This window comes from Pseudomonas sp. S3_B11 (assembly GCF_054667715.1).
This window is the reverse complement of record NZ_CP162749.1, coordinates 2062412-2118320: the sequence shown is the minus strand read 5'-3', so window position 1 is coordinate 2118320 and position 55909 is coordinate 2062412. Positions and strand designations below refer to the sequence as shown.

The 55909-nt window shown below is 62.6% G+C and carries 54 protein-coding genes (2 of these 54 cut by a window edge); 20 read left to right on the top strand and 34 right to left on the bottom strand.

Annotated elements, in window-relative coordinates; all coding sequences use genetic code 11:
- From AB4O22_RS09785 to AB4O22_RS09775, 3 genes are all read right to left on the bottom strand, one after another.
- Positions 1 to 273: the 5' end (the start) of a feruloyl-CoA synthase gene (locus AB4O22_RS09785; protein WP_223473209.1), read on the bottom strand. It extends 1605 nt beyond the left edge of the window; 273 of the gene's 1878 nt are visible here — the first part of the coding sequence; the start codon lies at positions 271 to 273; its stop codon lies off the left edge, out of view.
- A 141-nt stretch (positions 274 to 414) separates the two neighbouring features.
- A complete protein-coding gene (locus tag AB4O22_RS09780) occupies positions 415 to 1863 on the bottom strand; it encodes an aldehyde dehydrogenase (RefSeq protein WP_013693496.1) in 1449 nt (482 codons plus the stop codon).
- A gap of 108 nt (positions 1864 to 1971) precedes the next feature.
- Entirely contained in the window at positions 1972 to 2802 is an 831-nt protein-coding gene (locus AB4O22_RS09775) for a p-hydroxycinnamoyl CoA hydratase/lyase (protein ID WP_003202420.1), read from the bottom strand.
- 213 nt (positions 2803 to 3015) lie between these two features.
- On the opposite strand from AB4O22_RS09775, the gene AB4O22_RS09770 reads away from it, so the two are divergent.
- Positions 3016 to 3501 carry a MarR family winged helix-turn-helix transcriptional regulator gene (locus AB4O22_RS09770; protein WP_027911607.1) on the top strand — a complete coding sequence of 162 codons (486 nt, stop codon included), beginning with the start codon at positions 3016 to 3018 and terminating at the stop codon, positions 3499 to 3501.
- Between the two features lie 156 nt (positions 3502 to 3657).
- On the opposite strand, the gene AB4O22_RS09765 is transcribed toward AB4O22_RS09770, so the two are convergent.
- On the bottom strand, positions 3658 to 4965 hold the full coding sequence (locus AB4O22_RS09765) for an OprD family porin (protein ID WP_003202424.1): 1308 nt from the start codon (positions 4963 to 4965) through the stop codon (positions 3658 to 3660).
- A 312-nt stretch (positions 4966 to 5277) separates the two neighbouring features.
- On the opposite strand from AB4O22_RS09765, the gene mhpT reads away from it, so the two are divergent.
- Positions 5278 to 6501: a 3-(3-hydroxy-phenyl)propionate transporter MhpT gene (gene mhpT, locus AB4O22_RS09760; RefSeq protein ID WP_223473207.1), complete on the top strand. Its 1224-nt coding sequence runs from the start codon at positions 5278 to 5280 to the stop codon at positions 6499 to 6501.
- 404 nt (positions 6502 to 6905) lie between these two features.
- Here the strand turns inward: mhpT and AB4O22_RS09755 are convergent, their stop codons facing one another.
- From AB4O22_RS09755 to AB4O22_RS09700, 12 genes are all read right to left on the bottom strand, one after another.
- The gene (locus AB4O22_RS09755; RefSeq protein WP_223473206.1) at positions 6906 to 8525 is read right to left on the bottom strand and encodes a methyl-accepting chemotaxis protein; all 1620 of its coding nucleotides are present in this window, start codon (positions 8523 to 8525) and stop codon (positions 6906 to 6908) included.
- Between the two features lie 111 nt (positions 8526 to 8636).
- The gene (locus tag AB4O22_RS09750) at positions 8637 to 9332 is read right to left on the bottom strand and encodes an anaerobic ribonucleoside-triphosphate reductase activating protein (RefSeq protein WP_032833023.1); all 696 of its coding nucleotides are present in this window, start codon (positions 9330 to 9332) and stop codon (positions 8637 to 8639) included.
- Positions 9329 to 9490, bottom strand: a complete 162-nt coding sequence (gene nrdD, locus AB4O22_RS09745; protein ID WP_003202433.1) for an anaerobic ribonucleoside-triphosphate reductase — start codon at positions 9488 to 9490, stop codon at positions 9329 to 9331. Before nrdD ends, AB4O22_RS09750 begins: the two co-directional genes overlap by 4 nt.
- Before the next feature lie 31 nt (positions 9491 to 9521).
- Positions 9522 to 11537, bottom strand: a complete 2016-nt coding sequence (locus tag AB4O22_RS09740; RefSeq protein WP_223473204.1) for a ribonucleoside triphosphate reductase — start codon at positions 11535 to 11537, stop codon at positions 9522 to 9524.
- 316 nt (positions 11538 to 11853) lie between these two features.
- Positions 11854 to 12846 (bottom strand): GTP 3',8-cyclase MoaA, encoded by a 993-nt coding sequence (gene moaA, locus AB4O22_RS09735; RefSeq protein ID WP_003202440.1) that lies wholly within the window; start codon positions 12844 to 12846, stop codon positions 11854 to 11856.
- A 25-nt stretch (positions 12847 to 12871) separates the two neighbouring features.
- Entirely contained in the window at positions 12872 to 13840 is a 969-nt protein-coding gene (locus tag AB4O22_RS09730; protein ID WP_223473203.1) for a peptidylprolyl isomerase, read from the bottom strand.
- A 10-nt stretch (positions 13841 to 13850) separates the two neighbouring features.
- Complete coding sequence (gene narI / locus AB4O22_RS09725; protein WP_027911612.1) at positions 13851 to 14531, bottom strand: respiratory nitrate reductase subunit gamma; 681 nt, start codon at positions 14529 to 14531, stop codon at positions 13851 to 13853.
- Positions 14524 to 15279: a nitrate reductase molybdenum cofactor assembly chaperone gene (gene narJ, locus AB4O22_RS09720; protein WP_013693501.1), complete on the bottom strand. Its 756-nt coding sequence runs from the start codon at positions 15277 to 15279 to the stop codon at positions 14524 to 14526. The genes narI and narJ overlap by 8 nt, the downstream gene beginning before the upstream one ends.
- Before the next feature lie 2 nt (positions 15280 to 15281).
- Positions 15282 to 16820: a nitrate reductase subunit beta gene (narH, locus tag AB4O22_RS09715; protein WP_003202449.1), complete on the bottom strand. Its 1539-nt coding sequence runs from the start codon at positions 16818 to 16820 to the stop codon at positions 15282 to 15284.
- 1 nt (position 16821) lies between these two features.
- Entirely contained in the window at positions 16822 to 20595 is a 3774-nt protein-coding gene (locus tag AB4O22_RS09710; protein ID WP_003202451.1) for a nitrate reductase subunit alpha, read from the bottom strand.
- A 64-nt stretch (positions 20596 to 20659) separates the two neighbouring features.
- Positions 20660 to 22057: a NarK family nitrate/nitrite MFS transporter gene (locus tag AB4O22_RS09705; protein WP_027911613.1), complete on the bottom strand. Its 1398-nt coding sequence runs from the start codon at positions 22055 to 22057 to the stop codon at positions 20660 to 20662.
- Entirely contained in the window at positions 22035 to 23336 is a 1302-nt protein-coding gene (locus AB4O22_RS09700; RefSeq protein ID WP_003202455.1) for an MFS transporter, read from the bottom strand. The genes AB4O22_RS09705 and AB4O22_RS09700 overlap by 23 nt, the downstream gene beginning before the upstream one ends.
- 309 nt (positions 23337 to 23645) lie before the next feature.
- On the opposite strand from AB4O22_RS09700, the gene AB4O22_RS09695 reads away from it, so the two are divergent.
- The 3 genes from AB4O22_RS09695 to AB4O22_RS09685 all read left to right on the top strand — a co-directional run bounded on the left by AB4O22_RS09695 (position 23646) and on the right by AB4O22_RS09685 (position 27014).
- Positions 23646 to 25445: a HAMP domain-containing protein gene (locus AB4O22_RS09695; RefSeq protein ID WP_013693503.1), complete on the top strand. Its 1800-nt coding sequence runs from the start codon at positions 23646 to 23648 to the stop codon at positions 25443 to 25445.
- Positions 25442 to 26089 carry a two-component system response regulator NarL gene (narL, locus tag AB4O22_RS09690; RefSeq protein WP_003202460.1) on the top strand — a complete coding sequence of 216 codons (648 nt, stop codon included), beginning with the start codon at positions 25442 to 25444 and terminating at the stop codon, positions 26087 to 26089. The genes AB4O22_RS09695 and narL overlap by 4 nt, the downstream gene beginning before the upstream one ends.
- Positions 26090 to 26336: 247 nt before the next feature.
- Positions 26337 to 27014 carry a Crp/Fnr family transcriptional regulator gene (locus AB4O22_RS09685; protein ID WP_223473201.1) on the top strand — a complete coding sequence of 226 codons (678 nt, stop codon included), beginning with the start codon at positions 26337 to 26339 and terminating at the stop codon, positions 27012 to 27014.
- Between the two features lie 731 nt (positions 27015 to 27745).
- On the opposite strand, the gene AB4O22_RS09680 is transcribed toward AB4O22_RS09685, so the two are convergent.
- From AB4O22_RS09680 to norR, 9 genes are all read right to left on the bottom strand, one after another.
- Positions 27746 to 28993, bottom strand: a complete 1248-nt coding sequence (locus AB4O22_RS09680; RefSeq protein ID WP_460096091.1) for an IS256 family transposase — start codon at positions 28991 to 28993, stop codon at positions 27746 to 27748.
- A gap of 123 nt (positions 28994 to 29116) precedes the next feature.
- Complete coding sequence (locus AB4O22_RS09675; RefSeq protein WP_003202466.1) at positions 29117 to 29482, bottom strand: putative zinc-binding protein; 366 nt, start codon at positions 29480 to 29482, stop codon at positions 29117 to 29119.
- Positions 29482 to 29952: a ubiquinone anaerobic biosynthesis accessory factor UbiT gene (gene ubiT / locus AB4O22_RS09670; protein WP_003202468.1), complete on the bottom strand. Its 471-nt coding sequence runs from the start codon at positions 29950 to 29952 to the stop codon at positions 29482 to 29484. Before ubiT ends, AB4O22_RS09675 begins: the two co-directional genes overlap by 1 nt.
- A complete protein-coding gene (locus tag AB4O22_RS09665; RefSeq protein ID WP_003202470.1) occupies positions 29946 to 30836 on the bottom strand; it encodes a U32 family peptidase in 891 nt (296 codons plus the stop codon). The genes ubiT and AB4O22_RS09665 overlap by 7 nt, the downstream gene beginning before the upstream one ends.
- Before the next feature lie 11 nt (positions 30837 to 30847).
- On the bottom strand, positions 30848 to 31843 hold the full coding sequence (gene ubiU, locus AB4O22_RS09660; protein WP_003202473.1) for a ubiquinone anaerobic biosynthesis protein UbiU: 996 nt from the start codon (positions 31841 to 31843) through the stop codon (positions 30848 to 30850).
- A gap of 81 nt (positions 31844 to 31924) precedes the next feature.
- Complete coding sequence (locus tag AB4O22_RS09655; RefSeq protein WP_038858468.1) at positions 31925 to 33160, bottom strand: molybdopterin molybdotransferase MoeA; 1236 nt, start codon at positions 33158 to 33160, stop codon at positions 31925 to 31927.
- Positions 33157 to 33711: a molybdenum cofactor biosynthesis protein B gene (gene moaB, locus AB4O22_RS09650; protein ID WP_003202476.1), complete on the bottom strand. Its 555-nt coding sequence runs from the start codon at positions 33709 to 33711 to the stop codon at positions 33157 to 33159. Before moaB ends, AB4O22_RS09655 begins: the two co-directional genes overlap by 4 nt.
- Positions 33712 to 33799: 88 nt before the next feature.
- Complete coding sequence (pdxH, locus tag AB4O22_RS09645) at positions 33800 to 34447, bottom strand: pyridoxamine 5'-phosphate oxidase (RefSeq protein ID WP_028236914.1); 648 nt, start codon at positions 34445 to 34447, stop codon at positions 33800 to 33802.
- Between the two features lie 206 nt (positions 34448 to 34653).
- A complete protein-coding gene (norR, locus tag AB4O22_RS09640; protein WP_003202479.1) occupies positions 34654 to 36186 on the bottom strand; it encodes a nitric oxide reductase transcriptional regulator NorR in 1533 nt (510 codons plus the stop codon).
- A 161-nt stretch (positions 36187 to 36347) separates the two neighbouring features.
- Here norR and ytfE point away from each other — a divergent pair, with 161 nt between their 5' ends.
- On the top strand, positions 36348 to 37022 hold the full coding sequence (ytfE, locus tag AB4O22_RS09635) for an iron-sulfur cluster repair protein YtfE (RefSeq protein ID WP_003202481.1): 675 nt from the start codon (positions 36348 to 36350) through the stop codon (positions 37020 to 37022).
- Positions 37023 to 37198: 176 nt separating this feature from the next.
- On the opposite strand, the gene AB4O22_RS09630 is transcribed toward ytfE, so the two are convergent.
- Positions 37199 to 37636 carry a membrane protein gene (locus tag AB4O22_RS09630; RefSeq protein WP_013693510.1) on the bottom strand — a complete coding sequence of 146 codons (438 nt, stop codon included), beginning with the start codon at positions 37634 to 37636 and terminating at the stop codon, positions 37199 to 37201.
- A 25-nt stretch (positions 37637 to 37661) separates the two neighbouring features.
- Positions 37662 to 38852 carry an NnrS family protein gene (locus tag AB4O22_RS09625; RefSeq protein WP_223472503.1) on the bottom strand — a complete coding sequence of 397 codons (1191 nt, stop codon included), beginning with the start codon at positions 38850 to 38852 and terminating at the stop codon, positions 37662 to 37664.
- A 574-nt stretch (positions 38853 to 39426) separates the two neighbouring features.
- Between AB4O22_RS09625 and AB4O22_RS09620 the strand changes: the two genes are divergently transcribed.
- Positions 39427 to 40110: a Crp/Fnr family transcriptional regulator gene (locus AB4O22_RS09620; RefSeq protein WP_003202487.1), complete on the top strand. Its 684-nt coding sequence runs from the start codon at positions 39427 to 39429 to the stop codon at positions 40108 to 40110.
- Positions 40107 to 40307 carry a hypothetical protein gene (locus tag AB4O22_RS09615; protein WP_003202489.1) on the top strand — a complete coding sequence of 67 codons (201 nt, stop codon included), beginning with the start codon at positions 40107 to 40109 and terminating at the stop codon, positions 40305 to 40307. The genes AB4O22_RS09620 and AB4O22_RS09615 overlap by 4 nt, the downstream gene beginning before the upstream one ends.
- Before the next feature lie 4 nt (positions 40308 to 40311).
- Here the strand turns inward: AB4O22_RS09615 and AB4O22_RS09610 are convergent, their stop codons facing one another.
- The 6 genes from AB4O22_RS09610 to AB4O22_RS09585 all read right to left on the bottom strand — a co-directional run bounded on the left by AB4O22_RS09610 (position 40312) and on the right by AB4O22_RS09585 (position 45949).
- Positions 40312 to 42150 carry a nitric oxide reductase activation protein NorD gene (locus AB4O22_RS09610; protein ID WP_003202491.1) on the bottom strand — a complete coding sequence of 613 codons (1839 nt, stop codon included), beginning with the start codon at positions 42148 to 42150 and terminating at the stop codon, positions 40312 to 40314.
- A gap of 177 nt (positions 42151 to 42327) precedes the next feature.
- Positions 42328 to 43755, bottom strand: coding sequence for a cbb3-type cytochrome c oxidase subunit I (locus AB4O22_RS09605; RefSeq protein WP_003202492.1), 1428 nt, complete (start codon positions 43753 to 43755; stop codon positions 42328 to 42330).
- Positions 43756 to 43758: 3 nt separating this feature from the next.
- Positions 43759 to 44199: a c-type cytochrome gene (locus AB4O22_RS09600; RefSeq protein ID WP_003202495.1), complete on the bottom strand. Its 441-nt coding sequence runs from the start codon at positions 44197 to 44199 to the stop codon at positions 43759 to 43761.
- A gap of 177 nt (positions 44200 to 44376) precedes the next feature.
- Positions 44377 to 44634 (bottom strand): cytochrome C oxidase subunit IV family protein, encoded by a 258-nt coding sequence (locus tag AB4O22_RS09595; protein WP_223472504.1) that lies wholly within the window; start codon positions 44632 to 44634, stop codon positions 44377 to 44379.
- Positions 44635 to 44646: 12 nt separating this feature from the next.
- Positions 44647 to 45231, bottom strand: a complete 585-nt coding sequence (locus tag AB4O22_RS09590; protein WP_223472505.1) for a cytochrome c oxidase subunit 3 family protein — start codon at positions 45229 to 45231, stop codon at positions 44647 to 44649.
- Complete coding sequence (locus AB4O22_RS09585) at positions 45215 to 45949, bottom strand: CbbQ/NirQ/NorQ/GpvN family protein (RefSeq protein WP_411740647.1); 735 nt, start codon at positions 45947 to 45949, stop codon at positions 45215 to 45217. The genes AB4O22_RS09590 and AB4O22_RS09585 overlap by 17 nt, the downstream gene beginning before the upstream one ends.
- 67 nt (positions 45950 to 46016) lie before the next feature.
- On the opposite strand from AB4O22_RS09585, the gene AB4O22_RS09580 reads away from it, so the two are divergent.
- From AB4O22_RS09580 to AB4O22_RS09525, 12 genes are all read left to right on the top strand, one after another.
- A complete protein-coding gene (locus AB4O22_RS09580) occupies positions 46017 to 46205 on the top strand; it encodes a hypothetical protein (RefSeq protein WP_139197715.1) in 189 nt (62 codons plus the stop codon).
- A gap of 11 nt (positions 46206 to 46216) precedes the next feature.
- Positions 46217 to 47896, top strand: coding sequence for a cytochrome D1 domain-containing protein (locus AB4O22_RS09575; protein ID WP_013693512.1), 1680 nt, complete (start codon positions 46217 to 46219; stop codon positions 47894 to 47896).
- Between the two features lie 24 nt (positions 47897 to 47920).
- Positions 47921 to 48229, top strand: a complete 309-nt coding sequence (locus AB4O22_RS09570) for a c-type cytochrome (protein ID WP_003182369.1) — start codon at positions 47921 to 47923, stop codon at positions 48227 to 48229.
- A 180-nt stretch (positions 48230 to 48409) separates the two neighbouring features.
- Positions 48410 to 48739: a c-type cytochrome gene (locus AB4O22_RS09565; RefSeq protein WP_024616180.1), complete on the top strand. Its 330-nt coding sequence runs from the start codon at positions 48410 to 48412 to the stop codon at positions 48737 to 48739.
- Complete coding sequence (locus tag AB4O22_RS09560; RefSeq protein ID WP_460096179.1) at positions 48736 to 49914, top strand: cytochrome D1 domain-containing protein; 1179 nt, start codon at positions 48736 to 48738, stop codon at positions 49912 to 49914. The genes AB4O22_RS09565 and AB4O22_RS09560 overlap by 4 nt, the downstream gene beginning before the upstream one ends.
- Positions 49915 to 49916: 2 nt before the next feature.
- Complete coding sequence (locus AB4O22_RS09555; protein ID WP_003202511.1) at positions 49917 to 50375, top strand: Lrp/AsnC family transcriptional regulator; 459 nt, start codon at positions 49917 to 49919, stop codon at positions 50373 to 50375.
- Positions 50372 to 50884 (top strand): siroheme decarboxylase subunit beta, encoded by a 513-nt coding sequence (gene ahbB / locus AB4O22_RS09550; RefSeq protein WP_003202513.1) that lies wholly within the window; start codon positions 50372 to 50374, stop codon positions 50882 to 50884. Before AB4O22_RS09555 ends, ahbB (AB4O22_RS09550) begins: the two co-directional genes overlap by 4 nt.
- Positions 50877 to 51320, top strand: a complete 444-nt coding sequence (locus AB4O22_RS09545; protein ID WP_003202515.1) for an Lrp/AsnC family transcriptional regulator — start codon at positions 50877 to 50879, stop codon at positions 51318 to 51320. The genes ahbB (AB4O22_RS09550) and AB4O22_RS09545 overlap by 8 nt, the downstream gene beginning before the upstream one ends.
- Complete coding sequence (gene ahbB / locus AB4O22_RS09540) at positions 51295 to 51933, top strand: siroheme decarboxylase subunit beta (RefSeq protein WP_460053323.1); 639 nt, start codon at positions 51295 to 51297, stop codon at positions 51931 to 51933. Before AB4O22_RS09545 ends, ahbB (AB4O22_RS09540) begins: the two co-directional genes overlap by 26 nt.
- A gap of 44 nt (positions 51934 to 51977) precedes the next feature.
- On the top strand, positions 51978 to 53156 hold the full coding sequence (gene nirJ / locus AB4O22_RS09535) for a heme d1 biosynthesis radical SAM protein NirJ (RefSeq protein ID WP_003202520.1): 1179 nt from the start codon (positions 51978 to 51980) through the stop codon (positions 53154 to 53156).
- 40 nt (positions 53157 to 53196) lie between these two features.
- The gene (gene cobA / locus AB4O22_RS09530; protein ID WP_003202521.1) at positions 53197 to 54039 is read left to right on the top strand and encodes a uroporphyrinogen-III C-methyltransferase; all 843 of its coding nucleotides are present in this window, start codon (positions 53197 to 53199) and stop codon (positions 54037 to 54039) included.
- Positions 54036 to 55532, top strand: coding sequence for a nitrite reductase (locus AB4O22_RS09525; protein WP_223472509.1), 1497 nt, complete (start codon positions 54036 to 54038; stop codon positions 55530 to 55532). The genes cobA and AB4O22_RS09525 overlap by 4 nt, the downstream gene beginning before the upstream one ends.
- A 159-nt stretch (positions 55533 to 55691) precedes the next feature.
- Here the strand turns inward: AB4O22_RS09525 and AB4O22_RS09520 are convergent, their stop codons facing one another.
- Positions 55692 to 55909, bottom strand: partial view of a porin gene (locus tag AB4O22_RS09520; protein WP_223472510.1) — the final stretch only. It continues 967 nt past the right edge of the window; 218 of the gene's 1185 nt are visible here — the last part of the coding sequence; its start codon lies off the right edge, out of view; its stop codon occupies positions 55692 to 55694.

Sequence of the window (55909 nt, the reverse complement as noted above, 5' to 3'; positions counted from 1 at the left end):
GATGGCCCGTACACTGTCGAGCATTTGCGCATAACTGACTCGACGCCAATCACCACTGGATTCACGGGCGGCGATAAACGTCTGCTCTGGGCGCACCTCGGCCCAGTGCACCAGGCGCTCGAGCAACCGCGCCGGCAGCGGGGCCAGGGGCTCCAGGGAGCGCATGTGCAAGATGCCACGCTCTTCCCGGACTTCGACGGCAGGATGACCAATCGACACCTGGCGATACCGCCCGGCCTCGGGTCGGGAGGACGATCTTGACTCGGAACTCACGTACATTTCCTCCACCAAGGCACACTCGGGTCGCGATGCGAGCGGAGCGTGGCAGCACTAGGCTGCGGCCTTGTCATTATTATTCTGGCCTGCATCGGGGCGACGGCGTTCAAGGCTCGACCGCCCGCGATGCGACGGGTTTCAGATCGGGTAATGCCGGGGACCGTTCTGCAAGGTCACCCAACGCAGCTGGGTGAAATGCTCGATGGACGCCTTGCCGCCAAAGCTGCCGTAACCACTGGACTTGACCCCGCCAAAGGGCATCTGCGCCTCATCGTGCACGGTCGGCCCGTTGATGTGGCAAATGCCCGACTCGACCCGCTGGGCCAAGGCTAGAGCACGGCTCGTGTCGCGACTGAAGATGGCGGCCGACAGGCCGAACTCGGAATCGTTGGCCAGGCGCAACAGCTCTTCATCGCCGTCACCGCGCAGAAGCACCGCCACCGGCCCGAAAGACTCTTCGCGGTACAAGCGCATCTGCGCAGTGACGCCGTCGAGCAAGGTTGGTTGCAGGATGCTGCCTTCCAACTGCCCACCCGTGACCAGCGTTGCGCCTCTGGCCAGGGCATCGTCGATCAGCCCCTTGATGCGTTGGCCGGCACTGACGTCAACCAACGAGCCCAGCACCGAATCAGCGGCCGTCGGATCGCCGGCGCGCAGGGTGGCGATCTTGGCGGTCAAGCGGGCGATGAACTCATCCGCCACACGGGCATCGACGATCAGTCGCTCGGTGGACATGCAGATCTGGCCCTGGTTGAAGTAGGCGCCGAAGGCCGCCGCTTGCACCGCAGCGTCCAGGTCGGCATCGTCCAGCACCAGCAGCGGCGCCTTGCCGCCCAGTTCCAGCAAGGCCGGCTTGAGGTGACGCGCCGACAGTTCGCCGACGATGCGCCCGACATGGGTCGAACCGGTGAAATTGACCCGACGCACCGCCGGGTTGGCGATCAACCGCTCGACAATGGCCGGCGCATCCGCCGGTGCGTTACAGATCACGTTGACCACGCCGTCACCCAGCCCTGCGTCCTGCAACACCTGGCCGATCAGCCGGTGCACCGCCGGGCTTATTTCAGAAGCCTTGAGCACCACGGTGTTACCACAGGCCAGGGGCATGGCGATGGCGCGGGTGGCGAGAATCACCGGAGCGTTCCAGGGCGCGATGCCCAGCACCACGCCGCAAGGCTGACGCAGGGCCATGGCGAAACTGCCAGGCACGTCCGAAGGAATGATTTCGCCATTGATCTGGGTCGTCATGGAAGCGGCTTCGCGCAGCATGTTCGCCGCCAGGTGCACGTTGAAACCGTACCAGTTGGCCATGGCACCGGTTTCGCCGGCAGCAGCGACGAATTCACTGCTACGGGCCTGCAACTGCTCGGCTGCACGCAACAGTCGCGTGCGGCGTTCGTTAGGCGCCAATGCGGCCCAGGCGGGAAACGCCGCTTGGGCAGCAGCTACCGCGGCGTCGGCATCTTCCAGGGTGGCGGCGGCCACGCGAGACACCACCTCACCCGTCACCGGGTTGCAGCGTTCGAAGGTCCGGCCGTCACGGGCCGGGCACGACTGGCCGCCAATCAACAGGGGCACGTCCAGCATGGTGATTCCTCTTTATTGTCTTTATCGGGAATGCATCGCAGCGGTGTAACAGTAGCGCCAGCGCGAGGCAGCGAACAGCGGGATGCGGCCCGCCATTCGCCGGTCGATTCAGCGCTTATAGGTTTGCAAGCCAGGCTTGATGCTCTTGTCGTCCAGAAACTGTTTCATGCCCTGCTCGCGGCCACCTTCGGTGTCGAGCAGGCGCGACTGGTCGAGCTTGGCGTACAGGTAATCCTCGTTCTGCTCCCAGGTCAGTTCGCGGCAGCGTTTGAAACCATGCTTGGCGGCCCGCAGCACCACCGGGTTCTTTTCCAGCAGGTTGCGCGCCAGCTCCACCGTGACTTCACGCAGTTGCGCCAAGGGCACGCTTTCGTTGACCAGGCCCATTTCGGCGGCTTTCTGCCCGCCGAACGTCTTGCCCGTCATGATGTAGTACAGCGATTGGCGATGGCCCACGGTGTCGGCCATGGCCTTGCTCACCAGGTTGCCCGGCGGGATGCCCCAGTTGATTTCCGAGAGACCGAAGGTCGCTTCGTCGGCGCAGATCGCCAGGTCGCACGCCACCAGCGGGCTGAAACCGCCACCAAAGCACCAGCCGTTGACCATGGCGATGGTTGGCTTGGCGTACATGCGCAGCAGCTTCCATTGCCATTGCGACGCTTCGCGACGGATTTTTTCCTGGAGGATTTCCGGCCCGGCATCCACTTCGCGGAAATATTCCTTGAGGTCCATGCCGGCGGTCCAGGCATCACCGGCCCCGGTCAGCACCAATACGCCAGCGGCCGGATCCTGCTCCAGCGTCTCGAGCACGTCGATCATCTCGCGGTTGAGGGTCGGGCTCATGGCGTTGCGTTTTTCCGGGCGATTGAGGGTGACCCAGGCGATGCCCTCCTCGATATCGACCTTGACCGTTTTCCAGCGACCTTCGTAATTACTCATGATGCGTGCTCTCTTGTTCTTGGCTGAAGATGATCAAAAACTAAACCGGAAAAATAGTTATGTCAATTAACTATTAATCGATTTATCTGTATTTTTCCGGGTCTGGGTCGGCGGTTACAAATCTCGAATTTGCGCGACCCCATAGCCAGGGCGTCGCAACCCCGGCAAACTGGATGGCCTTGTTAATCACTTACCTTGAGGAAGTTCACTTCGATGGCCAAGTCTTCCAAGCTTGCCGAACCCGCCGAGCCCCTGGCCGCCGGTACCGACGCGCAAGCGCCGCTGGACTCCGCGCTGGACGACCTGATCGGTTACGCCCTGCGCCGCGCCCAGTTGAAACTGTTCCAGAATCTGATTGGCCGGCTCGCCGTCCACGATCTGCGCCCTGCCCAGTTCTCGGCGCTGGCGATCATCGACCAGAATCCCGGCCTGATGCAGGCCGACCTGGCCAAGGCCCTGACGATCGAACCGCCGCAAGTGGTGCCGCTACTGAACAAACTGGAAAGTCGGGCCCTGGCCGTGCGTGTGCGGTGCAAGCCGGATAAACGCTCCTACGGGATATTCCTGAGCAAGACTGGCGAAACCTTGCTCAAGGAACTCAAGCAAATCGCCGCACAGAGTGACTTGGATTCCACCGCGACCCTTTCAGGCGCTGAGCGGGAGGAGTTGCTGCGGTTGTTGAAGAAGGTTTACCACTAGCAAACCTGGCGGCGCTCCCTGTGGCGAGGACGCAAGCTCCGGCTATGTGGGAGCAAAGCTTGCTCGCGACGAAGGCACCTCGATTCCTGAAAAACCGCAGCGCTTCAATCGCGGGCAAGCCTTGCTCCCACAAGAGCAAGCCAGACACCTGGGAACTCACCAGATCGGCACGCTGTACGTCACCAGGAACCGTGTCTGGTTCTCGTCGCGAAACGCCGCCGTACCCGGGAAGTTGTTGCGATAGATCGATTTGCGCGCCAGCAGCCCGACGTTTTTCAGCGGGCCGCTCTGGATCACGTACCCCAGTTCCATCTGGAACTCGCGTTCCTTGCGATCCTCGGCATTGAGGGCCGCCAGTTCGATGTGATCACCACGCACATAACGCAGCCGACTCCGCAGGCCCGGCACGCCCACGGCGGCAAAGTCGTAGTCATGGATCGCCTGCCAGGTGCGTTCCTTGGCATTGAGAAAATCCGAGCTCATGGTCATTTCGCTCAAGCCCATCAGCTCGGTGCCGGACACATAAGGCGTGGCCGTATCGCCACTGGAATGCATGTAGCCCAGGCTCACGCGATGGCCACCCAGGCGATAGCCGACCAGCGCCGAGACATTGCGGTTATCCACTTTTCCGGCCTTGGCCGCGCCGTCTTCGTCGCTGAAAAAACTGCGCAGGTCGGTGGTCAGGACGCCATCGCCCAAAGGCAGGTTATGCAATAACGCCAGAGTGTTCTGTTGATACAAATCCGCCACTTCGGCGTGGTAAGCCCGCAAGCTGAGGTCTTTGCTGACCTGGTAGTCGCCGCCCACGTACGCCATATGGGAAGAAGTCGCCGCACCGTTGAAACGACGGTTGGGCGAGGCGATGCTCATCGGTTGGTAGTCGGTGGAATCGCGCCGGGCGATGCGATCGATATAACCGGTGTTCAACGTCAAGCCGTCGATGTCCTTGGAACTGAGAGTCGTCCCGCGAAAGGTCTGCGGCAGCAGCCGCGATGGGCTGGCAAAGGCAAACGGCAGGAAGATCGACACATCGCCGGTCTTCACCGTGGTTTGCGCGAAACGCAGCTTGCCGGTCACGCCCAGGCGCGAATACTCATCAGCTGCGCGCTTGTCGCTGCTCGACACCGGCAACAGTTCGGTGCCGCTTCGGTCAGGTGACGAGTCGAGCTTGATGCCCAGCAATCCCCTCACGTCGAGGCCGAACCCAACCGCCCCTGGGGTAAACCCCGACTCGACGTTCATGAACACACCTTGAGCCCACTCCCTGGCCGCGGTCTTGGCGCCGTCGTCCTTGTAGTCGCGGTCCATGTAGTAATTGCGCAGGGTCAGGGTGCCGTGACTGTCGTCGATGAAGCCCTCCGCCCGCAAGGCCGGAGCCCCCAGGCTCAGCCCGAGACAAGCCAGCAGATGAACGAGCGATGAAACAGGGCGCGCCGTCAGGGCGGCCCGGGCAAGGTTTGGCATGTTCGATATCCACTTATTGTTGTTGTTTTGTTCGGCCCAACCTTGGTGGTGGGGGCCGTGGGAACCAAGAATGGAAACTGCACGGGCGCTTCGTCAATCAACAATGACCGATAATCGAACATTAATATCATTAACTAATTTACCAACTAGCTCGAAGATTCGTACCAAGCCTCTGATTTTTATAATGATCTGGTCAGTTTATGACTGCCCAATGGCAACCTTCATTTTTTAGTTAGCTTTGTTAATCTTAAATGCACCTACCGGCTATCCTCCGAGCCGGTGTCCCTCACAAAAACAATAAGAGGATTTGCCATGAACCGTCCGGCGCGTCGTGCGACGCTGACCATCGCCTTGTGTTTCATCGTCGCGCTGATCGAGGGTTTCGACCTTCAGTCAGCCGGTACCGCAGCCGCAGGTCTGCGACAGACGTTTGCCCTCGATCCGAAAATGATGGGTTGGGTATTCAGCGCCGGGATCATCGGGCTGTTGCCAGGTGCGTTCTTCGGTGGCTGGATCGCTGATCGTATCGGTCGCAAGAAAATCCTCGTCACCGCTGTCTTGCTGTTCGGCGTGTTTTCCCTCAGCACCGCTTATGTCGAACACTTCTCCAGCCTCTTGCTGGTGCGTTTCATGACCGGCCTGGGCTTGGGCGCCGCCCTGCCCAACCTCATTGCCCTGTGCGCCGAAGCCGTGGGCGAGCAGCGCCGGGGCACGGCTATCAGCGTGATGTATGCCGGCGTTCCGTTGGGTGGTGCATTGGCGGCAGTGGTCGCCATGTTGTTTGGCGAGCACTGGCAGATGACGTTTTTCATCGGTGGGCTGGCGCCCTTGCTGGTGGTCCCGCTGATGCTCCTGTGGCTCCCCGAATCGAGCGTCTTTCGCCAGGCGCAGGATGGCGGCTCATCGCGCGGCTCCACCGCCCAGGCGCTGTTCGGTGAAGGTCGCGGCCGCACCACCTTGGCGCTGTGGCTGAGTTATTTCTTCACCCTGACGGTGATGTACATGTTGCTCAACTGGCTGCCATCGTTGCTGCTGGAGCAGGGCTTCAGCAAACCCCAGGCCGGCCTGGTGCAGATGCTGTTCAACATCGGCGGTGCTCTTGGCTCGTTGCTCGGCGGCCTGTTGCTGGACCGTTGCAATGGCATCAAGGTGGTGCTGTTCGTCTATGCCGGTCTGCTGAGCGCCCTGGCCGGGGTCGGGTTGTCGGTCGGTATCGTGCCGATGGCCATTGCCGGGTTCGCCGCTGGGTTGTTTGTCATGGCTGCGCAATTGGTCCTCTACGCCTTGGCTCCGCCCTCCTACCCTACGACCGTACGTGCGACGGGGGTTGGTGCGGCGGTGGCCATCGGACGCCTGGGGTCGGTGGCCGGGCCTCTGGCTGCAGGGCAGATCCTGGCCGCAGGGGGTGGGACCACGGCCGTATTGCTGGCGACTTCGCCTGGGTTGGTGGTTGCGACGTTGGCTGTTCTTAGTGTGGTTCGTTATTCGGCCGGGCCTCGATTGGGTGCTTCTGAGCAGGTCGCTGGGAACTCCTGACTTGGTGTGAATATCCGTTTTTTGGGTAACGGCGGCTTATGGTTCCGCCCTTACGGCGGGTCACTTTCGAAAAGCCCGGAAGCCGGCCCAGTCGAAAGTAACCAAAGCGCTTCTGCCCCACCACTCGGCACCTCGCCTAGGCTCGGTGTGCCTGAACGAAGGCATTGCTCCGTGGGCCGCCGCGAAGGGCCATCATGGCCCAGCGCGGCTACCTCGAGGCGGCCTTATAGCCGACCTGGTTCTGGGTGATCGCGTTCCTCCTGTGGGAGCGAGCTTGCTCGCGATGACGTCGGCACAGCCAACATCACTACTAGCTGACCCTCCGCTATCGCGAGCAAGCTCGCTCCCACAGGGGGTTCAGGTGAACACGACTTCTGCGGACATCTCGCCCAGCAGTAAGCGATCTAGACCTTGAACCGCGCCACCGTCTCATGCAGTGACCCGGCCATCTGCGCCAGGTCCTGGCCCGCCGTATCGGTATGCCGGGCGCCCAGCATGACTTGTTCGGACAGGTTGCGAATGCCCACCAGGTTACGATCCACCTCTCGCGCCACCAGCGCCTGCTGTTCCGTGGCGCTGGCGATCATCAGGTTGCGCTCGTTGATCTGCGAGATCGAATGGGCGATTTCATCCAGGGCATCGCCGGAGCGCTGGGCCACTAGCAGCGTGGCTTGCACCAGTTCGCTGTTGTTCTGCATGGAGCTCACCGCATGCCCGCTGTCCAGGCGGATGTTACCGATCATGCCCTCGATTTCCCGAGTCGAATCCTGGGTCCGATGGGCCAACGCCCGGACTTCATCGGCCACCACTGCAAAACCACGCCCGGCATCACCGGCGCGGGCGGCTTCGATGGCGGCGTTCAGTGCCAGGAGATTGGTCTGTTCGGCGATGCTGCGGATCACGTCCAGCACCGAACTGATGTCCTGGACCCGCCCGGCCAATTGCTGGATTCGCCCGGAACTGTCCGTCACACCTTCGGCCAGCGCGGTAATGGAAGCCACCGTTTCCTGGACCTGTTCACGACCGCGCTGGGCCGTTTGCTCGGACACTCGCGAGGCTTCGCTGGTGCTCACCGCATTGCGCGCCACTTCATCCACCGCAGCGGTCATCTGGTTCACGGCCGCGGCAGCCTGTTCGATTTCATGCCCTTGCAACTGCAAGGTGCTGCTGGTCTGGCTGCTCACCGCGCTCAGTTCTTCGGAGGAACTGGCCACCCGATCCACCGAGGCCGCAATGTGCCGGACCATGCTGTTGAGGCTCTGCTGCATGTCGTGCATGTTGCTCATCACGCTGTCATTGGCGCCAACGCCCACGGGCACGCGGATCGTCAGGTCGCCCTGGGCGATGAGATTAAGCAGCCGCGCCGCGTCATTCGGTTCACCGCCCAGGGGACGGGTCACGCTGCGGGTCACCAGGACCGCCACGGTCGTTACCAGGGCCAGGCAAGCCAGCACCAACGCCAACATGTTGCGCCGCGCATCGTTGTAACGTGCCTGGGCCTGCTGTTCACGTTCGACAAAGACCTTGCCCTGCATCGCCATGATCCCTTCGAGGCTTTTGTACACCTCAAGCTCCGCCGGAATCACCCCTTGCTTGAGCTGCGTCATCGCCTCCTCCGTCGCGCCCTGGCGGATCAACGCCTGCACCTGGACGAAAGCCGCCACATAGGCCTCGCGACGCTTTTTCAACTCGGCATACACGGCCTTGCCTTCAGGCTGATCGAACAACGGCTCCAGCGTGGCGAAGGCCTGGGTAATCCGCTGCCGGGTGGCGTCGATGGATTGCTGGACTTGCGCGTTGTTCTTGTCGATCAACAAGTCCCGGGTATTCCTGGCGTTATCGCGCACGCCCGTGGCGATCACCATGATCGGGTCGATCTTCGGCCAATCCTGCCTGACGATCTGCTCGGCCTGGTCGCGCAGCATCGCCAGGTCGCTCAAGGCGTAAAGCGCCAAGGCGATCAAGGCCAGTGGGGCGATGGCAAAGCCGATCACGATGCGTTGGGCAGTGGTGAATCTGGTCATATCAAATGCTCCCTGTTCAACTACCTGCCGGTTGGCAGCGCATTTGAAAACCATGAAAAAGTGCGGCCCAGTCATCCCGGGCCGCTGTCGGTCGTTCATCCCGGCGCTCGCTCAACTGCGTAAGACGAACGAGGGGAACAACTCGCGCATGGCGGCCCACAGCTCAGGCTGCAAGGCTTGTGCCGAAACGCTGGAAAGGTGGGGATCGAGCATCCGCGCGGTGCGCACCAGTTGTACGGCGAACCGCGTGACGCCGCGTTCGCTCAAGCGTCGGGCCAGGGTCAGCAACCGCTCGGGGTCGAACAGGTGCCAGTGCACCGTTGTGCGACATTCATAATCCACGCCGCTGGCCAGCAGGTGGTCGAGGCTGCGCCAGTTGGCGGCACCGCTGCCTTCGACCCGGGTCACGTCCAGGGCATCCTCGGGCAAGGCCTTGACGTCGAAACCCACCCAGTCGGCAAGCCCGACCACTTTGGCGAAGGCCGCCGGCTTGATGCCGGCGCTGTGCAGGCCGATGCGAAAGCCCATCTGCCGCACTTGCTCCATGGCCGGCGCCAGGCCGTCCTGCAACGTTGGCTCACCGCCGCTGAACACCACGGCGTCGAGCAGATCCTGACGGCGTTGCAGGAACGCCAATACCCGGCACCAATCCACCTCCTCGCTACCGCGCGGCGGGATCAGTTGCGGGTTATGGCAATAACGACAACGCCAGGCACAGCCCTGGCAAAACAGCACGCACGCCAGTTGGCCCGGATAATCGAGTGTGGTCAGGGGCACCATGCCCCCGACCCGTAGCACTCGACTCATGGACGCCCGGCCGCGCGTTCGGTGAAGTGCACCCGCTCGCGGTGCTCGGACTGCTTGCCTGGGTTGAAGGCCGCCACCGGACGGTGATAACCCATCACTCGGGTCCAGACTTCGCAACGTTGACGCTGTGCTTGTGGAAGGCTTTGCGATGCATTCATGGGTGAAGCTCCTTGCGGTCGATGGATCGGATCAGTGAACGCTGCCCTGGCGCTGTTGTTGCAGCAGCAAGGCCTCGTCGCATTTGGGGCAAAACTCGTGTTCGCCGGCCAGGTAACCGTGCACCGGGCAGATGGAAAAGGTCGGCGTGATGGTCAGGTACGGCAGGCGGAAACGTCCCAGGGCCTTGCGCACCAACTGCTTGCAGGCCTGCGTGGAGGAAATCTGCTCGGCCATGTACAGGTGCAACACGGTGCCGCCGGTGTATTTGCATTGCAGTTCATCTTGCAGCTCCAGGGCTTCGAACGGATCTTCGGTGAAGCCCACCGGCAGTTGCGACGAGTTGGTGTAGTACGGGGCGACCGTGCTGCCGGCCTGCAAGATATCCGGATAGCGCTTGAGGTCTTCCTTGGCGAAGCGGTACGTGGTGCCCTCGGCAGGCGTGGCTTCGAGGTTGTAGAGGTGGCCGGTTTCCTCCTGGAATCGCAACAGCGTGGCCCGCACGTGATCCAGCAGTTTCAGGGCGAATTCCCGGCCTTGCTCGGTGTGCAGGCCTTGCTGATCATCGGTGAAATTGCGCAGCATTTCGTGCAGGCCATTCACGCCGATGGTGGAGAAGTGATTGCGCAAGGTGCCCAGGTAGCGCTTGGTGTAGGGGTACAAACCGGCATCCATATGATGCTGGATGACCTTGCGCTTGACCTCCAGGCTCTCTTTCGCCAGTTCCATCAGGGTATCGATGCGTTGCAGCAACGCACTGGTGTCGCCCTTGTACAGATAGCCCAGGCGGGCGCAGTTGATCGTCACCACGCCCAGGGAACCGGTCTGCTCCGCCGAGCCGAACAGCCCGCCGCCACGCTTGAGCAACTCGCGCACGTCCAGTTGCAAGCGGCAGCACATCGACCGCACCTGATTGGGTTGCATGTCCGAATTGAGGAAGTTCTGGAAATACGGCAAGCCGTAGCGGGCAGTCATTTCGAACAGCCGGTCGGCGTTCTCGCTGTCCCACGGGAAGTCGTGGGTGATGTTGTAGGTCGGGATCGGGAAGGTGAAGACCCGGCCTTTCGCATCGCCGGCCTGCATCACCTCGATGTAGGCGCGGTTGATCAGTTCCATTTCCGTTTGCAGGTCACCGTAGGCGAACGGCATCTCTTCGCCGCCGATGATCGGGATCTGTTCGCGCAGATCCTGTGGGCAGACCCAGTCGAACGTCAGGTTGGTGAACGGGGTTTGCGTACCCCAGCGCGACGGCACGTTGAGGTTGTAGATGAACTCCTGCAACGACTGGCGGACTTCGTCGTAGCTGAGCTGGTCCTTGCGCACATAGGGCGCGAGATAAGTGTCGAACGAGCTGAACGCCTGGGCGCCGGCCCATTCGTTCTGCAGGGTGCCAAGAAAATTAACCATCTGCCCCAGGGCACTGCTCAGATGCTTGGGCGGCCCGGCCTCGACCCGCCCCGGCACGCCGTTGAGGCCTTCGTGCAACAAGGTGCGCAAGGACCAGCCGGCACAGTAGCCGGCGAGCATGTCCAGGTCGTGGATATGCAGGTCAGCCTCGCGGTGCGCCTCGCCGATGGCCTGGCTGTAGACCTCGTCGAGCCAGTAGTTGGCGGTGACCTTGCCCGAAACGTTGAGGATCAACCCGCCGAGGGAATACCCCTGGTTGGCGTTGGCCTGCACACGCCAGTCTTCGCGATCCAGGTATTCGTTCATCGACGTGGCGACTTCCACCAGTGTGCGACGATCCCGACGCAGGCGTCCGTGTTGCTCGCGATACACGATGTAGGCGCGCATGGAGAGAAAGAAACCGGCGTCCATCAGTACCCGTTCGACACGGTCCTGGATCTGCTCGACGTTCAACCGCGTCTGCCCTTCCAACCGCGCCAACACCGCCTCCAGCAACGCCTCGGCCTCGACTTCGGCATATTCGCCGGTGGCCTTGCCAGCGGCGATCAGCGCCTGGCGGATCTTGTCCGCATCAAAGGCAACCACACTGCCATCGCGCTTGTGCAAGCGGTTACACCCTACTGAGATCAACGTGCTCTGCATTTTGGCTCCAGACACTACATATAGGCTTTTTGAGATCTTCAAACACAATATGCAGTGGAGAGTACGGGCAAAAGGCAGGGTTGCAATTGATCGACATCAAGAATCGGAAGCGACCCACATTCAGGCTCGAAAAGTCATTTTTGCAAGCACCATAGATCCCCTGTGGGAGCGGGCTTGCTCGCGAAGAGGCCAGCACATTCAACATCAATGCAAGCTGACCCACCGTCATCGCGAGCAAGCTCGCTCCCACATTGGTTTCGGGGTGACTGCAAGGTCTGTATCCACCACAGGTCCCTTTGTGGGACCTGTGTACTGCTCACCCCCCACTCATGTTCATGAACCGCACGATCTGCACTTCCCCACCCGGGTTGAAGTCATGGCGCAGTGGCTTGCCACGCAACGCCCGTTGCACCGCCTGGATCACCGGTTGGTCGTCCAGCGGATAACGCCGCAGCAAGCCGCGAAGGTCGAGGGAGTCCTCTTGTCCCAGGCACAACAGCAAGCGCCCTTCGACGGTCATGCGCACGCGGTTGCAACTGGCGCAGAAGTTGTGGGTGTTGGGCGAAATGAAACCGATCCGGGTGTCCGGATGACGCTCCAGGCGCACATAGCGCGCTGGCCCGCCGCTGTTTTCGGTGCTGTCGAGCAGCCGGTGATGGCGGGCGATTTCGGCCCGTACCTCATCGCTGGAACAGAACGACTCGCCCCGGGAACGCCCGACCTCCCCCAGCGGCATTTCCTCGATGAAGCTGATGTCGATGCGCTGCTCGATGGCGTATTGCACCAACGCCGGGACTTCATCGAAGTTGCGCCCTTTCATCACCACGCAGTTGAGCTTGATCCGCTCGAACCCGGCGACCTTCGCCGCTTCGATGCCGGCCAGCACCTGGTCCAGGTTGCCGTTGCGGGTGATCGCCCGAAAACGATCGCCGTCCAGGCTGTCGAGGCTGATGTTCATGCGCTTGACCCCGGCCTCGACCAGCGGCTGGGCCAGTCGCCCCAGCTGCGAGCCGTTGCTGGTCATCACCAGTTCCCGCAGGCCGGGCAATGCCGCGATCTCGCGACACAGCCCGACGATGCCTGGACGGATCAGCGGCTCACCACCGGTCAGGCGGATTTTCTTCACCCCCAGGCCGACGAACAGCCGCGCCAGGCGCTGCAACTCCTCCAGGGTCAACACTTGCTGACGCGGCAGGAAAGTCATGTTTTTCGCCATGCAATACACACAACGAAAATCACAACGATCGGTCACCGACATCCGCAAATAATCGATCTGGCGCCCAAATCCGTCCTGCAACACCGCGTTCATGAAGATCTCCCGATTGAGCCCGTGTTCACTGCACCAGCGGCGAGTCGGCGCCCTGAAGGTGAATGCCGCGAATATCCGCCGCACCGATCAGGGTTTGCAGGTACTGCACCAGCGCTTTTTGCCACACGCCCTGCTGCAACTGGGTACGAATCGCCGTCGCCACTGCCTCATACGGCAATGGCTGGCCATCGATTCGCTGGTCGATGCTGATCACGTGCCAGCCGTAACGACTTTCCAGCGGTTTACCAGCCAGGCCCGCCGGCAGGGTGAACAACTGGCGCTCCAGTTCAGGCACGGTCTGGCCCTTGCTGATCTGCCCCAGCGAGCCGCCCTGCTCCTTGGATGGACACGCCGAATGCTTCAGCGCCAACTCGGCAAAACTGCCCGGGAACTGGTCCAGCCGCTCCAGCAGCAGCTCGGCCTGTACATGGGCCAGGCTGCGCGCCTCGGCATCGTCCGGCGCACACTCGAGCAGGATGTGCCGCACCGCCAGCAACGGTGCGCTGTGAAAGCGCGCCCGGTTGCTTTCGTAATAACGCAGGCAGGTGGCCTCGTCGCACTGCGGCACCTGTACCTCGCGTTCGAGCAACAGCCGCGTGGCCGCTTCCTCTTCGTTTTCACCGGCGCCGACCTGCAACGCCAGACCCAGTTCGGCGATACGTTGCTGCAGCAACTCACGGATCACCAAGGCCCGTGCCGCCTGATAAACCGCCTCCTCGCGGCTTTCCGCCGGGTGATATTGCAGCTCCTGGGCCATCGCCTGCGGGGTGACCGACACCCCGTTGACGCTGATGATCGGCCACTCTTGCTCACTGCTGGCAATCAACTGTGGCGCTTCATCCTCCGTCACCGGCCCGGCCTGGGCCGGCTCGAACTGCACCGCCCCCGCCGGTTCGGCATCGGCCAGCGGCGCGATCACCGGTGCCGCTTTTGCCGAAGAACCGCAGCCGCCGCTGCCGCCACCACTACCGCCACATCCGCATCCACTCGCCATGATCTTCTCCTCAAAACTTCTGCCGAACGATTTGATAACGACGCCCCAGGTACCAGACCGGCGCACTGACGATATGGACCAGACGGGTGAACGGGAACAGCACGAACAGGGTCAGGCCCAGCACCACGTGGAGCTTGTAGACCAGGCCCACCGGCGCTATCGAGGTAGCGGCTTCGACCGGACGCAACAGCACGGTGCTCTGGGCCCAGTCGGCCAGCATCACCATCACCGAGCCGTCCATATGGGCGGTGGACGCCACGATGGTCATCAGCCCCAGTACCAGTTGCACCAGCAGCACCACCAGCACGAGGATGTCCGAGACATTGGAGGTGGCGCGAACCCGTGGGTCGGTCAGGCGACGGTTGAGCAGCATCACCAGGCCGATCAGGCCCAGTACGCCGAAGAAACCGCCGGAAACCATCGCCAGCAACTGCTTGTTCTCGGTGCTCAGCACATGGTGGTAGATCGCCGAGGGTGTCAGCAGGCCGACGAAGTGGCCGGCCAGCACGAACAGCACGCCGATGTGAAACAGGTTGCTGGCCACGCGCATGCCGCGCTTGTTCAGCATCTGGCTGGAACCTGCCTTCCAGGTGTACTGGGACAGATCAAAGCGTGCCCAACTGCCAAGCAGGCAAATCGCCAAGGCGACATAGGGGTAGACCCCGAACAACAACAGATCCCATTTAGACATTGCCCACCTCCCCGGCTGGCGCTGCGGCCAGCCCTTCATGCTGAAAATCCACCCAGTGCAGCGGCACCGCACTTTCGTCCCGCGCCTTGCCCGGCGCGCTGGGCAGTGAACTGCAACGGTCCTGCTGTTCGGCCTTCATGAAATCCACCGCCTCTTCTTCCCAGATCTTGTCCAGGGCTTCGAGGGAGTCGTCCCGTGGTTCGGCCTTCACTTGCTCACGCAACTCGGCCACGGCCACCTGGGGCTCGGCCCCGGCGATTTGCAGCAAGGCCCGGAAGCAACTGGCGTAGGCGCTTTCACGCTCGTCCAGGCGCGCCGCGAGCAAGGCCAGCAGGTGCGCGACATCGGCCAGGCCCTCGCGGGCCTCGAGGTCTTCGCGGGTGGACAGAAACTCCAGGTACAGCGGGATGTAGTCGGGCAGTTCCTTGACGCCGATGGCGAAACCGGCCTCTTCGTACTGGGCCATCATGTCGACCATGGCCTGGCCCCGGTCGCGGGATTCGCCATGGACATGTTCGAACAGCAGCAGCGACAGCGAGCGACCGCGGCCGAACAGAGCACCGTAGTGCTCCTGGCCATCCATCAGGTCCTTGCCGCAGATCACCTCCAGCAACTCGAACAACCCGGCGCGCTGGTTCGGACTGATTTCCCGCGTTTGGAGAATCGCTTGTTCCAGCTCATCCCGACCGGCCACCAGGGTCTCGGTCGGGTAGTCGAGCAGCAACGAAATCACCTTGAGAATGCGCATGCTCATTCCTCCCACAACTGCACGGTTTTGATCACGTCGCGGCGGTTGGCCTTCTTGCCACCGAACATGTTGGTGTCGGAGCTGCCACTGCAACCGCTGCCAAAGCTGAAACCGCACCCGGAACGCTCGGCGAACGCGTCGCTCATGGCGTCTTCGCGGTGGGCGCTTGGCACAACGAAACGGTCTTCGTAGTTGGCGATGGCCAGGTAGCGGTACATCTCTTCCACCTGGTTCACGCTCAAGCCGACGTCGGCCAGCACTTGCAGGTCCTGCACGCCGTCGACCTGCTCGGAACGCTTGTAGGCACGCATCGCCAGCAAGCGTTTCAGCGCAAGCTTGACCGGCTTTTCATCACCGGCGGTGAGCATGTTCGCCAGGTAGCGCAGCGGGATACGCAGGCTGTCGACGTCCGGGATCACCCCGTTCATGCCCACGGTGCCGGCCGTGGCAGCGTTCTGGATCGGCGACAGTGGCGGCACGTACCAGACCATTGGCAAGGTGCGGTATTCCGGGTGCAGCGGCAGTGCGAGTTTCCAGTCCACGGCCATTTTGTAGACCGGCGAGCGTTGCGCCGAATCGATCACCGACTGCGGCACGCCATCGGCCAGGGCCTGGCGAATCACCGCCGGGTCGTTCGGGTCGAGGAAGATCTCCAGTTGTTTCTCGTACAGGTCCTGCTCATTGGCGGTGCTTGCCACTTCGCTGATGCGATCGGCGTCATACAGCAACACGCCGAGGTAACGGATGCGGCCAACGCAGGTTTCAGCGCAGACGGTCGGCATCCCGGCTTCGATGCGCGGGTAGCAGAAGATGCATTTTTCCGACTTGCCGCTCTTCCAGTTGAAGTAGATCTTCTTGTACGGGCAGCCGCTGATGCACATGCGCCAGCCGCGGCACTTCTCCTGGTCGATCAGGACGATGCCGTCCTCTTCGCGCTTGTAGATCGCTCCGCTCGGGCACGACGCCGCGCACGCCGGGTTCAGGCAGTGCTCGCACAGGCGCGGCAGGTACATCATGAAAGTGTTTTCGTACTCGCCGTAGATGTCCGCCTGGATCTTGTCGAAGTTCTTGTCCTTGCGCCGCTTGGCGAATTCAGTGCCGAGGATTTCCTCCCAGTTCGGGCCCCATTCGATTTTCTGCATGCGCTTGCCGGACACCACCGAGCGTGGTCGCGCGGTGGGCTGGTGCTCGCCCAGCGGTGCGGTGTGCAGGTGCTGGTAGTCGAAGTCGAACGGCTCGTAGTAATCGTCCAGGCTCGGCAGGTCCGGGTTGGCGAAGATGTTCGCCAGCACGCGGAACTTGCCGCCGATGCGCGGGTTGATCGAACCGTCAGCGTTGCGGATCCAGCCGCCTTTCCACTTGTCCTGGTTTTCCCACTCCTTGGGATAGCCGATGCCAGGCTTGGATTCGACGTTGTTGAACCAGGCGTATTCCATGCCTTCGCGGCTGGTCCAGACGTTCTTGCAGGTAATCGAGCAGGTGTGGCAGCCGATGCATTTGTCCAGGTTCAGGACCATGCCGATTTGTGAGCGAATCTTCATCTCAGTTCTCCTCGATATCAGTCGGCAGTGGACGCGGCAAATCATCGCCACTGGAACCATCGAGCCAATCGACCTTGACCATCTTGCGCACCACGACGAATTCGTCGCGGTTGCAACCGACCGTGCCGTAATAGTTGAAGCCGTAGGCCTGTTGGGCGTAGCCGCCAATCATGTGGGTGGGCTTGAGCACCACGCGGGTCACCGAGTTGTGGTGGCCGCCACGGGTCTTGGTGGTTTCCGAACCCGGCACGTTCACGATCCGTTCCTGGGCGTGATACATCATCACCATGCCTTCCTTGACCCGTTGGCTGACCACCGCACGGGCGGTCAGCGCGCCGTTGACGTTGAAGCATTCGATCCAGTCGTTGTCCTCGATACCGGCGCGCTTGGCGTCGATTTCCGAGAGCCAGACAATCGGTCCGCCACGGCTCAAGGTCAGCATCAGCAGGTTGTCGCTGTAGGTGCTGTGGATACCCCACTTCTGGTGCGGGGTGATCCAGTTCAGGACGATCTCGGTCTCGCCATTGCTGCGCTTGCCCTTCACGCCGGCGATGGTGCGGGTGTTGACCGGTGGCCGATAGCTCATCAGTTGCTCGCCGAACGCCTGCATCCACGGGTGATCCTGGTAGAACTGCTGGCGACCGGTGATGGTGCGCCATGGGATCGACTCATGGACGTTGGTGTAGCCAGCGTTGTAGCTCACGTGATCGTCTTCCAGGCCAGACCAGGTCGGGCTGGAAATGATCTTGCGTGGCTGGGCCTGGATGTCACGGAAGCGAATCGCCTCGTGCTCCTTGGACACCGCCAGGTGGCTGTGGTCGATGCCGGTGAATTCCGACAGCGCTGCCCAGGCTTTCACCGCGACATGGCCGTTGGTTTCCGGCGCCAGGGACAGGATCACTTCGGCAGCATCAATGGCGCTGTCGATTTTTGGCCGCCCTTGGCTGATACCCGCCTCGACTTCCTTGTGGTTCAGTTCGCCAAGGAATTTAACTTCAGTGTCGGTGTTCCAGTTGATGCCCTTGCCGCCGTTGCCGAGTTTTTCCAGCATCGGGCCCAGGGAGGTGAACTGCTTGTAGATGTTCGGGTAGTCGCGTTCCACCACTTGCAGGTTCGGCGCGTTCTTGCCCGGGACCGGCGCCACACCGGCACTTTTCCAGTCGGTGCCGCCGAATGGCTGGGCCAGTTCGCCGACGCTGTCGTGCATCAGCGGTACGGTGACCAGGTCTTTCTCGACACCCAAGTGGCCGACCGACATGGCGGAAAACGCCTTGGCGATGCCCTTGTAGATTTCCCAGTCCGAACGCGACTCCCAGGCCGGATCGATGGCGGCCGACAGTGGGTGAATGAACGGGTGCATGTCCGAAGTGTTCATGTCGTCTTTTTCGTACCAGGTAGCGGTTGGCAAGACGATGTCGGAATAAACGCAGGTCGAGGACATGCGGAAGTCCAGGGTGGTCACCAGATCGAGCTTGCCAATGGCGCCCTCGTCGACCCATTCGGCTTCGGTGGGCTTGCACTCGGTGCTATGGCCGATGTCTTCGTTCATCACGCCGTTCTTGGTGCCCAGCAGGTACTTGAGCATGTACTCGTGGCCCTTGCCCGAGGAGCCCAGCAGGTTGGAACGCCAGATGAACATGTTGCGCGGGAAGTTCACCGGGCTGTCCGGTTGCTCGCAGGCAAAGCGCAGCGAACCGTCCTGCAGCGACTTGACCACGTAGTCCTTGGGGTCCATGCCCGCGGCGGCGGCATCGCGGCAGATGTGCAGCGGGTTGGTGTTGAGCTGCGGTGCGCTCGGCAACCAGCCGGCCCGTTCGGCGCGGATGTTGTAGTCCAGGGCGTGCTCGGGAAATTGCGATTTGTCGGCCAGGGGCGAGAGCACATCGTGCATGCTCATCTTCTCGTGGCGCCATTGCGAACTGTGCCCGTAGAAGAAGCTGGTGCCGTTCATCTGCCGTGGCGGACGGTTCCAGTCCAGGCCAAAGGCCAGGGGCAGCCAGCCGCATTGCGGACGGAGTTTTTCCTGGCCGACATAGTGGGCCCAGCCGCCGCCGGTCTGGCCGACGCAACCGCAGAGCATGAGCATGTTGATCAGCCCGCGGTAGTTCATGTCCATGTGGTACCAGTGGTTCATCGCCGCACCGACGATGATCATCGAGCGTCCACGGGTCTTGTCGGCGTTGTCGGCAAACTCGCGGGCGATCTGGATCGCCTTCTCGCGGCTTACGCCAGTGATCTGCTCCTGCCAGGCCGGGGTGCCAGGCACCGAGGCGTCGTCATAGTCCTTGGCAACGTTGGCGCCGCCCAGGCCACGGTCGATCGCCAGGTTGGCCGCCGACAGGTCGAATACGGTGGCGACTTTCGCCACGCTGCCGTCGGCCAGTACCACGCTGTGCACCGGCACCCGCCGGAACTGCACCGCGTCACCGGCCACGTGCTGGAAGTACTCCTGGGCTTCGCCAGCGAAGTACGGGAACGCCACCTCGGCGACGTCGCCGCCGATCAGGCTCAGCTTGAGGTCGATCTCACGGCCCTCGCCGCCTTCACGGGGCAGGATGTTCCACTTGCCCTTCTCACCCCAGCGATAGCCGATGGAACCTTGGGGCGAAACCAGTTCGCCGGCGGCATCCATGGCGATGGTTTTCCATTCCGGGTTGTTGTCCTGGCCGAGGTTGTCGGTCAGGTCGCTGGCCCGCAGGAAACGGTCCGGCTGGTAACCCGCGCCCGGAGCGGCGCCGAGCATTGGCTTGAGCATCACCAGTACCGGCAGGTCGGTGTAGCGCTTGGCGTATTCGGTGAAATAGACGCTCGGCTTGTCCAGGTGGAATTCTTTGAAGATCACATGGTTGAAGGCCTGGGCCAGCGCGGCGTCGGTGCCCTGCTTGGGGTTGAGCCACAGGTCGGTGAGCTTGGCGACTTCCGAATAGTCCGGGGTGATCGCCACGGTCTTGGTGCCCTTGTAGCGCACCTCGGTGAAGAAGTGGGCGTCAGGGGTACGGGTCTGCGGAACGTTGGAGCCCCAGGCAATGATGTAGTTGGAGTTGTACCAGTCGGCCGATTCCGGCACGTCGGTCTGCTCGCCCCAGACCATCGGCGACGCTGGCGGCAAGTCGCAATACCAGTCATAGAAGCTCAGGCAGACGCCACCGATCAACGACAGGTAACGCGAGCCGGCGGCGTAGCTGACCATCGACATGGCCGGGATCGGCGAGAAGCCCACCACCCGGTCCGGGCCGTGTTCCTTGACGGTGTAGACGTTCGCTGCGGCGATGATCTCGTTGACTTCTTCCCAGTTGGAACGGATGAAGCCACCCATGCCGCGCTTGCTTTTATAGGAGTCGGCCTTGGCCTTGTCCTCGACGATGCTGGCCCAGGCTTCCACCGGCGGCAGGGTCTGCCGGGCTTCACGCCACAGCTTGAGCAATGGCTTGCGAATTTTCGGGTACTTGAGCCGGTTGGCGCTGTAGATGTACCAGCTGTAGCTCGCGCCGCGAGGGCAGCCGCGTGGTTCGTGGTTGGGCAGATCGTTGCGGGTACGCGGATAGTCGGTCTGCTGGGTTTCCCAGGTGATCAGGCCGTTCTTGACGTAGATTTTCCACGAGCACGAACCGGTGCAGTTCACCCCATGGGTGGACCGCACGATCTTGTCGTACTGCCAGCGCGAACGGTAGACGTTCTCCCAGTCCCGGGACTCCTTGCGGGTCTCGCCGTGCCCGTCTGAAAACTCGCCTTGCTTACGGTTGAAAAACCGCAGTTGATCCAGTAAATGACTCACAGTGTGTTCCTCTCAGGCTTGCTCCGCGGGGTCTGCGCCCCGCCCACGCAGGTTTAGGTTCGGCTTAGCAAGGTGTCGCGGCGCCCTTGCGGGCATACCACCACCAGGTCACCACGATGCAGCTCAGGTAGAAGCCGACGAACATGTAGAAGGCCATCTCCGGGCCGCCGGTCAGGGCCATCGAAGTGCCGAATGATTTGGGAATGAAGAAGGCTCCGAAGGCGCCCATGGCCGAGCTGAAACCCAGCACCGCAGCCGATTCCTTGCCGGCGTTCTTGAGCGCCAACTCGCGTTGCTCGGGCTTCTTGCCCAGGGCGGCTTTCTCGTGCAGGGTGCGGAAGATCACCGGGATCATGCGGAAGGTCGAACCGTTGCCCACGCCAGTGGTGATGAACAGCAACATGAACATGCCCAGGAAGCCGTAGAAGCTGCCGCCCTGGCCGTTCTGCGGAAGAAAGTGCAGGACGCCGAACACCATCACGATCATCAACACGAAGTTCCACAAGGTGACCTTCGCACCACCGAGCTTGTCCGCCAGCCAGCCGCCCAGCGGCCGTACCAGCGCGCCCACCAGCGGGCCGAGGAAGGCGAATTTCAGGGCGATGACTTCCGGGAACGAAGTCTTGATCAGCAACGGGAAGGCGGCGGAGAAACCAATGAACGAACCGAAAGTGGCCAGGTACAGCCAGCACATCAGCCAGTTGTGCTTGCGCTTGAAGATCACCGCCTGTTCGCTGAACGAGGCGCGAGCGCTGGACAGGTCGTTCATGCCGAACCAGGCGATCACGGTGATGGCGAGGATGAACGGCACCCAGATGAAACCGGCGTTCTGCAGCCACAGCGAGCTGCCGTCGGCCAACACCTGTGGCTGGCCGCCCATGAAGCCGAACACGCCGAAGGAGATCACCAGCGGCACGCTGAACTGCATCACCGACACGCCCAGGTTGCCCAGCCCGGCGTTCAGGCCCAGGGCAGTGCCCTGCTGGGACTTGGGGTAGAAGAAGCTGATGTTGGACATGCTCGAGGCGAAGTTGCCGCCACCAAAACCGCAAAGCAACGCGATCAGCACAAACACGCTGTAGGGCGTGGCCGAATCCTGCACGGCGAAGCCCATCCACAAAGCCGGTATCAGCAACGACGCCGTGCTCAGCGCGGTCCAGCGGCGTCCGCCGAAGATCGGCACCATGAACGAGTAGAAGATGCGCAAGGTCGCGCCGGACAGCCCCGGCAATGCCGCCAGCCAGAACAGCTGGTCGGTGCTGAAGCTGAAACCGATGGCATTCAGGCGCACGATCACCGTGCTCCAGACCATCCACACCGCGAAGGCCAACAGCAGCGCCGGGATGGAAATCCACAGGTTGCGCCGGGCGGTCAGTTTGCCGCTACTGCCCCAGAAAGCAGGGTCTTCCGGGCGCCAGTCATGAATGACCGGGCCCTTTTCAGGCGTTTGCAGAACGGACATGTTCTTCTCCTTGGGCAATGCTGGAAAACGGGGATTGAGTGGCCGGCGGCTGTTTACCCAGCAGCGGGCGCTTGCGCATTTCGCTGAAGTACATCCAGGCCAGGGAGACCCAGACCACGCCGTACATCAACATGAAGCAGGACGAGCGCACGCCGGTGAGGTCCACCAGGGCGCCGAACATGATCGGCAGCACGAACCCGCCCAGGCCGCCGGCCAGGCCGACGATGCCGGACACCGCGCCCATGTTTTTCGGGTAGTCGTTGGCGATGTATTTGAAGACCGAGGCCTTGCCGAACGCGAAGGCAATGCCCATCACGAACAGCAGCACGGTGAACAGCGTGGGGCTGAGACCAATGTGGAAATCGACGATGCCGTTGACGGTCTGCACTTGCAGTTGAGTCTGGGGATAGGAGAGCAGGAACAGGCAGATCCAGCTGACCCACAACACCCACCAGGTCACGCTCTGGGCGCCCCAGCGGTCGGACATCCAGCCACCGACGGCCCGCAGCACGCCACCGGGCAAGGAGAAACACGCCGCCAGCAGCGCCGCGCTTTGCAGGCTGAAGCCGTATTCCTGCACGTAGTACTTGGTCATCCACAAGGCCAGTGCCACGTAGCCGCCGAACACGATCGAGTAGTACTGGCAGTAGCGCCACACGGCCGGCTCTTTCAGGGTTTTCAATTGCTCGCGCAACGTCGCGCCGCCGGTGCCGCTGTGTTCCTTTTTCTCGGTGGTGAGAAACCAGAACAACAGCGCGGTGATGAACAGGATGGCGCTGAACACTTTCGGCACCAGGTGCCAGGTGCCGAACGCGATCAACGCCGGGGCGAGGAACTTGGTCACTGCCGCACCGGCGTTGCCGGCGCCGAAGACGCCCATGGCAAAACCCTGGTTCTGCTTGTCGAACCATTTGGCGACGTAGGCGATGCCCACCGAGAACGAGCCACCGGCCAGGCCGACGAACAGGCCCAATACCAGGAACTGCCAGAAGGCCGTGGCGAGGGTGATCAGGTACAGCGGCAATACGCAGGCCAGCATCAGCAGGAAGAACACGATCCGTCCGCCAAAGCGGTCGGTCAGAAGCCCCAGGGGCAAGCGCACCAGCGAACCGGTCAACACCGGCGTAGCGGCCAGCAGGCCAAACTGGGTTTCATTGAGGGCCAGCAGTTCCTTGATCGGAACCCCCAGCACGGCAAACATCATCCAGACCATGAAGCACACGGTGAAGGCCAGGGTACTCATCCCTAGTACCAGCCCTTGTTGCACTTGCGCTCGCATCACGATGCACTCCGTCAGTTCGATTGAGCGCAGCCTAGTGATACGAACCCCGCGAAAACTTGACTTGGGTCAACGTGTGCCGGGGCGGTCCAGGCCTATGCTTGGCCCGTCTACCTCCAAGGAGGTAGACCCGGATATTGATACAACCCTTTATTTATCAATACCTTGATCAAGTCTGCCGAAGCTTTTATGGAAATGGAGCGGCCGACAACTCTTTAGAGGTAGTGCGCCCAGGATTGGCTGCTACACCCCCAGGTCCAGGGCGCCTCCTATGCTCGGTTCACAGTTTTGCCTCGCAGGCCCGCGTCGATGATGCGTTGGCTGCGCAGTTCCCTGCCCGCTCGCGCCGGGCTGGCGGTGATCCTGATCGCCATCCTGGCCCTGGCCAGTTCCTTGAGTGCAGGGTTGATCGCCTGGTTCAGCCAGGGCGACGCTGCCGCCATCAACACCGCCGGCTCCGTGCGCATGGAGACCTACCACCTGAGCTGGAAACTGGCGGCGGGGGCCAACGACGACGTCCCGGCGATCATCGCCAGCCTGCAACAACGCCTCGACAGCCCTGCCCTGCGCGCCGTGCTGGAAGATGGGCCGGAAACCTCCCTGCACAAGAGCTATCGCGACCTTGTGCAACGCTGGAACCAGACTTTGCGCCCGGCCATCGAGCGTGGCGACTCGGCGTTTTTCCAGGCCAATGCCAATGCCTTCGTCAACCAGTTGGACCGGTTCGTTACCCTGCTGCAGCGCCAGAGCGAGCACAAGCAAGGCTGGCAGCAGGTGATCCAGGGCGCGGCGCTGTTCAGCACCATGATCATCCTGCTGATCGGCCTGTATGAATTGCAGTACGGCGTGGTCACGCCCTTGCAGGAGTTGGTGGACGCCACCCAGCGCTTTCGCCGTGGCGAGTTCCAGGTGCGAGTCAATCACCAGTCCGAAGATGAACTGGGCCAGTTGGCGACCAGTTTCAACACCATGGCCGAGACCATCGAGCAATCGCACCGCACCCTGGAAAACCAGGTCCGGCAAAAGACCCTGAACCTGCAACAGGCCAACGCCGCCCTGGAGCTGCTGTACCAGAGCAGTCGCAGCCTGGCGACGCGACAGGCCAATGCCGAAGGGCTGGATGAATTGATCCGGCGCTTCCAACAGCGCCTGCCGGGCCTGCGCCTGACGCTGTGCCTGCAAGGGCAATTGCAGTCACCGGCCAGGCACCTGCTGGCGTTGCATGGCGCCGACAGCCGCCAGGTCTGCGCCAGCAGCGATTGCGCCAGTTGCCATAAACGCAACGCGGCACGCCCGCAAGCCTTCAGCATCAGCAACCAGGGCAACGAACTGGGTGAGCTCAAGGCTCATTTTGTCGACGGCCACGCCGCGCAGCCCTGGGAAACCGCATTGATCCAGGCCCTGGCCAACCTGATTGGTACGTCGCTGTCGCTCAAGCGCCAGCGCGAACAGGACCATCGCCTGCTGCTGCTCGATGAACGCACGATCATTGCCCGCGAGCTCCACGATTCCCTGGCCCAGGCCTTGTCGTACATGAAGCTGCAAGTCAGCCGCATGCAGACCCTGATGCGTCGGGGCGAACCGGTGCAGACCCTGGAGACCGTCACCGGTGAACTGCGTGAAGGGCTCAACAATGCTTATCGCCAGTTGCGCGAGTTGCTGACCACCTTCCGCTTGCAGATCCACGACGATGGCCTGGTCGAAGAGCTCAAGGACACCGCCGAGGAATTCTCCAACCGAGGGGACTTCAAGGTGCATCTGTTCGTCGACACCCTGGCCTTCGAGCTGTCGGCCAGCGAGCAGATCCACATCCTGCAGATCACCCGTGAGGCGCTGTCCAACTGCCTGCGCCATGCCCATGCCGAAAACGCCTGGCTCGAACTGCGCCAGGAAGGCGAGACCGTGCAGCTGTCGATCGAAGACGATGGCCGCGGCTTCAGCGGCGAGGTCGACCAGCGCGAACACCATGGCCTGAACATCATGAACGAACGGGCCCGCAGCCTGCGCGGCCAACTGCAGATTCTCTCCCGAACACCCCAGGGCACCCGCATCCAGGTGCATTTCCAACCGGAATTCCTGGGCCAACACACCGAAGGCCTCGCAACATGAACGCCCCCCTGCGCCACACCCTGCTACTGGTCGACGATCATCCGATGATGCGTCGCGGCATTCGTCAGATGCTTGAGCTCGAAGACGATTTGCAGATCGTTGGCGAAGCCAGCCACGGCGAAGAAGCCCTGACCCTGATCGAACCGCTCAAGCCCGACCTGGTGCTGCTGGACAACAACATGCCGCAGATGAACGGCATCGAGACCCTGCGTCGGCTGCGCGCCATGCACTACACCGGCAAGGTGCTGCTGTTCACCGTGTCCGATGCCGAGGACGACATCCGCGATGCCTTGCGCCTGGACGCCAACGGTTACCTGCTCAAGGACATGGAGCCGGAGCTGCTGATCCAGTACATCCGCGATGCCCTCAACGGCGCCCTGGTGATCAGCCCCGGCCTGACCCGCGTCATGGCCCAGGCGCTGCGCTCGCCACCGCGCCAGGCCGATGTGGAACTGACCGAGCGCGAACGCCAGGTCCTCAAGACCATCGCCGGCGGCTACAGCAACAAGGTCATCGGGCACAAGCTGGGCATCACCGAAGGCACGGTCAAGGTGCATGTGAAGAACCTGCTGCACAAGCTCGGCTTGCGCTCACGGGTCGAAGCTGCGGTGTGGGCAATGGAGCATTTGCGCGGGGCGGGCTAGCCCAGCAAAACACACCAACTGTGAGAGCAGAGCCTGCAGGAAAAAATCCTGTGGGAGCAAAGCTTGCTCGCGATAGCGGTGGTTCAGCTTGCGCAAATGTTGAGCGTGCTGCCGCCATCGCGAGCAAGCTTTGCTCCCACGGGGTTTTGCCTTGATCGAAAGACCCATCCCTCTTCCGAGGTAGGCCTGCCGAGGCATAGGCCGACGGTGATTTGGGCTCTACCATGACGGCACGCGGAGGTACGCCATGCTGACCCACCCTTCCATCGTTTTACTGTTGCGTCGTCATCACCTGTTCAGCCAACTGCCGGAGCGGGTCTTTGAGGATGTCTGCAGCCTGGCTGTCCTCAAACGCCTGGAATGCAACAGCACGCTCATGCACCAGGGCGATCCGGCCAAGCGGTTTTTCTTGCTGGTCAGTGGTCAGATCAAGCTGTTCCGGGTGACCGGTGAGGGCCAGGAGAACCTGGTGGAAATCATCCAGCCCGGCCAGACCTTCGCCGAGGCCCTGCTGTTCAGCCAGGCCCGCTGCTATCCGGTCAGTGCGTCGGCGATCAAGGACAGCGTGCTGGTGAGTATCGAGGGCACCCATTACCGCAAGGCCCTGGAGGACCAGCCCAAGGTCTGCCTGGCGATCCTGGCGAGCATGAGCATCCATCTGCACCAGCGCCTCAAGGACATCGATAACTTGACCTTGGCCAGTGCCAGCCGGCGGGTGATCAATTTCCTGCTGCAGGAACGCGATCCGCGGGATGGTCAATTGGTGTTGCAGGTGTCCAAGCGTCTGGTGGCTTCCAAGCTGGGGATTCAGCCGGAGACGTTTTCGCGGATTCTTCATCGGTTGGTTGATGGGGGGTTGATTGCCATGGAGCGGCGTCAGATTCGTATCTTGTCCGAGGATGGGCTTGAGGGTTATCAGCAGTAGGTTTGTGTGAATATCCGTTATTTAGGTAACGGCGACTTATGGTTCAGCCCTTACGGCGGCTCACTTTTGAAGAGCCCGGAAGCCGGCCCAGTCAAAAGTAAGCAAAACGCTCTTGCCCCACCACTTGGTGCCTCGCTTAGGCTCGGCATGCCCGCCTAGTAGCCGACCTGGTTCTTGATGGGGACCGCATTCCTCCTGTGGGAGCGAGCTTGCTCGCGAAGAGGCCGGCACATCCAACATCATCACAAACTGACCCACCGCTTTCGCGAGCAAGCTCGCTCCTCACATGGGTTTTCGGGTATTCAAAGCATCCGCATACGACACAAGAACCTGTGGGAGCGAGCTTGCTCGCGATGACGTCGGCACAGCCAACCTCACCGCGAGCTGACCCACCGCTTTCGCGAGCAAGCCCGCTCCCACAGGAAAAACGCGGTCCCATCAAGAGTCAGGTCGGCTGTTAGGCCGCCTCGCGATGGACGTTGATCTCGGACGCCCCGTTAACCACGATGGCCGAACGCAGGTATTGCGCAGTGGGCCATGGATGGCCCTTCGCGGCGGCCCACGGAGCAATGCCTTCGTTCAGGCATGCCGAGCCTAAGCGAGGCACCAAGTGGTGGGGCAAAGCGCTTTTGGTTACTTTTGGCTGGTCCGGCTCCCGGCTCTTCCAAAAGGGGAGTGTCAGATTTTTTGTGTGCGGGCCGGTGACGGCCTGCCGTTAGGCAGACCTTCATTTACCACGTCGGCCTGATGAACCGGTCCCCGTACAGGATCGCGAATTGATTCATGGCGTTTTTCCAGTCATGGGCTGCACTGCCCCAGTTTGCGGTGATGTTGCGCAAGCCCAGCCAGATTAATTTGGTGGCAGCGTCATCAGTTGGGAAGTGGCCTCTTGTCTTGATGATCTTTCGCAACTGAGCGTTGATGCTCTCGATCGCGTTGGTCGTATAGATCACTTTCCGAATGGCAGGCGGGAAGACAAAAAACGGGATAACTCGATCCCAGGCGCGTCGCCAAGCAGCGACGACGGTCGGGTACTGTTTGCCCCAAGGCCCATTTTCGAACGAGTCCAAAGCCGCTTCGGCGGCCTCGGCGTTGATCGCTTGATAGATCGGTTTGAGAGCCTTGGCCAGTTCCCGACGTTTGTCCCAGGCTGCATAGTCGAGGCTGTTGCGGATCAGATGCACGATGCAGGTTTGCAACGTCGTCTCAGGAAACACCGCGCTCAGGGCTTCTGGCATGCCTTTGAGGCCATCGGTCACGGCAATCAACACGTCTTCGACGCCGCGTGTCTTGAGGTCATTGAAGACCTTCATCCAGAACTTGGCGCCTTCCGTTGTCTCGATCCAGATGCCCAAGATATCGCGGGTTCCGTCCGGTAGTACGCCCAAGGCCAAGTAGATGGCCTTATTGCGGACCAGACCTTCTTCCCTGATTTTGACCCGCAGCGCGTCGAAGAAGATGACCGGGTACATCGGCTCAAGCGGTCGTTGCTGCCAAGCGCCGATCTCTTCCATCACCGCGTCGGTGACTGAGCTGATGAAGTCGTGCGAAACATCTGTGCCGTACTGTTCCAGGAGAAACGCTCTGATCTCGCGAACCGTCATGCCCCGGGCGTACATGGCGATGATCTTGTCGTCGAAACCGGTGTAACGGCGCTCGTGTTTGGGGATCAAAATGGGCGAAAAACTGCCATCCCGGTCGCGTGGGATATCCAGCCGCAGCGGGCCATCTCCGGTCAAAACGGTTTTTCCACTCTTGCCATTGCGCTGATTAGTTTCATCCTCCGGGCGCTGCGCGCCCGGGGGATAGCCCAAGTGATGGCCGAGTTCAGCGGTCAAGGCTCGTTCAATCAGGGCCTTCTTGAACGCTGCCGAGGCGTCCTCGATGGCTTCCGCTGTCATCAGCCCCTCACCAAACTGCTCAAGCAGCTCTTTAGGGATTTTGGGCAGGTCACGCAGGGGTTTCTTTTTGGTTGGCATACATGCACCTCTTACTCATGTTATGCCCGAACACAAAATTTCTGACACTCCCTCCAAAAGTGACCCGCCGCAAGGGCGGAACCATAAGCCGCCGTTACCGAAGAAATGGATATTCACCCACCCCTAACCCGCATCAATCAACCCCACTACCCGCGAAAACACCAACTCCATCTCAGGCTCACCGCAATCCACCCCGAACCGCTTGCGCAACCCCAGCTGGTTCAGAATCACATGCACATCCGCCACCAAATCATGCTGCCGCAGACACGCCTGAACACACTGCAACGGACAACCATCCAACGCAATGATCCGCCGCCCCGACCGCGCCTTGTCAACCAGCGGCGCCACATGCCCACCCACCCCGACAATACAAGACATCTCCGCCAGACCCGCACGGTCCAGCCGCAGGGCGACGGTGTTGGCCAGTTGCGCCACATTGGAACAACCGGAACACGAATACACCAGGGGAAGCGCGTTCGAAGCTTTCATCAGACCGTCGCCAACCCCTTGCCCGCCCTCTCCAGATTGCGCCAGAGCCACGGCGGCAGGACGTCCGGATCAAGACTGTCGATCAGATTCTTCAGTGCCAGCCCCAACTCGGTATCCCCCTCGATCACCAACCGGCGACGGAAGAACAACGTGTCAGGATCTTCCTGCCGACTGGCCAGTAACAGAAACTCACGCCAGTTGCCGCTGATGGTGACCTGGGCCTCGGCCCGTTCGGCAATCCGCAATCCATCCCGTGCCAAAGTCAGGTACCAGCACAACTTCAAGTCCGGCACACGCAGGCACAACCATCGCCCACGCAGCACATCGAACCCGCCATCGCGCAGCGGCTCGGCCAGGCAGCGATTGAGCGCCTGCTGCAACGCCAGTCGCTGCACCACGAACGGCACCTTGCCCACCAGCGGCAGCAAGCGGTCGGCGCCTTTGAGCACCCACTTCTTCGGACTCAACACAGGCCCGCCTCCTCTACCTTCAACATGCCGGCATGGCCGTGCCAGTAACCATTGCAACCGTCCACGAACAGCGGTGGTGCCTCGCCCTGGCGCACCTTGTCGAAGGCCGTGACCACCTCGGCCATGCCCTGGGCGCGAGGGCTCAGGCGCAGCACATCGGCGCCGCAGGCCATCAGCGCGTTGTAATCGGCCAGCAGGTTCGTCACCTCGCCGGACATCGTCTGGATGCCGTTGAGGGTGAACAGCTGTTGGCCTTCCTGACTGCTCAGCGCAAGGCCGTCGGGGTAGTTGATGCAGCAGAACTGACAGTCGTCCTTGGGGCGGTTTTCGGCTCGGGCGGTAAAGCAGCGCGCCGAGTACGCCAAGGGCAGATGACCGTAGGCGAAAATCTCCACCTCGGGCACCTCGCGGTCCATGTCCCGCACCTGCTCCAGCACATCGCCGATCAGCGCCGCCGAACATTCCACGGGCGGCACCCACCGGATCATGCCGCTGTCGAGCAATTGCCCCAGGGCGTGGCCGTTGTACAGGTTCAGCGCCGGGCCGCCGACGAAAGGCAGCTTGCGTTCGGCCATGAACTGCACCGCGCCCATGTCATTGGCTTCCACCAACAACTGGCCGTTGTCACACAGGCGTCGCAGCGAGGACAGCTCCGAGGCCGCCTCGATCAGCGTCAGGCTCGACAATACAATCTGTGCCTGGCTGCACGCTTGCAGCTCGCGCGCCAAGCCCAGCCACTGATCCAGGGAGAACGCCCGGCGTTTCGAACAAACGGTTTCCCCCAGGTAAATCACGTCCAGCGGCAATGCCGACATCTCGGCATAGAAATTCCCCAGTTGCGCTTTGTCCCAATAAAACAGGACCGGTCCCAGGCTGAGTTTCATCTGGCCTCCCCTCATTGCCATGATCGATGGTAGGCACCCAGGGTGGTCTGGCTGCCTTCGGACAAGCCAGCCAGCACCTGGCGCCATTCTTCCTGCACCCGGAACCGTTGCGGCGCGGCCTGATGGGCATCCAGTGCGGCGCGCCAGACCCGGGTCACTTGTTCAACGTAGGCAGGGCTGCGTTGGCGACCTTCGATCTTCACCGCTTCGACACCGATGGCTGCCAACTCCGGCAGCAGGTCAAGGGTGTCGAGGCTGGTGGGTTCTTCCAGCGCATGGAAGCGCTTGCCGCCCACCAGGAAGCGGCCTTTGCACAAGGTCGGATAACCGGCCGGTTCTTCGGGCGTGTAGCGGTCGATCAGCACCTCGCTCAGGCGTGCGCTGAGGCCTTGGGCGTCCTCGCTCCAGCGCACCGCCTTGGCGGGCGAGCAGACGCCACACAGGTTCGGCGATTCGCCGGTGATGTAGGAAGACAAGTGGCAACGACCTTCAGCCATGATGCACAGGCTGCCGAAACCGAAGACTTCGATCGGCACCGGACTGCCCGCCGCCACCTGGCGCACCTGGGCCAGGGACAGTACCCGTGGCAGCACGGCGCGGCGGATGTCATAGCGCTCTGCATAAAAAGCCAGGGCCGCCGCGTGGGTGGCCGAGCCTTGTACCGACAGATGCAGCGCCAGTTGTGGATGGCGCTGGCGGGCGTAGCTGAGCACGCCGGGGTCGGCGGCGATCAGGGCATCCACGCCGAAATCGGCGGCGCGGTCCACCGCCCGTTGCCAGCGTTCCCAGCCCTTGGGTTGCGGGTAAGTATTGACCGCCACGTACAGCTTGCGTTGGTGCTGACGGATGTGTGCGACAGCCGCGTCGAACTGCTTGTCGTCCATGTTCAGCCCGGCGAAGTGCCGGGCATTGGTGTCATCGCGAAAGCCGACATAGACGGCATCGGCGCCTTGGCGCACCGCCGCTTTGAGGGCAGGCAGATTCCCTGCCGGGCAAACCAGTTGCATGGGGCATCCTCATGAGAAAAACTCAAGCGCCGCCAGTCTAGCCAGCCCTCGGCCGGCGACCTTGACGGCAATCAATTGCCGTCAATGCATCAGCTCGGCGAATGGCAGGTACAGCACCTTGTCGTGCTTGTGCAGTTGCGCCTCACACTCCACCACCGCCAGCCCATCGGCCCAGCAAGCGGCCGCCAGCATCGCCGAACTTTGCTGAGGGTGCAGTTCCACGCACAGGTGGCCGTTGGCATCCGGAACCAACCTGGCCCGCAGGTACTGCCGGCGCCGGTTGCGCTTGAGCCAGTCGAACCCGGCCGGCACCTGCAACGGCACGGGTAACACGTCGCCCATGCCCTGGGCCCGGAACAGGAACGGACGCACGACGATCAGCGCGGTAATCAAGGCCGCCGACGGGTTGCCCGGCAGCCCGATCCATGGCTTGCCTTCCACATCCCCAAAAGCCAGGGGCTTGCCCGGCTGGATGGCCAGGCGCCAGAGGTCAATGCTGCCCAAGGCTTCGATGGCGTGCTTGAGGTGGTCCTCTTCACCCACCGAGACACCGCCCGAGGTGATCAGCACATCGCATTCGGCAGCGGCCAGGCGCAACGCTTGTCGGCTGGCCAATAGCTGGTCGGGCATGACCCCGAAGTCATGCACCTCGACACCCCAACCGCGCAACAGCGCGGCGAGGCTATGGCGATTACTGTTGTAGATCTGCCCTGGCGCCAGTGGCTCGCCCGGCTCACGCAGCTCATCGCCGCTGCTGAGCAAACCCACTTGCAAGGGGCGATAGACGTCCACCTGGCCGACACCGGCACCGGCGAGCAAACCCAACTCCTGGGCGCGCAGACGCGTGCCGGCTTCAAGCAACCGGTCTCCTCGACGCAGTTCCTCGCCTTCCTTGCGAACATGGTCACCGCCGTTGACCGACGGCAACCAGACCCGCTCGCCATCGACGCGACAGCTTTCCTGCGGCACCACCGTGTCGGCCCCCGGTGGCAGCGGCGCGCCAGTAAAAATCCTCACGACCTGCCCCGCCTGCAACGGTTCGCCCGGCTCGTCACCCGCGGCGATCCGCCCGCCCAACAGCAGGTAGCCGCCGTCACCCGGCAGGTCAGCGGCCCGCAGGGCATAGCCGTCCATCGCGCTGTTGTCCCAGGCCGGCAGGTTCATCGGGCACACAATGTCAGTGGCCAGCACACGCGCCAGGGCCTGGTCCAGGCCAACCCGTTGCACGGGCGGTGGCGGCGGTGCCTGGTCGAGCAGATGACGGATCGCCTCATCCACCGGCATCAGCACGCCGCTGTCGCACACCCGGCCGCTCACGAGCGTGTCTCACAAGCCGTCGGGGCGATGCCGTCCTGGGGCTTGAGGTGCGGAGTGAAATTGCACGGGCCGGTGCGGCTGTCCAATTGCCCGGCCAGGATCTGCTCCCAACCGGTCCGGCAAGCCCCCGGCGAACCCGGCAAGCAGCACACCAGCACCCCATTGCTCATGCCCGCCAAGGCGCGCGATTGCAGGGTGGACATGCCGATCTCCGCCAGCGACACCTGGCGGAACAGCTCGCCGAAACCGTCCACCTGCTTGTCCAGCAGTGGCGCCACCGCTTGGGGGGTGTTGTCGCGCGGGGTGAACCCGGTGCCGCCGGTCATCAACACCACCTGCACCTTGGGGTCGGCGATCCATTGGGAGACCTGGGCGCGGATCTGGTAGATATCGTCCTTCACCAGCCCACGGTCGATGAGCACGTGTCCGGCTGTTTGCAGCAGGTCCGCCAGGGTTTGGCCCGAGGTGTCGGTTTCGAAGGTTCGGGTATCGCTGATGGTGAGGACCGCGATGTTCAGCGGTTGAAAGAGGCGTTGCGTCAGATGGGCCATGATCAGCCGTCCTGTCAGAAAAGATGGCCCAGCCTGAACCGCAATCGTTGCCGGGCCTATTCCTCCTTGGAGGTACCTCCCTCGGCGCTCAAGGCGCCAGGCGACTGCGCTGCCAGACGCCGTCTTGCAGGCGGTAGTCGAGGCGATCGTGCAAACGGTCGGCGCGGCCTTGCCAGAACTCCATCCGTTCGGGCCGCAGGCAATAGCCTCCCCAATGGTCGGGGCGCCGCACGGGTTGATCGGCAAAGCGTTTTTCGGTTTGCGTCAGCAAGGACTCGAGCGCAGCCCTGTCCTCCAGTGGTCGGCTTTGTGGCGAGGCCCAGGCACCCAGGCGACTGGCGACGGAACGGGATTCGAAATAGGCATCCGACAGCGCCGGATCGAGTTTGTCGACCGGCCCTTCGATGCGGACTTGCCGCTCCAAACCCGGCCAGAAAAACGTCATGGCCGCCCAGGGGTTGCCCGCCAGGTCCTGGCCCTTTGCGCTGTCATAGTTGCCGAAAAACGAAAAGCCCTGGGCGTCGAAGCCCTTGAGCAACAACACCCGACAGTGAGGCCGGCCCTGCTCGTCCACCGTCGCCAGGGCCATGGCGTTGGCTTCCACCGGCGGGCTTTCGGTGTCGCGAGCCTGTTGCATCCAGAGCGCGAACAACGCCATGGGGTCATCGGGGGCCTGGACTTCATCCAGGCCATCGAGGGTGTACTGGCGGCGCATTTTGGCCAGGGAAAGGGGCATGACGGTGATCTCCACGATGGATTTTGGCCAGTGTGGATTCTGTGGCGGTGGCGGGCCTTGATCGTTGTCAATGGCGGTTCTTGTGGTGGGTTGAAGGGCGCTATCGCGAGCAAGCTCGCTCCCACAGGTGATCTGCTGTGTTCACAAGATCCCTGTGGGAGCGAGCTTGCTCGCGATGAAGGCAACTCGGTCTAGCCGGTCAACGGCTACTTGAGCCCCAACCGCCGCGCCAGCTTATGCAGATTGCTCGGGTCAACCTCCAACAGCCGCGCCGCCCCCGCCCAGTTCTGCCCGCAGCGTTCCAGGGCCTTGAGGATCGCCTGTCGCTGGCAACCATCGACAGCCTCGCTCAAGGGTTGCACCGGCGCATCCAACGCTTGCAGGGCCTGTTCCGGCAGCGCCTGCGCCGAGGCCGCGCTGGCGTTGACGTCAAGGTCCAGCACCTGCGGTTCCAGGGTCATGATCAGACTGCGACTGGCGCCGCGACTCAATTGCTTCAACGCCGCGCGGCTGATGACGTGTTCCAGCTCCCGCACATTGCCGGGCCAGCTGTACGCCAGCAGCGCCTGTTCGGCCGCCGGCGACAGACGCAACCCACGCAAGCCCAGGCGCGTGCGGTTCAGTTCGAGAAAGTGCCCGGCCAACATCAACACATCGTGGCCGCGCTCGCGCAGCGGTGGGATCGGCACCGGATAGACCGAGAGCCGGTGATACAGGTCGGCGCGAAACAGCCCGTCGCGAATGCTGTCAGGTAGATGCCGGTTGGTGGCGGCGATGATCCGCACATCGACGTGCAGTGGCTTGTCCGCCCCCAGGCGCTGGATCTCGCCGTTCTGCAGGGTACGCAGCAACTTGGCCTGCACGCTCAACGGCAACTCGCCGACCTCATCGAGAAACAGCGTGCCGCCATTGGCCGCATCGAAGCGCCCGGCGCGGTCGGTGGTCGCCCCGGAGAACGCACCTTTGACGTGGCCGAACAACTCGCTTTCGGCCAGGGACTCGGGCAACGCTGCGCAGTTGACCTGGACCAACGGCTTGTGGCCACGTCGGGACAGCCGATGCAGCCGCCGGGCGAACAACTCCTTGCCGACACCGGTTTCCCCCAGCAACAGCACTGGCAGTTCGGAGTCGGCCAATACATCCAGCTCGTTGAGCAATTGCTGCAACCCCTCGCTGCGCCCGAGGATCTCACCTTCTTCGGCTGGCAGGCGCAGGTCCGCCGGATCGCTGCGCGACGCCCGCAAGCTACGGTTTTCCTGCTCGAGCCGGGTGACCCGCACGGCGGCTTCGATCTGCAACGTACAGCGTTTGAGTTCTTCGCGGGCGCGGCTGTCGAAGGTGCCGGCGTGCAACGCATCCAGGGTGATCGCCCCCCAGAGCCGGCCTTCCACGTACAGGCTCACGCCCATGCAGTCATGCACCGGCAGCGGTTCACCGACGTGGTTGTCGAGCAAGCCGTCATAAGGGTCCGGCAGACGGCTGTCCGGCTCGAACCAGGTAGGTTCGCGCGACGCCATGATCGCCGCCAGGCGCGGATGCTGGGCAATCACGAAGCGCCGTCCCAGCGCCTCGTGGACCAGGCCTACGGTGGCCACGGGCCTGAGACTGTCATCGTCCAGGCGCAGCAGCCCCACGGCGCCACTGTTGAAGTATTCGCGCAGGGTCTGCACCAGGCGCTGCAATCGCACCGCATTGGGCAGCTCGACGATCAGGTCGGCGGCCAGGCTTTCACGCAGCATGGTAGTGATGACCCTCCAGGGTTCGTTTGACCCTTCACAGCCAGGGTGACAATCACCCTGCCAAAAATTTAATGCTTCATTTTCAATCAGTTGAATCTGGCACGTCGGCTGCAAAGAGAGCATTCATCTGTCCCTGCCGGGATTCAACCCAAGGAAACATGATGAGCCTCGATCTGCTGGAACAAAGCCTCGGCCAACTGGCCTGCGATATTCCCGGTGCAACCCGTACCTTCCATCATTACAACCTCGACTTCTGCTGCGGCGGGCAAAAGTCCTTGCGTGAAGCGGCGCTGGGCAAAGGCCTGAACCCGCTGCTGATCGCCGACGCCCTGCGCACCCTGCAAGCCGCCGGGGAGCTGGGCCATGACTGGCGCGACGAGCCCCAGGCGACCTTGATTGCCCACATCCTGGAGCGCTACCACGCACGCCATCGCGAACAGCTGCCGGAGCTGATCCGTCTGGCCCGGCGCGTCGAGCAGGTCCACGGGGCGCGCCCCAGTTGCCCGAACGGCCTGGCCGATCACCTGCAGGACATGTACCAGGAACTCGAAGGCCACATGCTCAAGGAAGAACAGGTGCTGTTCCCGATGCTGCAACAGGGCCTGGGCGAGCGGGCCTCGGCGCCAATACAGGTACTGCGCTACGAACACGACCAGCACGGTGAAGCCCTGGAAACCATGCTCGCCCTGACCGACCAGATCACCCCTCCCGCTGACGCCTGCAACACCTGGCGCGCCCTGTATCGCGGGTTGGTGGAGTTTCGTGATGACCTGATGCAGCACATCCACCTGGAAAACAATGTGTTGTTCGTCAATGCGATGAAGCCTGCTCACTAACCTCAAACAGCACACCACACCTGTGGGAGCGAGCTTGCTCGCGATGGCGCTGGGTCAGGCAACTCAACACTGACTGATCCGGCGCCATCGCGAGCAAGCTCGCTCCCACAGGGGATTGAGGGTGTCCAGCCTATTTTGCAAACCCCTTGAATCAAGTGCCGGCTTCACTCTCCAGCTCAAAACTGCCAATAGAACATCGCCTTGGCCAACACCACGATCAGCACCATGTGCCCCAGGATACTGCGGCGCAACCAGCAGGCGCGGCTGGGTGTCAGGCGACCGCTCTTGAGCCAGTACGCCAGCCACAAATAATGACCGATGATACTCAGCGCCAGCAGGATCTTCAGGCTCAGCAGCAGGCCGAAGCTGTTGTTCAACGGCTGGCTCAATGCGCCGCGATGCTGCCAGGCCAGGGCCATGCCGGCGCCGTACAGCACCAGCACGACGCCGTGCAGCACGCGTCGCGAGCGCTGGGCGATGGCCTGGTCGGCAGCGTCCCGCGTGCCTTGCGCCAGCGGCCGGCGGGCGCTATGCCAGATGAAAACCTCGAAAAACAGCGTGCCAATAAAGGCGATGGCCGCCAACAGGTGCGTGATCAGCAAGACCCCGTACATCATCGATTCCCTCCGCCCAACCGGCTCATCCCGGATGCCCATCCACCCGAGCCTTGAGCAGCATCGGCCCATAGCGCCAGGCGTACAGACCGAACGCCAACGTCCAGCACAGCGCCGCCAGCCACAGCCCGGCCAACGGCAACAGCAGCACCAACAGCACGCGGCTCAGGCACGCCAGGTTCAGCAGGATGAACGCCAGGGTCATGCCCGCCGGTGGCTCGAGGGCGCGCCCGGTATGGCCCAGGCTGACACGGGCAACCATCGCCAGGATCAATCCGGCCATGGCGCCGATGGTCAGGCCGTGCACCGCCAGGCTCGGGTTCACTGGCACGCCGAAGTGCCACAGCGCCATGCCCAGGCACGCCACCGCCAGCCAGGCGTAGGCCAGGTGCAACGACCACAGCAGCGGCACCCGCCACAAATCCCGATCATGCCAACGCACCAGTCGAATCCCGTGGCCCACCGCCAACGCGGCGAACAACAGGCCGACCCAGACGCTGGCCACCAGTGCCGGACCGAAGGCATACAACAGTGCCACCAGCGCCGCCCCTGCCAGCAACAGGCGATCAAGCCATGGCCAAGGGGCAACGCCCTCGACCCGTCCGAGGCCGCGCTGAGTAAAGAATGGAATCACGCGACCGCCGATCAACCCCATCATCGCCGCCACCAGCCACAGGCCGGTGAGCACGCTCTGGCGCTGCAAGCCCTCGTTGTGCTGCACCAGGCCGAATACGGATAACCCATCGGCGGCGGCCAACAGCAGCAATACCAGCACAATCGGGTAATTGCGCTTCTGCCGCACACGCCACAACATCACGCCCATCAACGCGGCGACCGTCAGGGCAAAACCCAGCTCCAGCAGCGTCAGTAACGGCCAGGGCGCATCCACCAGCCAGGCCAGCCGCGCGCCCAGCCACAACAACGCCAGGGTTGCCAGGCGCTTGCCGCTCAGGCCGGGGATTGCAGTCCAGGTTTGCACTGCCGTCAGCAGGAACCCGGCAATGATCGCCAGGCCGAAACCGAACAACAGTTCATGCCGATGCCAGGCCAACCAGCCGCCAGCCGGCTGCCAGGCCGACAAGCGCCCGGTGAACGCCGCGAGCCAAAGGGGAACGACCAACAGCGCCAATACACACCCGGCCAAAAAGAACGGCCGGAACGCCAGGCGCCACAACGGCAAAATGGCCATGGCCTTGCGACGGTCAAGCACTTGCATACACCACTCCTTTGCCTCGCTGAACCGCCAGCGAGGTACGACAAATCAGGGTTCGAATGATCGGCTATCGACGCTGACTGGCCTTGTCTCAGATCAAGCCAGTTCATCGGCAACCTCCCGTCTCGAACAGGTACTTGCAAGGGGCTTGCCGGACCGGGTCAAGCCTCCCAACAAAACACCTCTGCCCCCTGTGGGAGCGAGCTTGCTCGCGATAGCGCTGGGTCAGCAGGCATTGATGTCGGGTGTGCTACCGTCATCGCGAGCAAGCTCGCTCCCACAGGGACTATAGTTCATAGGGTATTTAACACCCTTTCATGGTTATTTTAACCCTGTCAGGTCAGGGTCATTTTTACCCATCTCATCCCCAACGCCCCACGAATCAACGCCCGCAGGCATGGCCCGTCTCTTGCTCAGGCACGGCATCACCTTTCTTGTCGGGGTCATCCATGAAATCCGTCGTTCTGCCGCTTACCTGGTTCGTCTTGCTCTCCTGCGTCGTGGCGCTGGCCAGCGGCCTGTCCCTGAGCCTGGTCTGACCCCGATCACCTTTTCGCTATTACAAGGATTCCATGCCATGGTGCTCCACCGCGTCCATCACCAGATTCTGCGCAGCCATCACCTGTTCGAGCCTTTGAACGAAGAAGAGCTCAACGAATTGATGAGCAACAGCCAATTGCTGAACATCGACAGGGGCGATCCGCTGTTTCGCCAGGGAGAGCCGGCGCAGGCGTTTTACTTCGTGATTTCCGGCGCGGTGAAAATCTACCGGCTGACCCCGGATGGCCAGGAAAAGGTCTTCGAGGTGATCGGCGAGCGCCAGACTTTCGCTGAAGCCATGATGCTGATGGACACCCCCAACTACGTCGCGTCCGCCGAAGCCGTCGGCCCGACCCAGGTGTACCGGCTGTCCAACGCCACGTACATGCGTCTGCTGCAAAGCAACAGCCGGCTGACCTTCGCCTTGCTCGGCAAGCTCTGCGTGCGCCTGCACCAACGGGTCAACGAGATTGAAACCCTGTCGCTGAAGAACGCCACCCACCGCGTGGTGCGCTACCTGCTGACGCAACTGGTGCGCCTGCAAACCGTGGACAGCCAGTTCGAATTGCCGATGGCCAAGCAGTTGATCGCCGGGCACTTGTCGATCCAGCCGGAAACCTTCTCGCGGATCATCCGGCGCCTGATCGATGAAAAAATCATCACCCAGGACGGTCGCCAGATCGCCATTCTCGATCGCCTGCGCCTGGAACAGTTCGAATGACTACACAGCCCACCTGCCTGTATTGCCAACAAGCCAACCCGATACACGAAACCGAATGTCGCCAGTGCGGCATGCCCCTGCCAGTCGAGGCCGCAAAGGCCAGCGAGCGCCGGTTGCGGCGCTTCACCTGGTTCTGTGTCGGCTTGACGATCTTCTGCATCGTCATGTTCTTCTGGCTGCCCCGCGACATCGTCTGAACCCTCAATCCTGAGTCAATTGCCGGTACAACTGCGGTAAACGCAGCGGCAGTTGCTCGGGCTGGCGAATCAAGGTGTAGCCGTTGGCCCCGAACATGTACGGCAGGTAATCCCCCGCTTCGCGATCGATGGTAATGCAGAACGGCGTCAGCCCTTGGCGCCGGGCTTCCAGCACTGCCTGGCGGGTGTCTTCCACACCGTAGCGTCCTTCGTACAGGTCCAGGTCATTGGGCTTGCCGTCACTGAGCAGCAACAACAATTTGCGCCGCCGCTTGCAGCCCGCCAACCGTTGCGTGGCCTGGCGGATCGCCGCGCCCATGCGCGTGTAGTAACCGGGCTTGAGGCCCTGGATCCGTCCGCGGGTGTGATCGTCGTAGCGCTGGTTGAAGGCCTTGAGTTCATGCATGCGCACCTGCTGGCGGCGCAAGGAAGAGAACCCGTACAAGGCGAAATCATCCCCCAGCACCGACAGGGTTTCGCCGAACAGCAACAGGCTGTCACGGATCACGTCGATCACCCGGTGCTCGTCGTTGAGGTGGGCATCGGTGGACATCGACAAATCGGCCAGCAGCAGGCAGGCCAGGTCGCGGCGAGTCTGGCGCTGGTCCATGAACAGTCCGCGTTCGCTGCACTGGCCGTGCTGGCGCTCGACATGAAAGTCCAGCCAGGCTTGCAGGTCCAGTTCCGAGCCTTGGGTTTGCTGGCGCAACCATTGACGATCGTTGCGCAAGTGTTCGAACTGGCGACGCAAACGCTGGGCCGAGCTTCGCAGGCGTGCGGGCAACGGCTGGGGCTGGCAATCGCGAGGGGTGAAGGTTTGCAGGCTGACGAAGTCGTCCTGCAGTCGTTGTTTGCGGTAATCCCATTCCGGCAACAGGATGCCTGCGCCCAACGGGATGTCATCTACATCGGCCGGAGGCAGGTCCAGGTGCAGTTTCAAACCACCGCCCTTGCGCAAGCGGGTGCGCGACAGGGTCAACTGATCCAGATCCTCGGCGACGCGGGCAGCGTCCGGGTCTTCGCTGTCATCCGCCCAGCGATCCAGGTCCACGTGTTCGGTCCAACTGAACAGGTTTTCCAGGCGCACGATCAGCAGCCCACCGTCACGGGTGGCGTCGTCGATTCGCTCGGCGCGCTTGCGCCCGCCCTGCTGTTCACCGGGGGGTGTGGCCAGGTATTGCTCGGACTCCTCAAGGTTGGCGGCCTGGGGATTGGCCAGGTGTTGGGGTGGGTATAGCCACAGCGGCAACGGCCAGGCCGCCCGCTCGCTGCGTGGAAAATGTTCGACACTGCCCGGTTCGCGCAAGGCTTGGCACAGCGCCCGCTCCAGGGCGGCTTCGGCCGGGTTGAGCGTGGCCGGATCGGGGCGCAGGGACAGGTGCGCGTCCACCAGTCGCCGGTAGCGAGGGCGCAGCGCCGGGTAGCGCTTCAACACCGCCAGGGTCCAGCACTGATTGTCCCTGCCCCAGTGTTTCATCGGCCCCGACTGCGCGGCCAACAGCGCGAGCCAGCGATACAGCTCTTCGTTGAGCCCGACATCGGGAAACGCCGCAAGGCTCGCCGGCAGCCGCAAGTTATCGCCGTCACAACAGGCCAGGGGCACTTGCTTGCAGGTGCCGGCGATCTGCTGCAACAGGTTGCGACGCAGCAGCAAATCGCGGTCGCTGACCGCTTCCACCCCCAGGTGAGGCGCACCGCCGGTGGCGCGAAACAGCACCTGCAACGAGCGTTGCCGGGGGACCAGCTCGACCCGGGCCTCAGGAAAATCGACACTGGCCCGACGGGTGATGAAACGGTGCCAGACACTGCCGACCCATTCTTCCAGCTCGAGGGTGAATGCCATGGTTATCTCCTCTTAAGCCGAACCCATTGTGGAGAGGGGATTCATGTGGGAGCAAAGCTTGCTCGCGAAACAGGCGCCTTGATCTCTGAAAGATCGCATCGCCCCCATCGCGGGCAAGCCTTGCTCCCACATAAATCCTCTCATCACAAATAAGTCCGGCTCAGTAGTTGTGATGACTTACGAAGGCACCACCGCCGCCGGTGCGCGCAGGGCCGCACGGCCACGTTGACGGAAGCTGAACAGGTAGCAGAGCAACCCGGCCAGGAACCCGACGCCGCTGACCAGTCGCGCCCAGAACAGCGGCTTCAAATGATCCATCGTGGCCATGAATGGCAAGGCACTGCCATCCGTCATCCAGCGTTGCAACCACACCTGGACCACGCCGGCTGCGGTGAGGAACAAGGTGATCATCACCATCGACAAGGTCATCAACCAGAAGCCCCAGATCTCCAGGCGCTGCGAACGCTCGTCCGCCGCTTCACCCAAGCCCCGCAAGCGTGGCATGGCGTAGCTGATCAGCGTCATCACGATCATTGCGTAGGCACCGTAGAAGGCCAGGTGACCGTGGGCCGCGGTCAGTTGCGAACCGTGGGTGTAGTAGTTGACCGGTGCCAGGGTGTGCAGGAAACCCCAAACACCCGCGCCGAAGAACGCGGTAACCGTGGTGCCCTTGGCCCACAACGTGGCGGCGCGGTTCGGGTGTTGCCGACGACGGTTTTTCACCATGCTGAAGGCGAAGACCACCATGGCCAGGAACGGTAGCGGTTCCATCGCCGAGAAGATCGAGCCTACCCACAACCAGACCTCAGGCGCGCCGATCCAGAAGAAGTGGTGGCCGGTGCCAATGATCCCGGTGATCAACGCCATGGCGATAATCACGTAGAGCCACTTCTCGACCACTTCGCGGTCCACGCCGGTGATCTTGATCAGGACGAAGGCAAGCATCGAACCCATGATCAGTTCCCAGACGCCTTCGACCCAAAGATGCACCACCCACCACCAGTAGAACTTGTCGCGGGCGAGGTTCGAGGGGTTGTAGAAAGAGAACAGGAAGAACACCGCCAGGCCGATCAGCCCGGTCATCATCACCATGCTGACCGTGGTCTTGCGACCTTTGAGCAGGGTCATGCCGATGTTGTAGAGGAACCCCAGGCACACCACCACGATGCCCATCTTGGTGATGGTCGGCTGCTCGAGGAACTCGCGGCCCATGGTCGGCAGCAAGTCGTTGCCGGTGAATTTCGCCAGCGTCGCATAAGGCACCGAGAGGTAGCCCAGGATCGTCGCCACACCTGCGGCGGCGAACACCCAGAACAGCACGAGCGCCAGTTTCGGGCTGTGCAGTTCGCGGTCGGCCTCCTCCGGTATCAGGTAATACGCCGCGCCCATGAAGCCGAACAGCAGCCAGACGATCAGCAGGTTGGTGTGGACCATGCGGGCCACGTTGAAAGGGATCAGCGGGAACAGGAAGTCGCCGACCACGTATTGCAGGCCCATGATCAAACCGAACAACACTTGCCCCAGGAACAGCATCAGGGCGAACACGAAGTAGGGTTTGGCGACGGCCTGCGAGGCGAATTTCAGATGCGGATTAGCCATGCTCATCTCTCAGCCCTCCTTGTTTGGCGGCCAGCCATTGGTATTGATTTTCGAGCTCCACTTGAGGAACTCGGCGATGTCGTCGACTTCCTGCTCGCTCAGGTTGAACTGCGGCATGGCCCGACGACCCGGAACGTTCAGCGGCTGCATTTTCATCCAGGCCTGCAGGAACGGCTTGAAGGCTTCATCGCCGCCGCGGCGGTTGACCACGTTGCCCAGCTCCGGCGCAAAGTACGCGCCCTCGCCCAGCAGGGTATGGCAGCCGATGCAGTTGTTGCGCTCCCAGACGCCTTTGCCGCGTATCACCGATTCCGTCAATTGCGCCTGGTTGCTGCGTTCTGGAAAGGTCTGTTCCGTGTGGTAGGTCAGGGCCAGGAATATCAGGAAGAAGAAGATGCTTCCCCCGAAATAAATATTCCTGGCCATGCCTTTGGTGAAGGTATCTGACATGGTCACTTCCTCATTGCTTGGCGTGTTCATTCTAGGAAGCGCGGGGTCGGAAACCGCTTGATGGCGATCAAGAATCTCCGATGGTTTTGGTGGGTTGTTCCAACACAGCCCGAAAGGCAGATGAGCTTTTGTGGCGAGGGGATTTATCCCCTCGCCACAGGGTTTGTGTTTGCAGGGTCAGATCGTGAATGAAATGACGAGCCCGATCACCGTCGCCAGCAGCGCCGCCCAGCTCAACACCAACCGCCGCCACAATCGCGGCGCATGGCGCAGCTCCATGAAGCCGTCGGCGATCAGCCAGGCCTTGGTCACCGCGATCACCAGGATGGCGATGGACACCAGTCCGGTAGCCGCGATCTGGCCCAGGGCAACGGTGCCGGTGCTCAGCACGGCCAGCGTCATCCAGCAAGCAATCAAGACACGGGAAGCCGACATGAGCACCTCCGCTCAATCAAGGATGTAGACAACCGGGAATAGCAGCACCCAGACCAGATCGACCATGTGCCAATACAGCACGCCGGATTCCAGCCCACTGTTGCGCTGCGATCCATAACGACGTCGCCGACAACCCTCGGCCAGCCAGGCGAGGATCACCATGCCCAACAGCACATGCAGGAAGTGGAACGCGGTAAGGATCCAGTACAAGGTGAAGAACGTGTTGTGCTCCATCCCCAGACCGTTCGCCAACAGATGGGCGTACTCCGTGAGCTTGATCCCCACATAACCGCAGGCAAGCAACAACGCCACACTCAACAACGACGCGGCTCGACGCGGCCGGTCCTGCCTGACTTGCTCCTGGGCCAATGCGGCGAACAGGCCGGCGGTCAGCAGGCTGAGGGTCATCGCCAGGCCCGTGGAGCGGTCCAGCAATTGCCGGCCTTCGCTGAAAGTCTGCGGGTACAACGCCTGGGCGACGGCGAACGTCAGGATCAACAACGCGAACACCGACAACTCGGCGAGGATGAAAAACCACATCGCCAGGTCCCCGGGCAACCGCCGGGGCACGGCAACCGCTTCAGCCAAAGTGGACATCGACCACATCCATCAGCGCGGCGACGGTCTGCGGGTCGTCACTCAATGGCTCGGCCAGGCACGCCAGGCAGGCTTGGCGCGGGTCCATCCCAGAGCCGATCATGCGCGCGGCAAAAATCAACAGGCGCGTGGAGGCAACTTCCTCCAAGTCATGCTGATCGAGCCGGCGCAGCGCCTGCCCCAATCGCACCACCTGGGCCGCAAGGGCCAGATCGACCCCCGCCTCGCGGGCGACGATGCGCTCTTCATCGGCCACGGCTGGATAGCCAAAGCGCATCGCCACGAAACGCTGGCGAGTGCTGGGCTTCATGCCCTTGAGCAGGTTCTGGTAACCGGGGTTGTACGACACCACCAACATGAAGGACGGCAGCGCCTGCAGCACTTCGCCGGTGCGTTCCAGGTACAACTGCCGACGATCATCGGCCAGCGGGTGCAACACCACGGCCGTGTCCTGGCGCGCTTCGACCACCTCATCCAGATAACAGATGCCACCCTCGCGCACCGCCCGGGTCAAGGGCCCGTCCTGCCACCAGGTGCCCTGGGCGCCGATCAGGTGACGGCCCACCAGGTCGGCCGCGCTCAAGTCATCGTGGCAGGCCACGGTGTACAGCGGCAGTTTCAGGCGGTGGGCCATGTGCTGGACGAAACGGGTCTTGCCGCAGCCGGTCGGGCCTTTGATCAGTACCGGCATGCCGTGATGCCAGGCCTGTTCGAACATCGCCTGCTCGTTGTCCTGGGGTTGATAAAAGGGTTCATCGGGGTGCTGCAAAGTGTGGATAGCGTTCATGGCAAGGCCTGATCAGACAACACGATTGCAGGCCACGCTACGGTGCCCTGCGACAACCTGGCAAGGGCTGCGGCCGGCAAACTTGATCGCCGTCAAGCGGCTAACCACCGGCCTGGGCATAGCCTTGCACCGCACCAAGAACCTGCGCGCCGAACGTCAATTACAGCGCAGCGCGGGTCACGCCTGAGGAGAAATGGAATGCTGATCAGCCACAAAAAATCGTGGGCCCTGCGGGTCACGGCGCTGTGTACAGCGCTGGCCACCCCCCACGCCTTCGCCGACCAAACCGCTGCGCCGGAACAACCCCGCGTGGTCAAGACCGAAGGCGCGCCCGACCTGAGCCAGGCCGACTTCGACACGGCCAAGGAAATCTACTTCCAGCGCTGCGCCGGTTGCCACGGTGTGCTTCGCAAAGGCGCCACCGGCAAGCCGCTGACACCCGACATCACCCAATCGCGCGGCCAGGCCTACCTGGAGGCGCTGATCACCTACGGCTCGGCCGCCGGCATGCCGAACTGGGGCACGTCCAATGCCTTGACCAAAGACCAGATCACGGTGATGGCCAAGTTCATCCAGCACACCCCACCGACCCCACCGGAATGGGGCATGGCGGAAACCCGCAAGACCTGGAAACTGCTGGTCAAACCCGAAGACCGGCCGACCAAGCAGATCAGCACCCTCAACCTGCAGAACCTGTTCTCGGTGACCCTGCGCGACGACGGCAAGATTGCCCTGATCGACGGCGACAGCAAGAAGATCGTCAAGCTGATCGACACCGGTTATGCGGTGCACATCTCGCGCATCTCTGCGTCGGGCCGCTACCTGCTGGTGATCGGCCGGGACGCCAAGATCGACATGATCGACCTGTGGCCGAAGGAGCCGACCAAGGTCGCGGAAATCAAGGTGGGCATCGAAGCGCGCTCGGTGGAGACTTCCAAGTTCAAAGGCTACGAAGACAAGTACACCATCGCCGGCTCGTACTGGCCGCCGCAGTTCACCATCATGGACGGCGAGACCCTGGAGCCCAAGCAGATCGTCTCGACGCGCGGCATGACTGTCGACACCCAGCAATACCATCCCGAGCCTCGCGTCGCGGCCATCATCGCCTCCCACGAATGGCCGGAGTTCATCGTCAACGTCAAGGAAACCGGCAAGGTGATGCTGGTCAATTACCAGGACATCAAGAACCTCACCATCACCAGCATCGACGCCGCGCCGTTCCTGCATGACGGCGGTTGGGACAGCAGCCATCGCTACTTCATGACGGCCGCCAACAACTCCAACAAGGTCGCGGTGATCGACTCCAAGGAGCGCAAGCTCACCGCCCTGGTGGACGTTGGCAAGACCCCGCACCCGGGACGCGGCGCCAACTTCAACCACCCACTCTACGGACCGGTCTGGGCCACCAGCCACTTGGGCGATGCCGGGGTTTCGCTGATCGGCACCGACCCGGTCAATCACCCGCAATACGCCTGGAAACAGGTCAGTACGCTTCAGGGCCAGGGCGGCGGCTCGCTGTTCATCAAGACTCACCCCGCGTCCCGTCACCTGTATGTCGACACCACCCTCAGCCCCGACGCCAAGCTCAGCCAGTCGGTAGCGGTGTTCGACATCGACAAGCTCGACGCCGGCTACACCGTGCTGCCGATTGCCGAGTACGCCGGTATCAAGAAAGGCGCGCTGCGTGTGGTGCAACCGGAATACAACAAGGCCGGTGACGAGGTCTGGTTCTCGGTCTGGAGTGGCCAGGAAGACGAGTCGGCGCTGGTGGTGATCGACGACAAGACCCTCAAGGTCAAGAACGTGATCAAGGACAAGCGCCTGATCACCCCGACCGGGAAATTCAACGTCTACAACACCCAACACGACATCTATTGAGCCCCATCAATAAGAGGAAAAACCATGAAGCCTATTCTGATTGCCTTGGCCTTGACTGCCGCCTACAGCCTGCCGGCGTTGGCCCAAGACGGCCCGACGCTGTTCAAGAGCAAGCCCTGCGCGGCCTGCCACTCCATCGACACCAAGGTGGTTGGCCCGGCACTCAAGGACGTCGCGGCGAAAAACGCCAGCGTCCCTGGAGCGCAAGACCTGCTCGCCAAGCACATCAAGGAAGGTACGCAAGGCAACTGGGGACCGATGCCGATGCCGGCCAACCCCGTGACGGAAGAAGAAGCCAAGATCCTGGCTGCGTGGGTCTTGACCCTTAAATAACGCTCAAGGAGCACATCCCTGTGGCGAGGGGATTTATGTGGGAGCAAGGCTTGCCCGCGATGGGGGCGATGCAGTCTTTCAGAGATCAAGGCGGCTGTTTCGCGAGCAAGCTTTGCTCCCACATAAATCCCCTCACCACAGGAGCCGCGCCCAACTTTATTTCTTGATCAGGAGGACGTCATGGAACGACACAGCTCTGCAACCTTGATAACCACCCTCCTCTTTGTTTTCTCCTCCTGCGTGCTGGCCGCTCCCGACAGCCAGCGCCAGGCCCAACTGCAACACCTGCTGGACCAGGATTGTGGCGCCTGCCACGGCCTGTACATGACCGGCGGCCTCGGCCCACCCCTGACCCACGAAGCCCTGGCCGGAAAATCCCGCGACAGCCTCATCGCCACCGTCACCCTCGGACGGCCCGGCAGCGCCATGCCCGGTTGGGCACCGTTGCTTGCGCCCGACGACATTCGCTGGCTGGTGGACCGGCTCCTTCAAGGAAAACCCGCCTCATGATCCGTTCATTGCTCTCCTCCACCGCCATCGCCCTGCTGCTCTGCGGTTGCGCCCAGACACCGTTGCGCGGCACCGGCGATTTGGGCTTGGTGGTAGAGCGCGCCACCGGCAGCCTGCAAATCATTGAAAGCGACACCCGCACCGCCCTGGGCCGCGTCGAAGGCCTGGGCGACTTGTCCCACGCCTCGGTGGTGTTCTCCCGCGACCAGCGCTACGCCTACGTGTTCGGTCGCGATGGTGGCCTGAGCAAAGTCGACCTGCTGACCGCGCGCATCGAGCGGCGCATCATCCAGGGCGGCAACAGCATCGGCGGTGCAATCAGCCAGGACGGCAAGCTGATCGCCGTCTCCAACTACGAGCCTGGCGGCGTCAAGGTATTCGATGCCCAGACCCTGGAACAGGTCGCCGACATCCCCGCCACGCCGTTGCCCGGCGGCCAAAAGCGCTCACGGGTGGTCGGCTTGGTGGACGCGCCAGGGCAACGCTTCGTGTTCAGCCTGTTCGACACTGGCGAGATCTGGACCGCCGACTTCAGCCTCGGCCTCACCCCGCGCATCGAGCGTTTCACCGCCATCGGCCAGCAACCCTACGATGCCCTGATCACCCCGGACGGGCGTTATTACATGGCCGGGCTGTTCGGTGAAGACGGCATGGCCCAACTCGATCTCTGGCACCCGGAGCGCGGGGTGAAACGGGTACTGGGGCATTACGGCCGCGGCCAGGAGCGGCTCCCGGTGTACAAGATGCCGCATCTGGAAGGCTGGGCCCTGGCCGACCAGCAAGCCTTCGTGCCTGCCGTCGGGCATCACCAGGTGTTGGTGATGAACGCCCAGGATTGGCAACAGACCGACGCCATTGCCGTGGCCGGCCAACCGGTGTTCGTCACGGCGCGACCGGACGGCCGGCAGTTGTGGGTCAACTTCGCCTACCCGGACAACGACCGCGTCCAGGTCATCGACACCCAGACCCACGCCATCGTCGCCGACCTGCGGCCAGGCCCTGCGGTGCTGCACATGGAGTTCACCGCGCGAGGTGACCAACTGTGGCTGTCCGCCCGGGATGGTGGTCAGGTGCAGGTCTGGGATCCTTATCGCCTCGAACGCCTGAACAGCCTGCCGGCCCTGAGCCCGAGCGGCATTTTCTTCAGCAGTCGCGCGCACAAGCCGGGGTACTGACCATGACTTCCAGCTCACTGGCCCGGCGCCTGATCGATCAATTCCAGCATGGCCTGCCGTTGTGCGCCGAGCCCTATCGGGCCATGGCCGAGACCTTGGGCTGCAGCGAAGCCCAGGTCATCGACTGCCTGCAACACCTGCAAGTGGCCGGGACCTTGTCGCGGGTCGGCCCGGTGTTCGAACACACCCGAGCCGGGGCCAGCACCCTGGCCGCCCTGGCAGTGCCCGAAGAGCGCTTGCACCAAGTGGCTGCACGCGTCAGCCAATACCCGGAAGTCAATCACAACTATGCCCGCGAACATCGCTACAACCTCTGGTTCGTGCTGACCGGCCCCAACCGCGCCCACCTGGAAAACATCCTCCAGGAACTGGAGAACGACACCGGTCTCACGCCACTGGACCTGCCCATGCTGACCGCCTACCGCATCGACCTGGGCTTTGCCCTGGAGGCCACCCCATGAAAAACGCCCTGAGCGAACAACAGTCACTGGCACTGCGCCGTTTGCTGGAAACCGGCCTGCCCCTGACATCGCGTCCCTTCCAGGCCCTGGCCGAGCAGATCGAGGCCAGCGAGCAACAGGTGCTCGAGCAGGTGCAGCATTGGCATGAACAGGGGCTGTTCCGCCGTGTCGGCCTGGTCGTCAACCATCGCGCCTTGGGGTTTGCCGCCAACGCCATGCTGGTGCTGGACGTGCCGGACGCCTTGGTCGATGAAGTCGGCCGTCGCCTCGGGCAAACCCCGGGCATCAGCCTTTGCTACCAACGCCCCAGGCGCCTGCCCCAGTGGCAATACAACCTGTTCTGCATGATCCACGGTCGCCAGCGTGACCGTGTCGAGGCCCATGTCCAGGCGCTGCTTGAAGAACATCTGCTGGACGACCTGCCCCACCAGTTGCTGTTCAGCACGCACCTGTTCAAGCAATGCGGCGGACGTTTCGCCGCCCCGGCCGGAGCCCGTATCGATGGATGACCTGGACCGCCGCCTGATCAATCGCCTGCAACTGGGCCTGCCGCTGGTGCGCCACCCTTGGCAGGCCCTTGCCCAGGAGCTGGACAGCAGCAGTAGCGAATTGCTCGACCGCCTGCATGAGCTGCTCAACGACGGTGTGCTCACCCGCTTCGGCCCGATGTTCGACATCGATCGCCTGGGCGGTGCGTTCACCCTGGCGGCGCTGGCGGTGCCCGAGCCGCGCTTCGAGGCCATCGCCGAGCTCCTCGCGGAGATGCCCGAGGTCGCCCACAACTACCGCCGCGAGCACACCTGGAACATGTGGTTCGTGCTCGCCTGCCCCAGCGAACAGGCGATCGACGACACCCTGCTGCGCATCGAACACCTGACCGGCCTGGTGCCGCTGAACCTGCCCAAAGAGGAGACCTACCATGTCGGCCTGTATTTCCCCGTCTGAGTCTTTGTGGCAAGCGCCGCCACGGCTGGATGAAACGCCCTTGGCCCTGCGCCTGGTGGAACTGACCCAGGCTGGCCTGCCCTTGCTTGAAGACCCCTGGGCCTGGCTGGCCGAGCAACTGGAACTGAGCGTGGAATCCACCCTCGACCTGCTCAAGCGCCTGCAGGCCGAAGGCGCGATCCGCCGCATTGCCGCCGTGCCCAATCACTATCGCCTGGGCTATCGCCACAACGGCATGACGGTCTGGGACGTGGCCGATGCCGACATCTCGCGTCTCGGCGCCCTGCTGGGGGCGCAGCCCTTCGTCAGCCACTGCTACCGGCGCCCGCGCCAGCCCGGCTGGCGCTACAACCTGTTCGCCATGGTCCATGGCCGCAGCCGCGAAGAAATCGACAGCTACCGCGAACACTTGCGCTACCTGCTGGGGGACGCCTGCGCCGCCGACGACATGCTGGTGAGCAGCCGCATCCTGAAAAAACCGGCCTGCGCCTTTCGCCTGTGGGAGCAAAGCTTGCTCGCGAAACAGATGCGTCGGTTTTATGAAGGACCGCATCGGCTTCATCGCGGGCAAGCCTTGCTCCCACCAAGGCTTGCTCCCACAAAGCGGGAATAAGCCGCGCTGAACTCGGACATCGATCGAAATCGAAGGAGCGCCTTATGTTGAGGATCAGCCATTACCTGCGAGCCCTGGCCGGGCATTGCCCCGCCCCACGTGTCGCGCCACCGGGCAGCAGCCGCCCGCCGGTGGTGATCTGGAACCTGCTCAGGCGCTGCAACCTGACCTGCAAGCACTGCTATGCAACGTCGGCCGACAGCGTGTTTCGCGATGAACTGGACACTCCGGCGGCGCTTCAGGTCATCGACGACCTGCACGATGCCGGCGTGCGCGTGTTGATCCTGTCCGGCGGCGAACCGCTGTTGCGCGAGGACCTGTTCCAACTCAGCGCCTATGCCCGCGACAAAGGTTTTTTCCTCGCCTTGTCCACCAACGGCACGCTGATCGACGCTTCCAATATCGAACAGATTGCGGCGGCAAACTTCGATTACGTGGGCATCAGCATCGATGGCCTGGAAGCGACCCACGATGAATTCCGCCAGCTCAAGGGCAGTTTCGCCAGCTCCATGGCGGCCATCCGGCTCTGCCGCGAACAAGGCATCCGGGTCGGATTGCGCACCACCCTCACCCAGCAGAACCATGCCCAGTTGCCACGCTTGCTGGACTTGATGAATGAGTACGACGTACAGAAATTCTACCTGTCGCACCTCAACTACAGCGGCCGGGGCAAGCGCAGTCGCAAGCTCGATGCCCATCAGCAGATGAGCCGCGAGGCCATGACCCTGATCTTCGAGCGGGCCTGGCGCGACATCGAACAGGGCCGCGACAGTGACTTCGTCAGCGGCAACAACGACGCCGACGCGATCCTGCTGCTGCAATGGGTCGCCCGGCGCCTGCCCCAACACTACGCCGCACTGGAGCAGATGCTGCGGGCCTGGGGCGGCAACGCGTCGGGTAGCGGCATCGCCAACATCGACAATACCGGCGAGGTTCACCCCGATACGTACTGGTGGCAGCACTCGGTGGGCAATGTCCGCAAGACGCCATTCAAGACACTCTGGCTCGATCGCCCCGATGCCCTGCTGCTGAAACTGCGCGAACACCCCCGGGCCGTGGGCGGTCGCTGCGGGCAATGCCGCTGGCTGGCGATCTGCAACGGCAATACCCGTACCCGGGCCTGGGCCGACGGCGACCTGTGGGGCCAGGACCCTGGCTGCCACCTCAGCGACGAAGAAATCGGCTTGCACGCGATCCCCAGCGTTGCGATGCCCTGCGCCTGATCAACCGACGGCGAACCTGATACCGAACCAAGGAAGTCCCATGCCTGCCTCCATCGTTTTGCCCGCTGCCCTGCAATCGCCCTTCAGATCGGGTGAAGTCGCCCTGGTCGGCGCCGGCCCCGGTGACCCGGGCCTGCTGACATTGCGCGCCTGGAGCCTGTTGATGCAGGCCGACGCGGTGGTCTACGACCGCTTGATCAGCCCGCAATTGCTCAGCCTGATTCCGCTGACCTGCGCCCGGCACTACGTCGGCAAGGCCGCCGGTTGCCACAGCCTGCCCCAGCCACAGATCAACGAACTGCTGGCCGACCTGGCCGACCAGGGACAACGGGTGGTACGACTCAAGGGTGGTGATCCGTTCATCTTCGGTCGTGGCGCCGAGGAGCTGGAGTATCTGCTGGCCCGCGGTATCGATTGCCAAGTCGTGCCAGGTATCACCGCCGCGGCCGGTTGCAGCACCTATGCCGGCATTCCCCTGACCCATCGCGACCTGGTCAATTCCTGTCGCTTCATCACCGGTCATTTGCAACGCGAAGGCGACTTGAATCTGCCCTGGCAAAGCCTGGCGGATGACAGCCAGACCCTGGTGTTCTACATGGGCCTGTCGAACCTCGGCACCATCGCCGCACAACTGATAGCGGCGGGCCTGGCGGCTGATACGCCGGCGGCGCTGATCAGCAACGGCACGCGCCCCGACCAGCAGGTCCTGCGCGGCACCCTCCAGCAATTGCCGGAGATGGCGCTGGCCTGCGCCGAAGGGCTGCCGACCTTGACGGTGATCGGCAAGGTGGTTGGCTTGTTTGCCCATCAGGTATTGGAGCATCCGGCCCGCCTGCACCCGGCCCTACCGCTCCAGCCAAATATCGCGAGGGTGGCCTCATGAGAATCGGCTGGCTTGCCCCATTGCTGTGGATCGGTGCCGCCCACGGCGCCCCGGCATCTGAACCGGACCTGGCGTTGGCCGAACAGAACTACCAGCAACACTGCCAGCAATGCCACGGGGTGAACCGCATCGGCGGCGCCGGGCCGGCGCTGTTGCCCCAGAGCCTGAGTCGGATCAAGCCCGACGAAATCCGCCAGGTGATCGAAAATGGCCGCCCGGCCAGCCAGATGGCGGCGTTCGGTGCGGTGCTGGAGCCTGCGCAGATCGATGGCTTGACCCACTATCTCCAGCGCCCACCCGCGGTCGAACCGACCTGGAGCGAGGACGACACTCGCCGTAGCCATCGCCTGCTGGCGGATGTCGCCAGCCTGCCCGATAAACCCCAGCACCACGCCGACCCGCTGAACCTGTTCGTGGTGGTGGAGGCTGGCGATCATCACGTCGATATCGTCGACGGCGATCGCTTCGAGGTCCTGGCGCGCTTCGCCTCACATTTCGCGGTGCATGGCGGACCGAAGTTTTCGCCGGACGGACGCTTCGTCTATTTCGCCTCCCGGGATGGCTGGATCAGCCTGTATGACCTGCACAACCTCACGCTCATCGCCGAAGTGCGGGCCGGGCTCAATACCCGCAACCTGGCGGTGAGCAAGGATGGGCGCTGGGTGCTGGTGGGCAACACCCTGCCCGGCAACCTGGTGGTGCTGGATGCCCGCGACCTGTCACTGGTCAAGACCATTGCAACGGTGGGGCTGGACGGCCAGGCGTCGCGGGTCAGTGCGGTCTATACCGCGCCGCCGCGCAACAGCTTCATCGTCGCCTTGAAAGATGTGAAAGAGGTCTGGGAACTGTCCACCGGCCCGAGCCCGGACTTTGTGCCCAGGCGGATCGAGGCCGAGGATTACCTCGATGATTTTTCCTTCTCGCCCGATTACCGGCAGTTGCTCGCCACCTCGCGCAAGGCCCAGGGCGGCCAGGTGATCGACCTCGACACGGGGCGGATCGTCACCGACATCGCGCTGCCTGGCATGCCGCACCTGGGCTCGGGGACCTATTGGAAGCGCGATGGGCACTGGGTGTTCGCCACGCCCAACATCAGCAAGGGGCTGATTTCGGTGATCGACTTCGACACCTGGAAAGTCATCAAGCAGATCCCCACGCTCGGGCCGGGTTTCTTCCTGCGCAGCCACGTCAACTCTCGCTACGCCTGGACCGATGTGTTCTTCGGCCCGGACAACGATGCCATCCACCTGATCGACAAACAGACCCTGGAAATCGCCCACACCCTGCGACCCATGCCCGGCAAAACCGCCGCCCACGTCGAGTTCACTCGCGACGGCCGCTACCTGCTGCTGAGTATCTGGGATACCGATGGCGCGCTGATCGTCTACGACAGCAACACCCTCAAGGAAATCAAGCGCCTGCCCATGAACAAGCCTTCGGGCAAGTACAACGTCGGCAACAAGATCGAGTTCGCCGAGGGGACGTCACACTGAAAAAAGGGGGGCTGATGCGCAGCCCCCAATATCAAAGGCCTGTGGGAGCAAGGCTTGCCCGCGATGAACGATAACGCGGTTCTGCTGTTCGACCGCGGCGCGGCTATCGCGGGCAAGCCTTGCTCCCACAGACGGCGTCGGACCCAAAGGATCCAACTCTTACCAGGTGAGTACCGCCCCCACCGCAAAGGTGTCGGTGTCTTCGTTCTGGGCGCTGGTGTCGTGGCCGTTGATTTCGAACTGGTTGTACTCGGCCACGAGCTTGAGGTTGTCGTTGATGTCGTGGAACAGCGCTATGCCACGGGTTTCGTAATCGGCGCCACTGCCCACCACGCCGTTGCCGTCGTCATCGGTCTTGCCATAGGACAACGCCAGGC

What these genes read in the sequence shown, in the direction of transcription:
- AB4O22_RS09780 (WP_013693496.1), bottom strand. Translation starts at nt 1,863, where the DNA reads ATGCTGGACGTGCCCCTGTTGATTGGCGGCCAGTCGTGCCCGGCCCGT.
- AB4O22_RS09775 (WP_003202420.1), bottom strand. Translation starts at nt 2,802, where the DNA reads ATGAGTAATTACGAAGGTCGCTGGAAAACGGTCAAGGTCGATATCGAG.
- AB4O22_RS09770 (WP_027911607.1), top strand. Translation starts at nt 3,016, where the DNA reads ATGGCCAAGTCTTCCAAGCTTGCCGAACCCGCCGAGCCCCTGGCCGCC.
- AB4O22_RS09765 (WP_003202424.1), bottom strand. Translation starts at nt 4,965, where the DNA reads ATGCCAAACCTTGCCCGGGCCGCCCTGACGGCGCGCCCTGTTTCATCG.
- mhpT (WP_223473207.1), top strand. Translation starts at nt 5,278, where the DNA reads ATGAACCGTCCGGCGCGTCGTGCGACGCTGACCATCGCCTTGTGTTTC.
- AB4O22_RS09755 (WP_223473206.1), bottom strand. Translation starts at nt 8,525, where the DNA reads ATGACCAGATTCACCACTGCCCAACGCATCGTGATCGGCTTTGCCATC.
- AB4O22_RS09750 (WP_032833023.1), bottom strand. Translation starts at nt 9,332, where the DNA reads ATGAGTCGAGTGCTACGGGTCGGGGGCATGGTGCCCCTGACCACACTC.
- nrdD (WP_003202433.1), bottom strand. Translation starts at nt 9,490, where the DNA reads ATGAATGCATCGCAAAGCCTTCCACAAGCACAGCGTCAACGTTGCGAA.
- AB4O22_RS09740 (WP_223473204.1), bottom strand. Translation starts at nt 11,537, where the DNA reads ATGCAGAGCACGTTGATCTCAGTAGGGTGTAACCGCTTGCACAAGCGC.
- moaA (WP_003202440.1), bottom strand. Translation starts at nt 12,846, where the DNA reads ATGAACGCGGTGTTGCAGGACGGATTTGGGCGCCAGATCGATTATTTG.
- AB4O22_RS09730 (WP_223473203.1), bottom strand. Translation starts at nt 13,840, where the DNA reads ATGGCGAGTGGATGCGGATGTGGCGGTAGTGGTGGCGGCAGCGGCGGC.
- narI (WP_027911612.1), bottom strand. Translation starts at nt 14,531, where the DNA reads ATGTCTAAATGGGATCTGTTGTTGTTCGGGGTCTACCCCTATGTCGCC.
- narJ (WP_013693501.1), bottom strand. Translation starts at nt 15,279, where the DNA reads ATGCGCATTCTCAAGGTGATTTCGTTGCTGCTCGACTACCCGACCGAG.
- narH (WP_003202449.1), bottom strand. Translation starts at nt 16,820, where the DNA reads ATGAAGATTCGCTCACAAATCGGCATGGTCCTGAACCTGGACAAATGC.
- AB4O22_RS09705 (WP_027911613.1), bottom strand. Translation starts at nt 22,057, where the DNA reads ATGTCCGTTCTGCAAACGCCTGAAAAGGGCCCGGTCATTCATGACTGG.
- AB4O22_RS09700 (WP_003202455.1), bottom strand. Translation starts at nt 23,336, where the DNA reads ATGCGAGCGCAAGTGCAACAAGGGCTGGTACTAGGGATGAGTACCCTG.
- AB4O22_RS09695 (WP_013693503.1), top strand. Translation starts at nt 23,646, where the DNA reads ATGATGCGTTGGCTGCGCAGTTCCCTGCCCGCTCGCGCCGGGCTGGCG.
- narL (WP_003202460.1), top strand. Translation starts at nt 25,442, where the DNA reads ATGAACGCCCCCCTGCGCCACACCCTGCTACTGGTCGACGATCATCCG.
- AB4O22_RS09685 (WP_223473201.1), top strand. Translation starts at nt 26,337, where the DNA reads ATGCTGACCCACCCTTCCATCGTTTTACTGTTGCGTCGTCATCACCTG.
- AB4O22_RS09680 (WP_460096091.1), bottom strand. Translation starts at nt 28,993, where the DNA reads ATGCCAACCAAAAAGAAACCCCTGCGTGACCTGCCCAAAATCCCTAAA.
- AB4O22_RS09675 (WP_003202466.1), bottom strand. Translation starts at nt 29,482, where the DNA reads ATGAAAGCTTCGAACGCGCTTCCCCTGGTGTATTCGTGTTCCGGTTGT.
- AB4O22_RS09665 (WP_003202470.1), bottom strand. Translation starts at nt 30,836, where the DNA reads ATGAAACTCAGCCTGGGACCGGTCCTGTTTTATTGGGACAAAGCGCAA.
- ubiU (WP_003202473.1), bottom strand. Translation starts at nt 31,843, where the DNA reads ATGCAACTGGTTTGCCCGGCAGGGAATCTGCCTGCCCTCAAAGCGGCG.
- moaB (WP_003202476.1), bottom strand. Translation starts at nt 33,711, where the DNA reads ATGGCCCATCTGACGCAACGCCTCTTTCAACCGCTGAACATCGCGGTC.
- pdxH (WP_028236914.1), bottom strand. Translation starts at nt 34,447, where the DNA reads ATGCCCCTTTCCCTGGCCAAAATGCGCCGCCAGTACACCCTCGATGGC.
- norR (WP_003202479.1), bottom strand. Translation starts at nt 36,186, where the DNA reads ATGCTGCGTGAAAGCCTGGCCGCCGACCTGATCGTCGAGCTGCCCAAT.
- ytfE (WP_003202481.1), top strand. Translation starts at nt 36,348, where the DNA reads ATGAGCCTCGATCTGCTGGAACAAAGCCTCGGCCAACTGGCCTGCGAT.
- AB4O22_RS09630 (WP_013693510.1), bottom strand. Translation starts at nt 37,636, where the DNA reads ATGTACGGGGTCTTGCTGATCACGCACCTGTTGGCGGCCATCGCCTTT.
- AB4O22_RS09625 (WP_223472503.1), bottom strand. Translation starts at nt 38,852, where the DNA reads ATGCAAGTGCTTGACCGTCGCAAGGCCATGGCCATTTTGCCGTTGTGG.
- AB4O22_RS09620 (WP_003202487.1), top strand. Translation starts at nt 39,427, where the DNA reads ATGGTGCTCCACCGCGTCCATCACCAGATTCTGCGCAGCCATCACCTG.
- AB4O22_RS09615 (WP_003202489.1), top strand. Translation starts at nt 40,107, where the DNA reads ATGACTACACAGCCCACCTGCCTGTATTGCCAACAAGCCAACCCGATA.
- AB4O22_RS09610 (WP_003202491.1), bottom strand. Translation starts at nt 42,150, where the DNA reads ATGGCATTCACCCTCGAGCTGGAAGAATGGGTCGGCAGTGTCTGGCAC.
- AB4O22_RS09605 (WP_003202492.1), bottom strand. Translation starts at nt 43,755, where the DNA reads ATGAGCATGGCTAATCCGCATCTGAAATTCGCCTCGCAGGCCGTCGCC.
- AB4O22_RS09600 (WP_003202495.1), bottom strand. Translation starts at nt 44,199, where the DNA reads ATGTCAGATACCTTCACCAAAGGCATGGCCAGGAATATTTATTTCGGG.
- AB4O22_RS09595 (WP_223472504.1), bottom strand. Translation starts at nt 44,634, where the DNA reads ATGTCGGCTTCCCGTGTCTTGATTGCTTGCTGGATGACGCTGGCCGTG.
- AB4O22_RS09590 (WP_223472505.1), bottom strand. Translation starts at nt 45,231, where the DNA reads ATGTCCACTTTGGCTGAAGCGGTTGCCGTGCCCCGGCGGTTGCCCGGG.
- AB4O22_RS09585 (WP_411740647.1), bottom strand. Translation starts at nt 45,949, where the DNA reads ATGTTCGAACAGGCCTGGCATCACGGCATGCCGGTACTGATCAAAGGC.
- AB4O22_RS09580 (WP_139197715.1), top strand. Translation starts at nt 46,017, where the DNA reads ATGGCAAGGCCTGATCAGACAACACGATTGCAGGCCACGCTACGGTGC.
- AB4O22_RS09575 (WP_013693512.1), top strand. Translation starts at nt 46,217, where the DNA reads ATGCTGATCAGCCACAAAAAATCGTGGGCCCTGCGGGTCACGGCGCTG.
- AB4O22_RS09570 (WP_003182369.1), top strand. Translation starts at nt 47,921, where the DNA reads ATGAAGCCTATTCTGATTGCCTTGGCCTTGACTGCCGCCTACAGCCTG.
- AB4O22_RS09565 (WP_024616180.1), top strand. Translation starts at nt 48,410, where the DNA reads ATGGAACGACACAGCTCTGCAACCTTGATAACCACCCTCCTCTTTGTT.
- AB4O22_RS09560 (WP_460096179.1), top strand. Translation starts at nt 48,736, where the DNA reads ATGATCCGTTCATTGCTCTCCTCCACCGCCATCGCCCTGCTGCTCTGC.
- AB4O22_RS09555 (WP_003202511.1), top strand. Translation starts at nt 49,917, where the DNA reads ATGACTTCCAGCTCACTGGCCCGGCGCCTGATCGATCAATTCCAGCAT.
- ahbB (WP_003202513.1), top strand. Translation starts at nt 50,372, where the DNA reads ATGAAAAACGCCCTGAGCGAACAACAGTCACTGGCACTGCGCCGTTTG.
- AB4O22_RS09545 (WP_003202515.1), top strand. Translation starts at nt 50,877, where the DNA reads ATGGATGACCTGGACCGCCGCCTGATCAATCGCCTGCAACTGGGCCTG.
- ahbB (WP_460053323.1), top strand. Translation starts at nt 51,295, where the DNA reads ATGTCGGCCTGTATTTCCCCGTCTGAGTCTTTGTGGCAAGCGCCGCCA.
- nirJ (WP_003202520.1), top strand. Translation starts at nt 51,978, where the DNA reads ATGTTGAGGATCAGCCATTACCTGCGAGCCCTGGCCGGGCATTGCCCC.
- cobA (WP_003202521.1), top strand. Translation starts at nt 53,197, where the DNA reads ATGCCTGCCTCCATCGTTTTGCCCGCTGCCCTGCAATCGCCCTTCAGA.
- AB4O22_RS09525 (WP_223472509.1), top strand. Translation starts at nt 54,036, where the DNA reads ATGAGAATCGGCTGGCTTGCCCCATTGCTGTGGATCGGTGCCGCCCAC.